This window comes from Acidisphaera sp. S103, assembly GCF_009765975.1.
GTDB lineage: Bacteria > Pseudomonadota > Alphaproteobacteria > Acetobacterales > Acetobacteraceae > Rhodopila.
Genome location: NZ_LMUJ01000020.1, coordinates 1 through 41,218 on the forward strand (window position 1 = coordinate 1; position 41,218 = coordinate 41,218).

Annotated in this window: 40 protein-coding genes; 17 read left to right on the forward strand and 23 right to left on the reverse strand. The window is 63.4% G+C overall.

The window, feature by feature from the left end; genetic code table 11:
* Together GSQ89_RS01820 and GSQ89_RS01825 are read left to right on the forward strand one after the other, a co-directional pair.
* On the forward strand, positions 1 to 423 hold a 423-nt coding region (locus GSQ89_RS01820), incomplete at its 5' end, for a Smr/MutS family protein (RefSeq protein ID WP_158921427.1).
* Positions 420 to 848, forward strand: coding sequence for a helix-turn-helix domain-containing protein (locus GSQ89_RS01825; protein ID WP_158921429.1), 429 nt, complete (start codon positions 420 to 422; stop codon positions 846 to 848). The genes GSQ89_RS01820 and GSQ89_RS01825, both read left to right, overlap by 4 nt.
* 120 nt (positions 849 to 968) lie before the next feature.
* Here the strand turns inward: GSQ89_RS01825 and GSQ89_RS01830 are convergent, their stop codons facing one another.
* The gene (locus tag GSQ89_RS01830; RefSeq protein WP_158921431.1) at positions 969 to 1,793 is read right to left on the reverse strand and encodes an FkbM family methyltransferase; all 825 of its coding nucleotides are present in this window, start codon (positions 1,791 to 1,793) and stop codon (positions 969 to 971) included.
* A gap of 351 nt (positions 1,794 to 2,144) precedes the next feature.
* On the opposite strand from GSQ89_RS01830, the gene GSQ89_RS01835 reads away from it, so the two are divergent.
* Positions 2,145 to 4,376, forward strand: coding sequence for a winged helix-turn-helix domain-containing protein (locus GSQ89_RS01835; protein ID WP_158921433.1), 2,232 nt, complete (start codon positions 2,145 to 2,147; stop codon positions 4,374 to 4,376).
* A gap of 140 nt (positions 4,377 to 4,516) precedes the next feature.
* Here GSQ89_RS01835 and GSQ89_RS01840 read toward each other — a convergent pair whose 3' ends face one another.
* Positions 4,517 to 4,813 (reverse strand): HigA family addiction module antitoxin, encoded by a 297-nt coding sequence (locus GSQ89_RS01840; RefSeq protein WP_254073032.1) that lies wholly within the window; start codon positions 4,811 to 4,813, stop codon positions 4,517 to 4,519.
* A gap of 57 nt (positions 4,814 to 4,870) precedes the next feature.
* Here GSQ89_RS01840 and GSQ89_RS01845 point away from each other — a divergent pair, with 57 nt between their 5' ends.
* The gene (locus GSQ89_RS01845) at positions 4,871 to 5,332 is read left to right on the forward strand and encodes a hypothetical protein (protein ID WP_158921435.1); all 462 of its coding nucleotides are present in this window, start codon (positions 4,871 to 4,873) and stop codon (positions 5,330 to 5,332) included.
* A gap of 76 nt (positions 5,333 to 5,408) precedes the next feature.
* Here the strand turns inward: GSQ89_RS01845 and GSQ89_RS01850 are convergent, their stop codons facing one another.
* From GSQ89_RS01850 to GSQ89_RS01865, 4 genes are all read right to left on the reverse strand, one after another.
* Positions 5,409 to 5,903 (reverse strand): MaoC family dehydratase, encoded by a 495-nt coding sequence (locus GSQ89_RS01850; protein ID WP_158921437.1) that lies wholly within the window; start codon positions 5,901 to 5,903, stop codon positions 5,409 to 5,411.
* On the reverse strand, positions 5,900 to 7,075 hold the full coding sequence (locus tag GSQ89_RS01855) for a CaiB/BaiF CoA-transferase family protein (protein ID WP_158921439.1): 1,176 nt from the start codon (positions 7,073 to 7,075) through the stop codon (positions 5,900 to 5,902). Before GSQ89_RS01855 ends, GSQ89_RS01850 begins: the two co-directional genes overlap by 4 nt.
* 173 nt (positions 7,076 to 7,248) lie before the next feature.
* A complete protein-coding gene (gene mobB, locus GSQ89_RS01860; protein ID WP_158921441.1) occupies positions 7,249 to 7,746 on the reverse strand; it encodes a molybdopterin-guanine dinucleotide biosynthesis protein B in 498 nt (165 codons plus the stop codon).
* Between the two features lie 26 nt (positions 7,747 to 7,772).
* Positions 7,773 to 8,189: a RidA family protein gene (locus GSQ89_RS01865; RefSeq protein WP_216855967.1), complete on the reverse strand. Its 417-nt coding sequence runs from the start codon at positions 8,187 to 8,189 to the stop codon at positions 7,773 to 7,775.
* Between the two features lie 933 nt (positions 8,190 to 9,122).
* On the opposite strand from GSQ89_RS01865, the gene GSQ89_RS01870 reads away from it, so the two are divergent.
* The 4 genes from GSQ89_RS01870 to GSQ89_RS01885 all read left to right on the forward strand — a co-directional run bounded on the left by GSQ89_RS01870 (position 9,123) and on the right by GSQ89_RS01885 (position 13,375).
* On the forward strand, positions 9,123 to 10,325 hold the full coding sequence (locus GSQ89_RS01870; protein WP_158921443.1) for a glycosyltransferase family 4 protein: 1,203 nt from the start codon (positions 9,123 to 9,125) through the stop codon (positions 10,323 to 10,325).
* Positions 10,322 to 11,506, forward strand: coding sequence for a GDP-mannose 4,6-dehydratase (gene gmd / locus GSQ89_RS01875; protein ID WP_158921445.1), 1,185 nt, complete (start codon positions 10,322 to 10,324; stop codon positions 11,504 to 11,506). Before GSQ89_RS01870 ends, gmd begins: the two co-directional genes overlap by 4 nt.
* Positions 11,507 to 11,886: 380 nt before the next feature.
* Complete coding sequence (locus GSQ89_RS01880) at positions 11,887 to 12,717, forward strand: hypothetical protein (protein WP_158921447.1); 831 nt, start codon at positions 11,887 to 11,889, stop codon at positions 12,715 to 12,717.
* 22 nt (positions 12,718 to 12,739) lie between these two features.
* On the forward strand, positions 12,740 to 13,375 hold the full coding sequence (locus GSQ89_RS01885; protein ID WP_158921449.1) for a hypothetical protein: 636 nt from the start codon (positions 12,740 to 12,742) through the stop codon (positions 13,373 to 13,375).
* 312 nt (positions 13,376 to 13,687) lie between these two features.
* Here GSQ89_RS01885 and GSQ89_RS01890 read toward each other — a convergent pair whose 3' ends face one another.
* The 3 genes from GSQ89_RS01890 to GSQ89_RS01900 all read right to left on the reverse strand — a co-directional run bounded on the left by GSQ89_RS01890 (position 13,688) and on the right by GSQ89_RS01900 (position 15,760).
* Positions 13,688 to 14,494: an ABC transporter permease subunit gene (locus GSQ89_RS01890; RefSeq protein WP_158921451.1), complete on the reverse strand. Its 807-nt coding sequence runs from the start codon at positions 14,492 to 14,494 to the stop codon at positions 13,688 to 13,690.
* Entirely contained in the window at positions 14,494 to 15,336 is an 843-nt protein-coding gene (locus tag GSQ89_RS01895; protein WP_158921453.1) for an undecaprenyl-diphosphate phosphatase, read from the reverse strand. The genes GSQ89_RS01890 and GSQ89_RS01895 overlap by 1 nt, the downstream gene beginning before the upstream one ends.
* A gap of 91 nt (positions 15,337 to 15,427) precedes the next feature.
* Positions 15,428 to 15,760, reverse strand: coding sequence for a hypothetical protein (locus GSQ89_RS01900; RefSeq protein WP_158921455.1), 333 nt, complete (start codon positions 15,758 to 15,760; stop codon positions 15,428 to 15,430).
* Between the two features lie 401 nt (positions 15,761 to 16,161).
* On the opposite strand from GSQ89_RS01900, the gene GSQ89_RS01905 reads away from it, so the two are divergent.
* Positions 16,162 to 18,300 (forward strand): hypothetical protein, encoded by a 2,139-nt coding sequence (locus tag GSQ89_RS01905; RefSeq protein WP_158921457.1) that lies wholly within the window; start codon positions 16,162 to 16,164, stop codon positions 18,298 to 18,300.
* 2 nt (positions 18,301 to 18,302) lie between these two features.
* On the opposite strand, the gene GSQ89_RS01910 is transcribed toward GSQ89_RS01905, so the two are convergent.
* Both GSQ89_RS01910 and GSQ89_RS01915 read right to left on the reverse strand, forming a co-directional pair.
* Positions 18,303 to 19,394: a D-alanine--D-alanine ligase gene (locus tag GSQ89_RS01910; RefSeq protein ID WP_158921459.1), complete on the reverse strand. Its 1,092-nt coding sequence runs from the start codon at positions 19,392 to 19,394 to the stop codon at positions 18,303 to 18,305.
* Complete coding sequence (locus GSQ89_RS01915) at positions 19,391 to 19,972, reverse strand: DedA family protein (protein ID WP_158921461.1); 582 nt, start codon at positions 19,970 to 19,972, stop codon at positions 19,391 to 19,393. Before GSQ89_RS01915 ends, GSQ89_RS01910 begins: the two co-directional genes overlap by 4 nt.
* A gap of 263 nt (positions 19,973 to 20,235) precedes the next feature.
* Here GSQ89_RS01915 and GSQ89_RS01920 point away from each other — a divergent pair, with 263 nt between their 5' ends.
* The 3 genes from GSQ89_RS01920 (at position 20,236) to GSQ89_RS01930 (ending at position 23,211) form a co-directional block, all read left to right on the forward strand.
* On the forward strand, positions 20,236 to 21,102 hold the full coding sequence (locus GSQ89_RS01920) for a cation diffusion facilitator family transporter (RefSeq protein ID WP_254073033.1): 867 nt from the start codon (positions 20,236 to 20,238) through the stop codon (positions 21,100 to 21,102).
* A 72-nt stretch (positions 21,103 to 21,174) separates the two neighbouring features.
* Entirely contained in the window at positions 21,175 to 21,954 is a 780-nt protein-coding gene (locus GSQ89_RS01925; RefSeq protein ID WP_158921465.1) for an alpha/beta fold hydrolase, read from the forward strand.
* Positions 21,955 to 21,969: 15 nt separating this feature from the next.
* Complete coding sequence (locus GSQ89_RS01930; RefSeq protein WP_158921467.1) at positions 21,970 to 23,211, forward strand: LLM class flavin-dependent oxidoreductase; 1,242 nt, start codon at positions 21,970 to 21,972, stop codon at positions 23,209 to 23,211.
* 53 nt (positions 23,212 to 23,264) lie between these two features.
* On the opposite strand, the gene GSQ89_RS01935 is transcribed toward GSQ89_RS01930, so the two are convergent.
* The 3 genes from GSQ89_RS01935 to GSQ89_RS01945 all read right to left on the reverse strand — a co-directional run bounded on the left by GSQ89_RS01935 (position 23,265) and on the right by GSQ89_RS01945 (position 24,350).
* On the reverse strand, positions 23,265 to 23,441 hold the full coding sequence (locus GSQ89_RS01935) for a hypothetical protein (RefSeq protein ID WP_158921469.1): 177 nt from the start codon (positions 23,439 to 23,441) through the stop codon (positions 23,265 to 23,267).
* Positions 23,425 to 23,730 carry a hypothetical protein gene (locus GSQ89_RS01940; RefSeq protein ID WP_158921471.1) on the reverse strand — a complete coding sequence of 102 codons (306 nt, stop codon included), beginning with the start codon at positions 23,728 to 23,730 and terminating at the stop codon, positions 23,425 to 23,427. Before GSQ89_RS01940 ends, GSQ89_RS01935 begins: the two co-directional genes overlap by 17 nt.
* A gap of 335 nt (positions 23,731 to 24,065) precedes the next feature.
* Positions 24,066 to 24,350 (reverse strand): hypothetical protein, encoded by a 285-nt coding sequence (locus tag GSQ89_RS01945; RefSeq protein WP_158921473.1) that lies wholly within the window; start codon positions 24,348 to 24,350, stop codon positions 24,066 to 24,068.
* Between the two features lie 178 nt (positions 24,351 to 24,528).
* Between GSQ89_RS01945 and GSQ89_RS01950 the strand changes: the two genes are divergently transcribed.
* The 4 genes from GSQ89_RS01950 to GSQ89_RS01965 all read left to right on the forward strand — a co-directional run bounded on the left by GSQ89_RS01950 (position 24,529) and on the right by GSQ89_RS01965 (position 29,907).
* Positions 24,529 to 24,942, forward strand: a complete 414-nt coding sequence (locus GSQ89_RS01950; RefSeq protein WP_158921475.1) for a hypothetical protein — start codon at positions 24,529 to 24,531, stop codon at positions 24,940 to 24,942.
* A 239-nt stretch (positions 24,943 to 25,181) separates the two neighbouring features.
* Positions 25,182 to 25,913, forward strand: coding sequence for an MBL fold metallo-hydrolase (locus tag GSQ89_RS01955; RefSeq protein ID WP_158921477.1), 732 nt, complete (start codon positions 25,182 to 25,184; stop codon positions 25,911 to 25,913).
* A 524-nt stretch (positions 25,914 to 26,437) separates the two neighbouring features.
* Entirely contained in the window at positions 26,438 to 28,501 is a 2,064-nt protein-coding gene (locus tag GSQ89_RS01960) for a tetratricopeptide repeat-containing sulfotransferase family protein (RefSeq protein ID WP_158921479.1), read from the forward strand.
* 26 nt (positions 28,502 to 28,527) lie between these two features.
* Entirely contained in the window at positions 28,528 to 29,907 is a 1,380-nt protein-coding gene (locus GSQ89_RS01965; RefSeq protein WP_158921481.1) for a tetratricopeptide repeat protein, read from the forward strand.
* 13 nt (positions 29,908 to 29,920) lie between these two features.
* On the opposite strand, the gene GSQ89_RS01970 is transcribed toward GSQ89_RS01965, so the two are convergent.
* The 8 genes from GSQ89_RS01970 to GSQ89_RS02005 form a co-directional block, all read right to left on the reverse strand.
* A complete protein-coding gene (locus GSQ89_RS01970) occupies positions 29,921 to 30,547 on the reverse strand; it encodes a LysE family translocator (protein ID WP_158921483.1) in 627 nt (208 codons plus the stop codon).
* A gap of 437 nt (positions 30,548 to 30,984) precedes the next feature.
* Positions 30,985 to 31,812 (reverse strand): PEP-CTERM sorting domain-containing protein, encoded by an 828-nt coding sequence (locus GSQ89_RS01975; RefSeq protein ID WP_158921485.1) that lies wholly within the window; start codon positions 31,810 to 31,812, stop codon positions 30,985 to 30,987.
* Positions 31,813 to 31,971: 159 nt separating this feature from the next.
* The gene (locus tag GSQ89_RS01980) at positions 31,972 to 32,835 is read right to left on the reverse strand and encodes a sterol desaturase family protein (protein WP_216855968.1); all 864 of its coding nucleotides are present in this window, start codon (positions 32,833 to 32,835) and stop codon (positions 31,972 to 31,974) included.
* Positions 32,836 to 33,027: 192 nt separating this feature from the next.
* Positions 33,028 to 33,756, reverse strand: a complete 729-nt coding sequence (locus tag GSQ89_RS01985) for a PEP-CTERM sorting domain-containing protein (protein WP_158921487.1) — start codon at positions 33,754 to 33,756, stop codon at positions 33,028 to 33,030.
* Positions 33,757 to 34,231: 475 nt separating this feature from the next.
* Positions 34,232 to 35,434: an LLM class flavin-dependent oxidoreductase gene (locus tag GSQ89_RS01990; protein WP_158921489.1), complete on the reverse strand. Its 1,203-nt coding sequence runs from the start codon at positions 35,432 to 35,434 to the stop codon at positions 34,232 to 34,234.
* A gap of 152 nt (positions 35,435 to 35,586) precedes the next feature.
* Positions 35,587 to 36,162, reverse strand: coding sequence for a hypothetical protein (locus tag GSQ89_RS01995; protein ID WP_158921491.1), 576 nt, complete (start codon positions 36,160 to 36,162; stop codon positions 35,587 to 35,589).
* Positions 36,163 to 36,191: 29 nt separating this feature from the next.
* The gene (locus tag GSQ89_RS02000) at positions 36,192 to 36,704 is read right to left on the reverse strand and encodes an acyltransferase (protein WP_158921493.1); all 513 of its coding nucleotides are present in this window, start codon (positions 36,702 to 36,704) and stop codon (positions 36,192 to 36,194) included.
* An 802-nt stretch (positions 36,705 to 37,506) separates the two neighbouring features.
* A complete protein-coding gene (locus GSQ89_RS02005; RefSeq protein ID WP_158921495.1) occupies positions 37,507 to 38,415 on the reverse strand; it encodes an LLM class flavin-dependent oxidoreductase in 909 nt (302 codons plus the stop codon).
* 190 nt (positions 38,416 to 38,605) lie between these two features.
* Between GSQ89_RS02005 and GSQ89_RS02010 the strand changes: the two genes are divergently transcribed.
* Positions 38,606 to 39,892, forward strand: coding sequence for an MFS transporter (locus GSQ89_RS02010; protein WP_216855969.1), 1,287 nt, complete (start codon positions 38,606 to 38,608; stop codon positions 39,890 to 39,892).
* A 4-nt stretch (positions 39,893 to 39,896) separates the two neighbouring features.
* Here GSQ89_RS02010 and GSQ89_RS02015 read toward each other — a convergent pair whose 3' ends face one another.
* Complete coding sequence (locus GSQ89_RS02015) at positions 39,897 to 41,057, reverse strand: pyridoxal phosphate-dependent aminotransferase (RefSeq protein ID WP_158921499.1); 1,161 nt, start codon at positions 41,055 to 41,057, stop codon at positions 39,897 to 39,899.
* Positions 41,058 to 41,218 lie beyond the last annotated feature (161 nt).

The window sequence follows — 41,218 nt, forward strand, 5'->3', positions numbered from 1 at the left end:
CCACCAACCCACCCCCCGCCCCAACCCCGCCCGACAGCCACCACCACCACCAAGCCCGCGAAACCCCGCCCCTTCGCCAGCCCCCTGGCCGTCGGCACCCAACCTGGCGGCATCGACAAAGCCACCTGGCACCGGTTCCGCTCCGGCAAACTGGCGACCGCCCGCTCCCTCGACCTGCACGGCATGACCGCCCAGCGAGCCTTCCAGGCCCTGCTATCGTTCCTCCGCACCGCCCACGCCGACCAGGTCCGCTGCGTCGAGGTCGTCACCGGCCGAGGCAGCGGCGAAACCGGCGGCGTCATCCGCCGCGAGTTCCCCCACTGGCTCAACCTTCCGGAAATCCGCCCGCTGATCCTCGGCGCCACGCATCCGCACGCGCTCAACACCGGCTCCGTCCGGCTGATCCTGCGGCGGATCCGATGACCCCGTTCGGTGCCCGCCTCCGAGCCCTGCGCGCCGACCGCGGCGTCACGCTGAAGCAACTGGCCGAGGCGCTACAGGTCTCAACCGCCTACCTATCCGCCCTCGAACACGGCAAACGCGGCTCGCCCAGCGCCGGCCTGGTGCATCAGGTGAACGAGTATTTCGGTCTGATCTGGGATGAGGCCGACGATCTGTCCCGCCTGGCCCGCCTGTCGAACCCGCGCGTCACGGTGAACACCGCCGGCCTGACACCGGAACAAACCGCCCTGGCGAACCGTTTGGCACAGGTCATCCACCGCCTGTCCCCGGAAACCGTCGCCGCGCTGCACGCGGTGCTGGATACGACCGCCCACCAACCCAAACCGCGCCTGCGCCGGGCCGCGCCCTCACGCACATCAGGCCATCCGGATCGAGCGGCCCGCTAGAGCATGATCGCGCTGGGCGGAACGTCCAGAGCGCGTGAATCATGCGATCAATCAAAGCGCCCTAGCCTATGGTTTGGACATATCGCGTGGTGACCAACACCAGGGTGCGCCATCACACCTTCATTGCGTCCGGAATACCGCATTCCGGCCAAACGCCTCACTTGTCTTATCTGTTGGGTGAATAGCCAAGATATTCAGGCCCAGCGCTGCCATGTGGTATCCATGATGCTTCAAAAACCTTTCGATCTCCTCTGATCCCGTCTTGAAATGTTCAATGATTATAACAGGCAGCGAGCGCCTGATAATTCGTTTAGCACCTTCCAGCACTTCGCACTCCATTCCCTCGACATCTATTTTGAGAAGATCGAGACGATTGAGCGCCAGAGAGTCGATCGTAATAGCGGCCACCGAAACGAGTTTTGCATCGGAATAATCAATCATCTGCCCAATTTGCTCGGTTTTTTTGGCAGGCTTCAATTCGAGACTGCCAAAACTCGCAGGCGCAAAGTAGTCAGGATTGGGAATTTTCATCGTGCCGTTCTTGTCGCCGGCCGCCGCATGAATAACCCGGGCATTAAAACAATTATTGATCGCAACGTTTCCGGCCAGGGCATAATAAATCTTTTCCTGGGCCTCAATTCCAATGACCGATCCCCAGCCCGTCATCTGTCTTGCCCAACTGATGGTGTGCGTCCCTATATTGGCACCGCAATCCACGACGACCACGCCATCGCCAAAAAGCCGCCTCCTCGAATCGAGGATGAATGCCGCAACGGAGATTTCACCAAACTCGTGAGATGACTCGTTCAATATCTTGAAGCCCACACCGAAGCCCTGGCCATCGCCGACGCTGTGATAGTCGAACCTGTTGACGATCATTGTTCCGTGGTCGGTGGATGCCAGGACAAGGGCAATCTTGCGAAGCGGTGGAGGAGAATCAGACATGCGGAATGACCATTTGCACCATCGAATTACCGGTTGAACTGGACTGTTGACGCTGGCGTCGTGGCCGGCCCATCCCTGGACGACCTTACAGACCGGGCGCTGCAAATCGGGCTAATTGGTCCAAATAGTTCCAAATTTGCAGGACTGGCGCCCCAATCGCGGGCCGGGCGACCATCCGGACTCATCCCAATGTTTGCCTTGGCCTGAAGGCCCTGAAAATCCGTCCGGCCCCGGACGCCCAATCCAGGCGCATTGACCGGATTTACAACTTACGGTACAGCGCCAACTCATTTTTTGGACTGCCTTCGCGCAGTTTTTTAAGATCGCATAAGAGCAGCCGGGATCTACCAGATGGACGTTCTCGCTGACGCCGAAAGCGCCACATTCGGGCAATTTGGCATCGATTTTGGAAAGCAAAGGCTATACCAGCTCGACGAATCCGGCACCCCGATCCCCATCGCACTCGGCAGCCGCGCCTTCGGCATCCTGGCATTCCTCGTCTCCCACGCCGGCGAGTTGGTCAGCAAGAACGAAATCATGGCTGCGGTTTGGCCCGGCCTTGCCGTCGAAGAAGCCAATCTGACCGTGCAGATCTCCGCACTCCGTCGCGCCCTCGGACAGCAGGGACCCGGCTACATCCAGACGATCCCGGGCCGCGGCTATCGCTTCGTTGCCGAGGTGACACGCAACGTCGGGATCCCGCACGACAACGCACGCGCGACGCCCCTTCCCGAACCTGCACCGCTCCCTCCTGTCGATCGTCCGCATGCATGGCGTGCGTCACGACACCGCCGGCGCATCATCCTCGCTGCTCTTGCCGTCCTGCTCGTTGGCGTGGGTGCCGCCGGCGTGGGGGCTGCCGGTGTGTTGACACATGTCTTTCGCCACCAGCCGCCGCGCCTATCGGTCGCCGTGCTGCCGTTTGCGACCGAATCAGAAACGCAAACGCTCACCCATTTGTCCGGCAGGCTGTCCGAAAACCTGACCCTGGACCTAAGCCAGCTCTGGACGATGTCCGTCACGGCACCTCAGGCAACCCTTCGCTTCAGGAATCAGGCTTTTGACGCCAGCAGCGTCGGCAGGACGCTTGGCGTCCGCTACCTGGTCGAAGGTAACCTGTATGCAGAGAATGAACGGATTGTCCTGCACGTGGATCTGGTTTCCGGCGAGACGGGTAAGGAGCTGTGGACGGATCAGACGGATTGGCCGTCATCCGATGCCGTCACGGCGCAGGCCCGCATGGGCTCATGGCTGCAATTTGCTATCGGCAACGCGGTGCTTGGCCTCGAAGCCGCACGCAGCGCGCGCGAGCATCCCAACAATCCCGATGCGACCGATCTGTACCTGGAGGGCAGGGCTCTCTTGTCGTTGCCATCCACGCGCCTTCGCTTGCGCACAGCTCAAGCGCTCCTGGAGCGAGCTGTGCAAATGGACCCCAATTCATACCTGGCGATAACGGCGTTGCTTAATGCCATCATTACGAATGAAGTCGACTTGAACGACGGCGTAACCGAACACGACCTGAAGCACGCCGAACAATTGATGGCGAAAGCCGAGGTCATTGCTCCGACGGCCTATTCGGTACTGCATGAGCAAGGCTACCTGTTACGCGTGGAACAACGCCTGCCGGAGGCCGAGGCGACATTCGAGCATGTGCTCAGCCTGTATCCGCATGCCTACTATGCCGCCTTCCAGTTGGGAATCTGCCGCCTGGACAATGGTCAAGCCGCCGAAGCGGTTCCCTTATTCGAAGACGCGGTCGCGGCCAGCGCTGGCAAAGGCGACCTCTTTTCGCGCTACATACGTCTGGGCGAGGCACTTCTGTTTGCCGGTCGCTACGATGAGGCCGTTCCCTGGCTCCGGAAGGCCGAGATCGCCGATCCTGAGCGCCCGCCACACGCCCGCGCCCAGCCTTATCTGCTGGCGGCAAGTGCCCTTGCTCTGGGGGCCCACGTCGATGCCGCTCGAGCCGAAATGGCGGAAGCCATCGCAATCTTTCCCTATGCGAGTTCCTTCTCATTTTGGGGCACGAGCACCGGCACCGGTGCCTACGCCGTCCAGCTCGACCGCGTGCGCCAGGGCCTGACACAAGCTGGTCTCCAGGCCCATGTGGCTGAGGATGCGCCCGCCGCACCGACCCAGCCCACTGACTTGCCGCCGCAAATTGCCGGTTTGACTCCTAAGGAGATCCTTGGCGGACACGTAATCGCCACCGAAGCGCTGACCAGGCTTCTGCGCGGTTCCAATGTTGTCGTTCTCGACGGCGAATTCGGGCAGCTTTCCATTCCCGGCGCGGTATCCTTGCCATGGATGAGCCGCGGCGGCGCCGTGACCGATGACACGCAGCCTGAGTTCGCTCGTTTGCTGGCCAAATTGACCGGAGGAGACAAGACACGGCCGATCGTCACCCTGGCCCTGAATGCGTATCAGTGGCCCGGCTACAATCTCGCGCGACGGGCCGCCGCGCTGGGGTATCGCAACGTTTTATGGTATCGAGGCGGTCGCGACGCTTGGGCCGCGGCCGGTCTGCCGATGGACAAACCACGACCCGATCCGTTGATGGCCTTTGAAGAGTTGGGTTAGGTTCGCCTGGGCCACGCGCAATTGAATCAGGCGGCGGAACAGCGGCCAGTAACGCGCATCATAGAGGTGCAATACATCTTCGGACAAACCGTGTGGTAACGCCTGGCCTTGCCCGGAAGGCGTTTACCGCCGCCGCCGGTTCAGGCCGCCAGCGGCTGAACCCGAGCCTCGATCTCCGCGCCGAACTGGGCTTGCGCCATCGACAGGTCGTACGCCGTCTGCAGCCCCAGCCAGAATTGCGGGCTGGTGCGGAAGCAGCGTGCCAGTCGCAGCGCCAGGTCCGAGGTCATCGGTCCCTGATCCTCGATCACCGGGGCGATCTGGCTGTGCGGCACACCCAACGCCTGGGCAAGACCCGTCGCATCGAGCTGCATCGGCTCCATGTATTCCTCGCGCAACACCCGTCCGGGGTGCATCCTGCGACCCATGCGTGCCATTGGAAACCTGTTTGGTTCTCTATGGCACCGACCATGACGGGGAGTCATGGCAGCAAAATGGCAAACCTTGCCTTATTGTCAGTTGACGGAAATTTTTCGTCGCACCGCACCATCCGACCGAAACCGCTTTTTTCAGAGGGAAGCGAGCAAGCGTTTCCAAAACGATGGTGCGCGCGGCGTCAAGGGCACCACGTTGCCCAGCTCAACGGTCACAACGGGACGCTCAGCGTCATCCTGTTGCACAATCCGATAGTGAACCCGCCGCCACACCATCGCCGAGGCGTTGACATTGCCCCTGATCTCCGCGACTTCGGCGGAACAATCGTGGCGCGCACTGAGGTACCAGCCGGACACGGTCTCGACATCGTTCACGAAAATTCCACCAAGGTGGAATTCGCCACGCAATATCGAGGACACCTGATCCAGGGCCTGACCATTTCCACAACCGGGAGGAGCGAGCCGACGAACGAAAAGCGTTCCAACCCCGAGCAAGACCAAAACCACGAAGCCGATGGGTAGAGCGTTCCGCCTCAGCAATTCGTTCCTCGCCCCGCCGACATGCAGCCTCTGCTCCCGGCACCGGATCGGCCGCCGGCTACGTCCGCGGCGCCTCGGCAACCCGCCGCCGCAGCAGATACCGCTGCCGCCCCTCCAGCACCAGTTCTTTCCGCTGGTTATGGATCGTGCTCTTGAACCCGACCACGCCGGTCGTCCGCCCGGCTGTCAGCTCATCGATCTCCAACGCCGGATACACCGTATCCCCGGCGAACACCGGCTTCAGGAAGCGGCTCGACTGCTCGATGAACCCGACCAGCGAGTCCTCCGTCATATATGGGAACAACCCCGCCCCCGGAGCCGTCTGCGCCAGCGATTGCAACCCATGCGCCAGCAACCCCGGCATCCCCCGCGCGCGGCAGAACTCCACATCGTAATGGATCGGATGCGCATCCCCGCTCGCCGCCTGGAACGCCAGAAAAACCGCCTCCGTCATCGTCCGGCTTGGGAGCACGAAGCGTTCGCCGATGCGGAAGTCCTCAAACCAGCGCTGTTCCGGAACCATCCGGTGCCGCGCGGGATCGAAATCGCTCATACCGCGCCCGCCGCCCGCATCGCCGCGATCTTTTCGCGCGAGAACCCGATCTCCGCCAACACCTCATCGGTATGCTGACCAACGGACGGCACGTCGCCCATCACAGCTTCCACATCGGTAAAGGTGAACGGCGGCAGCAACGCCCGCACCGGCCCGGCCTCGGTCTGGATCTCCCGCCACTTGTCCCGAGCGGTGAACTGCGCATGGTTCCAGACGTCGATCGGCTCATTCAGCCTTCCGTTGGCGATGCCGATTTCGTCCAGCATCGCCGCCACCTCCATCGAGGTCATCGTGGTAAACAGGTCCTCGATCAGCGCCGTCAGCGCCGGCCGGTTCTGCCGGCGCATCGCCTGGGAGGCAAAGCGCGGGTCGGTCTGCAACGCCGGCTGCTTCAGCACCTTGGCGCAGAACACCGCCCACTCCCGTTCATTCTGCAGCCCGATGATGATCTGGCCGTCCTTGGTCCGGTGCGCGCCATACGGGGCGATCCCGGGATGGGTCGTCGGCACCCGAGGCGGCGCCGATCCCGCATAGGCATGGCGCAGGATTGGATAGGTCATCCACTCGCCCAACGCATCGAGCATGGCGATCTTGACGTTAGCCCCCTGCCCCGTCCGGCCCCGCCGCAGCAGTGCCCCCAAAATCCCGGTCAGCGCGTACATCCCCGTCGAGATGTCGGCGATGGAAATCCCCACCCGGGACGGCTCGTCTTCCGATCCGGTGACACTGATCAGCCCGGATTCAGCCTGGATCAGCAGGTCGTAGGCCTTCTTCTGCACGAACGGCCCGCTCTCGCCGTAGCCCGAGATGTCGCAAACCACCAGCTTCGGATTGGCCGGACTCAGCGCCTCATGCGTCAGACCGAGCCTGGCCGCTGCCCCCGGTGCGAGGTTCTGCACCAGCACGTCGGCCCCGGCGATCAGCGTGTCCAGCGCCGTCCGGGCGTCCGGGTTCTTCACGTCGAGCGTGACACTGCGCTTGCCCCGGTTCAGCCAGATGAAATGGCTGCACAGCCCGTTGACGTAGTCGTCGTAAGCACGAGCAAAATCACCGTCGCCCGGCCGCTCGATCTTGATGACGTCGGCACCCATGTCGGCCAGATGCCGGGTGCAGAGCGGGGCAGCGACAGCGTGTTCCAGCGCGATCACGCGCATGCCTTCCATGGGGCGCATGGGTTCGTTTCCTCAGGTCTTGTGTATGGGCAGAAAAGCGCCGGGACGCCGCGGTTGTCAAAGCGGCCGGGCAACAAGGTTGGTTCGGGTCCGAACGCCGACACACGGCTTTCCGCGCCGGTAGCGTCGATGCAAGCGTCTCGCCACGGATTCAGCCGATGGCGGATCGGATGTCATTTCGGTCCCCAAGCATGCGCGATCGCAAAATCGGCCAACGCCGCAATGTCTGACAACGCGAAATAAGGCACATGGGCCGCGATCGGCACCTCGGCCGTAATCGCCAGGATCATCGGGTCCTTGGGCGCCAACACGGCAGAATCCCGCCCGGCCGGCACCACTTCCATCTTCGGATAGCTGCTCCGCCTGAAACCATCCAGCAAGACCAGATCGACGGGCGTCATCTGCGCCAGCAACGCGCCCACATCGGGTTCGATCGTGCCCGCCGGCATTTCATGCAGCAAGGCAAAGCGGCTGGCACTCGCGATCATCACCTCCGCGGCGCCGGCCACGCGATGCTTCCAGGTGCCACTTCCCGACCTCTCCAGGTCGACAGCGTCCGACACCCGCTTGATCGTCGAAACCCGCAAACCCCGCCCGGCGCATTCAACGACCAGGCGCCGGACGAGTTCGGATTTTTCGGCACATTCGCCAACCAGACTGAACGCTTTCATGGCTTACCCACCTGGAGAATGCCGCCTCATTCATTGACGACGGCGATAGCCTCGATCTCGATCATGAAATCCGGACCCGCGAGCCGTGTGACCCCCACCGTCGTGCTGGTCGGCGTCGCCACGCCAAAATGGCGCATCCGCACATCGCCGCATTTCTGGAATTCATCAAAGTCGGTGACGTACGTGTTGGTCTTGACGACATCGGCCCAGGTCGCACCGGCCGCGGCCAGGCAGCGTCCGAGGTTCTGAAACGTCTGCTCCATCTGCGCGCGCATGTCGCCCTTGCCCACGCAATTGCCGTCGATGTCACGGGCCAACTGACCGGCGATGAAGACCAGCTTGCCGGGACCGCTGACCGTAACGACGTGCGAGTAGGATGGCTGACCGGCAGACATCCGGACATTCATGCCCTCCGGCTGAAATCGTTCGACCTTGATCGCCATGTTCCATTCCTCCCGTGATTGACCAACGCGCGTAACACCTTCGCCCGCGCGGCCGGCGCCGGCAGAATACGACTTTTCGCGACCGAAGACCATTCGCGCCACGACGAAGCGGCCGGCCGGGTCGACCCGTTAAAAGGCGGTTGTCCAGAGAACCGGGTTCGGTCATCGATCAGGTCTCGAGGACTGGTCCCGCCAGCGCCGGACTGCTCGCTCGGGAAACGGATTCGCACTGGCCTCAGTAGAAGTGGCGCAGGTGCCATGATCTCTTGGCGGCCACCAGAAACGCGCATCACAGCACTGGTCGCCGCCATGTGGATCCGAGATAAGAAGTACATCGCTCTCGGAAGCGAAACCAAGTCAACTGCGGCGACGCGCGCTTGACTCATTTCCCTCCATAGATTTCGATGCGATATGACGCTATATTACAAAGGACATTATCGGATATACAGACGGACGCCCCCGCCGGCCGCCCGCGAGCTGCCTCACAATGAATCATTTTCAGAACCCATGGACCGCCTTCCTGGGCAGCCTCGTGCTGCGCCAAATATAGGCATCGGAAAACCCATCCGATCAAGCGCCTGAATTTGCTTCAGATATCTTGATTTCCGTAAACCAGCCACGCAACGACGTAAGCGATCAAAAAACTTCCGCCAGCGGCAACCGGAAGTCCCAGGGTCGCGATCCCGGGTTCAATCCAGAAACCCGCACGCCCCCCTTTTTGTATAGGCATCTCATATGGACGCGGAACTCAAATCTGAAAGCAGGGGGGTGGGCGCAGGGCACATACGCCTCCTTTGTATGATACCGTCCCTCAGTCGTTCGGCTGCTATATTTCAAGTCCCCCCTCATTTGGTCGCTTCAGAAGTCCTATCATCTCGTTGGAATGTATGGCAGATATTAACAGAGCACATCAAATACTCTTCGGAGCCCCTGATGAAAATTGCATTCGTTCATGAATGGCTGACAACTTATGCTGGTTCGGAAAAAGTCCTCGAAATAATGCTGTCTGAATTTCCCGAGGCCGACGTTTTCTGCCTTATCGACTACCTGCCCGCGGAGCATCGTGTCGGGTCCTTCAATCGGCCTTTCAAAACAAGCTATATGCAAAAAATTCCTTTTGTATCCAAGATATACCGCTATTTGTTGCCTTTGATGCCATTTGCGATTGAGCAATTTGATTTGTCTTCATATGACATCATAATTAGCAATTGTCATGCGGTGGCCAAAGGCGTCATTACCGGACCGGACCAGGTACATATATGCTATTGCTACTCGCCGATGCGGTATGCATGGGACCTGCAAGCGCAATATCTCACCGAGTCAGGCATTCAGTATGGCGTGCGCAGCCTGATCGCGCGATGGCTGCTTCATCGCATTCGTGGCTGGGATCACCGTGCGGCGCAAAACGTCGACCATTTCATCGCCTGTTCGGCCTACATCGGAAGGCGCATCAAAAAGGCCTATCACCGCCAGTCGACGGTTATATATCCCAATGTCGCGGTGGATGATTTCGTCGTCGATGGACCGCGCGCCAATTTCTATATGACCTCCTCCCGAATGGTGCCGTACAAGAAGATGCACCTGATCGTGGAAGCGTTCTCGAAGATGCCGGACCGGCAACTGGTCGTCATCGGCACAGGCCCACAATTTTCGCGCTGCAAGGCGCTGGCCGGCCCCAACGTTAAATTACTCGGCTATCAACCGTACGCGACCCTGCTTTGGCACATGCAAAGGGCGAGAGCCTTCATTTTCGCCGCCGAGGAGGACTTTGGCATCACGCCCGTGGAGGCACAGGCGTGCGGCACACCCGTATTGGCCTTCGGCAAAGGTGGCGCCGCCGAGACCGTCGTAGATCGCGTAACGGGCCTGCTGTTCCACGAACAAAGCGCCGCGGCGATCCAACGTGTCGTACAGGATTTCGAAGCCATCGAAGACAGCTTCGATCCCCAAATCATTCGCGAAAATGCCCTGCGGTTTTCAACGGAGAGATTCAGGAGCGAGTTCAAGCAATATGTCTATGCCAGGTGGCGGGAGCACAAACGGAACATCGCCGTCCCCGAACCCTTTATCGCGTCGGCATCGAACGAACCTGCCCGCAGCCAGATCCATCATGAACCTGAAAGTGTGACGATATGAAGCGAGCAGTCATCACAGGCGTTTTGGGACAGGACGGTGCCTATCTCACGCGATTGCTTCTGAATAAGGGGTACCGCGTCTATGGTACCCACAGAAGGACCAGTTCCTTCAACGCATGGCGTCTCGATGAGTTGGGTATCCGTAACCATCCGAACCTTACGCTGTCTGTCAGTGACATTACCGACCCCGGATCATGCCTCCGGATACTCGAATTGGCTCAACCGCAGGAGGTCTACAATCTCGCCGCACAAAGCTTCGTCGGGACATCCTTCGACCAGCCGACCGTTACGGCACAGATCGACGGTATAGGCGCCCTCAATCTCCTCGAAGCGATCAGGACCATCGACCGATCGATCCGGTTCTATCAGGCATCATCCGCTGAAATGTTCGGCCTGGTTCAAACAATACCCCAATCGGAAACTACGCAGTTCTACCCCCGCAGTCCGTACGCCGTCGCTAAACTGTACGCTCATTGGATGGCCATAAACTATCGCGAATCCCACAACATTTTCGCCAGTTGCGGGATTATGTTCAATCATGAATCGCCGATGCGCGGGATCGAGTTCGTTACGCGAAAAATAACAGATGCCGTTGCTCGTCTGGCATGCGGTGAAAGCATTGTCCTCGAACTTGGCAACCTCGATGCCATAAGAGACTGGGGTTACGCCGAGGAATACGTCGAGGGAATGTGGCGCACGCTTCAGACAAATGCATCGGACACATATGTTTTTGCCACCGGATGTTCCGAATCCGTTCGCGAGTTCGCAACCATGGCGTTCGCGAGTGCTGGTATCGAGATAGACTGGCATGGCAAAGGTGAGGAAGAGTGTGCGGTCGCTGTTGCCAGTAACCAGATAGTCGCACGCGTCTCTCCGGAATTCTATCGTCCCGCCGAAGTGGAATCCCTGATCGGTGACTTTTCCAAAGCCGAACGGGAGCTTGGGTGGCGACCGCAGATGAGCCTCCGCGAGCTCTGCAAGCTGATGGTCGACACGGATATCAGACGCCAGCAGCTTTCACGGTCAACCAACGGTTCGGTCAACAACGGCTGGCTGGATCGCGATGTGCCTCACCTTCCCGCCAGGCCGACGACCAATAGACACAGGCTGAATGGTCTGCCTTCCAATGGCGCCGGAGCGGTCTTTCATCGCGAATTTCGCGGCGAGGAAACACCGTTATAGGAACGAAAGGTCTAGTGTCCTGCCCCAGAAGTTCGTCGCATTCTGCGACGGATTTCTGGGATCGACAGGCCACTGAAAACAGAGAGCCAGAGCGTTTTGTTTGATCGCATGATTCACGCGCTCTGAACGTCCCGCCCAGCGCGATCATGCTCTGGCCTCCACACGGCTGGACCCGCTCGTGATGACCGTCCGTACCGATCGAGCGCGCCGCTTGCGGTGACGAAGCAGAAGACGGCGCGCGTTCAGGCCGTGAACCGTCGCATGTCCGGCGGAACTGACCCATGCGTACGGCTGTCTCGCCCCAGGCACCCGAAAATTCCCCCCATCCCCCTTGAACCAGCCCCCCTCTTCCCCATTTCCAGACCCATTTAGAACATAACATGAACGATATGCCAGATCAAATCCCAGACCAGACCCCCGACCTGACCATGGAAACCACCGCCCCTTACGACCGCGACGCCATTTTCCACGCCGACGGCCCCATCAACCCCCTCTTCATCACCGAGGCCATCCGCACCCTCATGCGGAACCTCCCCATAGACCCCAAGGAACCCCCCGCCTGGGCAAACCGCCGCATGTTCTGCGCCCTGGTCAACCTCGCCGCCTACCACCCAAGGGACGAAACCGAAGTGACGCTCGCCGTCCAGGCCCTGTCCGCTTATCACGCCGCCGCGGCCTGTTTTCGCATCGGCATGAACCTGCGCGACCCCAACGGCGACAGCACCCGCCACATCACTGCCGCCTGCTCCGCCGCCAGGACCTTCGACTCCCTGCTGCGCGCCCTGGAACGCCGCCAGGCCAAGCCGCTATCCGTCCCCGTCGGCCGTCCGCCGTCGCGGCCGTGGTCGGATCCGAAGCCGGACGAATACATGGACGAAATGGAAACCCGCTGCCGCCACGGCGACCTCGAACCCGAGAGCCAACCCGACCCGCAAATCGCCTGGACACCGGAGCAACGCGCCGCCTTCGAAGCCCTCCGGGAACAACGGCGCATCGACAAGGAAAACGAAGGCCTCGACATCGCCAACACCGAGGGCATCCTGCCCGGCGGCGGCATGATCCTGATGGAGAATCCCACCCCCCAGCAGGCCGCCTACATGGGCCGCCGCCTAGGCCTGATGTACAAGCGCGAAATCGAGGAAAACCGCCGCAAGGGCATCACCAAGATGCCGAAAATCCGCGGTATCCGCCCCGGCGACCTCATTCCATAGCCCCCCGCCAGGACCACCCGACATGACCCGACCGCAGGCCGAAATCGGCCCCCTGATGACGTTTATCGTCGCCCTTCTGACCCCGCTGCTGCTGACCGGCGGCATCACCGACATCGACCTCGCCCGTCAGGCCGCCCGCCAGGCCATCGACGCCTACGACACCGCCGGCAACGACCAGCTTGTCACCGTCGCCCAGATCGTCGGCTTCGCGCTGGCCTCGCTCGACAGCCTCCGCCTGTCCGCCGCCCCCGATCGGTCGGTATCCATGACCCTGAAACTCAGGGGCAACGCCAACGCCCTGAATCGCGCCGCCCAACACAGCTCGGCCGCCCTGGACAGCCAGCGCCGGGACACTCGGGACTCCGCCGACCACCAGGCCATCCTTGCCACGCTCGAACAAACCCCAACCAGGCTGCAGCCCACCGAACCGAAGCCGGCGGCGAAATCCGGCGACACCCGGGTCCAGTCATGGGCCGGCGCGATGACCGACGTCGCCGCCGAGTGCTCCCGCAACCTCGCCAGGCTGCCGCCCAGCCAACGCCGAGCCGAGATCATCCGCATCGGCGCGCTCAACGAAGCCGCCGGCCACCTCACCAGCGGCGGCACCACCCAAGGCAAGGCCGCACTGCTGGCCAGCACGTCGCTCAGCACCGGATAAGGGTGTCCTCCCGTCGTCATGGTGGGCGCAGGCCCACCATCCACGCCTTCCCATGCTGATCTCGGAAAAGGCGTGGATGGCGGGCCTCCGCCCGCCACGACGGTATCGGCAACCCTGCTTCCCCTGGAACGTTATTCCGCATCGGCGCGCTCAACGAAGCCGTCGGCCACCTCACCAGCGGCGGCACCACCCAAGGCAAGGCCGCACTGCTGGCCAGCACGTCGCTCAGCACCAGCTAAGGGTGCCGGCCTCCCGTCGTCATGACGGTATCGGCAGCCCTGCTTCCCCAGCAGCGTTATTTCGCGTCGAACACTAAATCCGCCGCCGCCGCCACAACAGCGAGACCCCAAGCAGCACCATCGCCACCGCCGCGACGATCGCCGTCGCCAGCGCATAGATCTCCGGCGTGACCCCCAGCCGCGTCGCCGAAAACACCACCATCGGCAACGTCGAGGCGCCGGGCCCGGAGGTGAAACTCGCCACCACCACGTCATCCATCGACAAGGTGAACGCCAGCAGCCAGCCGGACACCAGTGCCGGCGCCATCAACGGCAAGGTGATCGCCACGAATGCCTTCCACGGCGGCGCGTACAGATCCATCGCCGCCTGCTCCAGCGCCACGCCCGCGTCGGCCAGCCGGCCGCGCACCACCACCGCGACATACGCCACCGAAACCGAGGCATGCGCCAACGTCACCGTCCCCGCCCCGCGCCCGTGCGGCCACCCCGTCAGTTGCTCCAACGTCACGAAAAACAACAGCAGGGACAGCCCGGTGATCACTTCCGGCATCACCAACGGCGCCGCCAGCGCCGCCTCGAACAGCCCGCGCCCGCGGAACCGCCCAAAACGAGCCAGCGAGAACCCCGCCGTCGCCCCGACCACGCAGGCGATCGAGGCCGACACAGCGGCGATCCGCAGCGACAGGAACGTGGCGTCGATCACTTGCTGGTCATGCCAAAGCGCCGAGTACCAGCGTGTCGAGAACCCCGACCAGTCAGTCACCAGCCGGGAGTCATTGAAACTGAAGACGATCAGGAACGCGATCGGTGCGTATAGAAACGCATAGCAGACGATCAGCCACGCGATCAGGCCCCCACTGCCCCGCGCGCGTCCGGCCATTACAGCAGGAACAGCACACCCAGGCTGCCCACGCCCGCCAACACGCAATAGTAAGCGAACGGGTTCAACGCCCAGGAATCATGCTGCCGGAAATACCGCATCAGGAACGCCGTGCTCAGCAGTGCCGTGATCCCCGCCACCACCGCGGCCATCGCCGACATGGCCAGCACCCCGTGCGCGACGTGCTCGTGCATCAGCTTCGGCACCTCCAGCACCGTCGCCCCCAGGATGATCGGGGTCGCGATCAGGAAGGAGAAATGCGCCGCCCCCTCATGATTGATGCCACGCAGCAGCCCGCCCACGATGGTCGCGCCCGATCGCGAGATTCCCGGAATCAACGCCGTGCACTGCCACAAGCCGATCACCAGCGCATCCGTACGCGACAAGGTGGACAGATACCGCTGCGCGTCGCCGCGCCCGCGCAACTTCTCACCGAACAGGAGCAAAAATCCGTTCACGATCAGGAACGCGGCCGCCACCACCGGGGTCCCGAACAGGCCGCGGAAGAATTTCTCCAGGACGAACCCCAGGATCACGGCGGGGATCGTGGCGATGACGACCAGGACGAACACCCGCCGGCTCTCGCCGACCTGGTGCGCTCCGCCGATCCCCAGCAGGCCGGTCAGGATTGCCCACCAATCCTGCCAGAAATACCCCAGCAGCGCGGTCGCGGTGCCCAGGTGCAGCATCACCAGGAACGGCAGGAACTCCGGCGAATGCTGGTCGATATTCTTCCAATGCAGCAGCGCCGGCAGCACCACCGCGTGCCCCAGACTGCTGACAGGAAACAGCTCCGTCGCCCCCTGCAGGATGGCGATGACAAGCGCTTGTATGGTGTCCATGCGTGGCTCCGGCCGATTCGGAAGGATAGACTAAAGAATTCTCGGCCACGTCCACACTGCCGGACCGGACCCGTCAAACTCGGGCGCTCCGTTACACGAGGCCGCGCGCGATGGCCAGCAACTCGAGGAGGTATTCCGAACCATCGCCGGGATGCACCGAGATGCCGATCCGAACCCGGTAATCGGCCGCCAGGTCGGCATAGTCGGAAATGGCGTCGGACTCCCCCAGCCAGTTGCCGATCGACCGCAGCTCCGTCCACAGCGAGGCATAATCCTTCCGCCGCAAATCGCCGGCCAGGGCTTCCAGCGCCACCGCCGCGGCTGCACTGGCGGTGTCGCCGGGATCGGCATCAACCAGCCGCAGACGCCATGCGGCGGCTCGCTCCAGTTCCTCGACCTCGGGATGCTCGTCGTTGCTGTCCATGCTGGCTCCTCGATCGTCCTGGCCGAACCTTGAAGACCGTAAACGATGGCCGCGGAAATGGAATCCCGCTGGCGTGGCACAGTGGAATCAGGCGTGCCGGTCCCGCAAACCCGTTGACGGCCGTCGCAGCTTCGGGTGTAACGCGGGTGCGCGGACTTCACGAAAAGGTGATATGACCGCTTTGAGGCATCGGCTGATCCTTCCCGTATCGAACCAGGTGCGTTCCGAACCGCTTCTTGGCGTCCGACGCGAAATAATCGCTGCAGCGGAAGCACGGCTACTTGATACCGTCATGATGGGCGAAGGCCCACCATGACGACGAGAGGCCGACGCCCTGTGCTGGACGATCCGGTTATTCCGCGTCGGCCCCTTAACGCCAGTGCCGCCAGGACCGGCGGCCGATGACCCGGGTTTTATCATGGTGCCTGCTCGCTGTTTGCGCCGTGATCGCCGCGGGTGGTTACTACCAGGTACTGGAATCGCCGATTTTCTGGTGCGGACGAACCGAGGCTTTTCCCGCGACGACGATACTCGCCCTGATTTCTGGCGGACAAACGGCATTGTATCTGGCCTCCGCCGCGTCGCCGAATTGGGCAAGGCCATATCGTATCTCGCAACTCATGGTGTTGCCGTTCGTGGCGATCGGCTTGTTCCAGATCTTTTACCCATACCCCGGAACCGTCCTGTTTTTCACGGTCCTGACCGCCATCCCGCTGACGCTGGTGCCGAGGCGACAGTGGATGCAACCGCATCTGCCGGCGATCTGCGGCCTGTTCGTGGTCTCGACGCTCGGGTTCCTGGCGGCGTTCGGCGAGATTCCGTTCACCCTCCATGGCGTCGTCGCACCGCGATGGCTGCTCGACCTGGCGGCGATCGCGGCGGCTGGCGTGTCGGTTCCGGTGATCGGCTCGATGCGGCGCGAACTTCCGGCGGCGGGGCGCATTCCCGACATCGCGCGCTTCATACCGCTGGCTTTGCTGCTGTTCGCGGTGCTGCGCGGCAAGCTGCCGGACATCGCCTATGACAGCCTGACCTACAAGACGACGCTGCCCTATCAACTCGCCGAATGGCGCACCGGCGACACCGCCATCCCCGACGTCTTCATGCTCGGGACCAATTTGCAGGAGATGCTGAACGGCCTGCTGGTCGCGATCACCCGCGACTATCTGCCGCCCTTCATATCCACCATCAGTTTTGTGCTGCTGCTGCTGATCACCCCGTTGGCGTTCCCGGTCGAGCGGCGCGGAACCGCCGCCGGACGCGCCGTCGTCGCGTTCGCGGCAGTCTCGGCCTTCGTGCTGTCCGAGGCCGGCACCGCCCAAGGCACGTCGTATCAGGAGCCGTTGCTGCTGCTGTTCCTGGTCGCCTCGCTGATCCGCTGTCCGATGTGGCCGGCGTTTCTGGCCGTGGCGATCGGGGTGAAGATCAGCGCGGCGTTCATCGCGCCGGTGGTGGTGGCGTATCACGTGTTTGGCTACCGACGGTTTTTCATCTCGCCCGGGCGACTGGCGATCGCCGCCTTGGCCGGCGCGCTCGTCTTGGTGCCGCAATTTGGCCGCAACGTTATCTTCTCCGGACGCATATTCGGAATGGATGAGGCCCTGGCGACCCACACCGATCCACCCGGTCCCAACCAGATCCTGGCGGCGGGCGAAAACCGCTACGACACCGCGGTCCGCGGCGGCATCGTCAACAACGCTCGGGACTCCGCCTGCAACATATGGCTGCTGGCCGCGCTGTGCTCGACGGGATACAAAGGCGTTGATACAGACGGGTTCCATGTGTTTCCGGCGTCACGCGCGCCGTTGCTGGCGCTGTGCTTCGCCGCGTTCGTACTGGTTGGCGGCGTGCCACGGCCAGCGGGGGTGATCTCCGTCCTGCTGTTCGTTGCCGGCTATGCCGGATTCCTGGCCTTCCTGTCGCAAGGCCGTTACTTCCTGCCATTGTCGTTCTGTTTTCCCGTTCTGCTGTTGCTGAACCCGGAGCGGGCCGAAGCGGTGGTGCGGTCGCTGGGCCCATCCTGGCCGGGTCGGCTTGTGGCGGTTGGGCTTGGATGCTGGTTCCTCGGGTCCGACCTGCTGCCGGGAACGTTCACCAATGTCAGTTGGATCTGCCGGCGGCCGCCTTTGGCCGCGGCCACTCTGGCCGACCTGCGCCATCCGGAGACGCCGCTTCAGCACTTCCTGGTATCGTATGTGGATCGTTACAAGGCGACCTGCCCGCCACCCGGCTTGCCGCCGGTGATCCTGGCCGAACACGATGTCCTCAACTCCCCCTATCTGGGGACGCAGCGCATCTTCCATGTGTTTTCGCAAGTGATGATTCAACGTTTCTTCGCCGCCGACCGGACACGGCAGGATCGGGCGGGCCAGGCCATCATCGCGGTGGTGTCGCGGTCGCCCGGCTACGCCTCCAGCACACTGGGGACGGCGGAGAAGGATTACACCCCTTGCTTTCACGACGACACATTGCAGGTGATGTGTTCAAACCTGCTCGCACCGGTGACCCAACGCTGCGCAACAAGCCTTTATCCGCCGTGACGTCAGTCGTTCAACGGGTACAGCGCCATCAGCCGCCGCTGGTTCATCCAGTCGCGATACATCCCGCGTACGCCGGAGGGGGAAAATCCGCGCCGCCGGTTGGCCGCGCCGATGCGGAACGCCGCGCCGTAATGGAAGAACTGCGTCCGCCACGCGTCCAGCAGCTTGGTGGACGGGTCCCAGATATGCGTCGCCTCCGACCCCGCGCCGTTGATCTCAATCACCCGGAAACCGACGCCGCGCTGCAGGGCGACGGTCGAGGCGAACCGCACATCGATGCGGCCAAAGAAGAAATCCGGCATCGAGCAGGCCAGGCGATCGATCGCCTCAGTCAGTGCCGGGGTCACCAGCGCTGTTCCGTCCTGGAAGATCGACCCCTTGCAATGATTGCCGACGAATACCAGTTGGATGTTCTCGCCTTGTTCCGGAATGGAGTCCAATCTGTCCGTCAAACGATCCAGATACAAATGCGGCACCAATCGCGCCCGTTCGTCGGCCAGGATCAGGGCGCGCAGCGTGGACCGGCCGTCGCCGACCACCACCGGCGGCTGCTTGATGGTAACGGAGGTGATCCGCCCGCGGGGTTCGTCCGGATGGCGGACGTAGAAGATCCCTGCCTCATTGGGCTCGTCCGCATATTGCTGCAAAATCATGGTCTCGCCGGCCGGAAATGCCCGCAGATAGCGTTCCATGGCCGCCTTGTCGCGGATCAGGCGGACACCCGTGCCGTTGCAGCCGATATCGGGCTTCGCCACCACCGGATAGTCCAGGCCCAACCCCTGCATCGCGGCCTCGGCCACGGCGATACCGTTGGGTTGCGCCGTTACGCCGCAGGCGGGGGCGACCAGGGCCTGCGCCTCCGGACCGATCTGCGACAAGATCGACAGTTTGGACTCGCCGCACAGGCCGCCGGTGGTGATGTGGGGGTTGGCGGCGGTGGGCAGGCTGAAATCGCCGTAGCGTACCCCCAGGATCAGCCAGTGGATCACCACCGGGGTGTAGAACATCCAGCCCGGCCAGAACTCGAAAAAGGACAGCGGGTTGCCGGATTTTTCGGCGACTTGCCGTGTGGCGACGGCGGTTTCCAGCCTCATCGCCGAGCGGCCTGCAGGCCGGCGGCGGCGGCACGCCCGGCGACGATGACGAAGACGACGAAACCGGCCGCGCCGGCCCAGCGCCACACCCCCATATGATCCATCAGCACCTGCCCGACGCGCATCGATACCGTGAACAGCAGGCTGGTCCAGCAGGCCGTGGCGAGGATGGCCGCGACGGTGAACTGGCTGAGATCGGCGGCGACGAAACCGCAGGTGGTGTAAGTGGGCAGCCGCATGCCGGGCAGGAAGCGACTGACCAGCACCACCTTGAAGATCCTTCCGGAAATCCACGCCTTGATCGCCTCCTGCCGGTGCGGCGGCAGTTGCCGAGCGATCCAGCCCACATGGGCGGACAGGCGCCCGAGGCCGTACAGGCCCAGGTCACCCAGCACGATCCCGGCGTACAGCGAGATCAGGGCGACCCGGATGGACAGGCCGGCATCCTCCACCTGCATGGCGGCGATGACGGTTGCGGCATCCTCCAGGATGAAGGTCCCGAGGATGATCGCGCCCCCCTGGAACAGCACGGACGAGCCGGCCAGGGCCAGCAGGGAGGTAATCGAACTCGCCAGCATGGCTCGGGGCGAAAGCCTTTCCGTGGAATGAACACGAGAGATAGGCGCCGGGCGGGGGCAAACCTCATCACCAGTACGCCATTGCGGTATGAAATTTTACCATTTGGTCGCACGGTACCCGCTTTCATGGCAAGATCGGTGGCATGACGGCACAGCATCACAGCCACTCGCATCCACACGATGATGCCCGCGCGCATTCGCACGACCATGGGCATGACCACGATCATCACGGCCATGGGCACCACCACCATGCGCCGGCTCGCATGGACACCGCCTTCGCGGTCGGTGCCGCGGTCAACATGGCCTTCGTGGTGGCCGAGGCGGTGTTCGGACTGACCGCCAACTCGGTCGCACTGGTGGCCGACGCGGCGCATAACCTGGGCGACGTGCTGGCGCTGCTGCTGGCCTGGGCGGCGGCGTGGCTGACCCGCCGGCCGCCGACTGCCCGCCGGACCTATGGCTGGGGCCGCAGTTCGATCCTGGCCGCGCTGGTCAACGCCGCGGTGCTGCTGATCGGGGTCGGCGCCATCGGGGTGGAGGCGATTCGCCGCCTGCTGGAGCCTGAGCCGGTCGCCTCCGGCATCGTCATGGCGGTCGCCGCCGCCGGCATCGTGGTCAATGGTGGCACCGCACTGCTGTTCATGCGCGACCGGGACGGCGATCTGAACGTCCGAGCACAGTTCCAGCACCTGGCGGGCGATGCGCTGGTCTCGCTGGCGGTGGTGCTCGCCGCGCTGGCGATCCATTTCACCGGGCTGACCTGGCTGGACCCTGTGACCAGTCTGGGCGTCGTCGTGGTCATCGTCGCCGGCACCTGGACAACGTTGCGGGAGTCGCTCGATCTGTCGCTGGATGCGGTGCCTGCCCGTATCCCAAAGCAGGCGGTGAACGACTGGCTGGCCGCCCTGCCCGGCGTGTCCGAGGTGCATGATCTGCACATCTGGGGCCTCAGCACGACCGAGACGGCGCTGACCGCGCACCTGGTGTGCGACGACGAAACGGCGCAGCGCGATCTGCATGAACTGGCCGCTGCCCTGCACGAACAGTTTCATATTGGCCACACAACGATCCAGATCGAGACGGAGACGGATGCCGCCGTCTGCCGCCTGCGTCCGGCCGGCGTGGTCTGATCCGGATTCGACAGCGCGCGCTACTGGTGAGTATCCTCTTGCGGCCGCCAACCGCCAAAGAGGAAACCAAGAATGAGCGTCGTCTGGACCGACACGGTCAAAGAGATCGCCGGCATCAAGCTGCACGTATCCCGAGCGGGGAGCGGGCCGACGGTTTTGGTGCTGCATCACGATATCGGGACTGTCGACCGCCTGCCGTTTTATGACGCGCTGGCGGAGAAATTCGATGTGGTGATCCCGCATCATCCCGGCTGGGGCAAGTCGCAGCGCGCCGAATGGATGCGCCATCCGCGGGATATCGCGGCGGTGCATGCGTGGCTGCTGGCGGACCTGGGCGTCTCCAACGTATCGTTGGTCGGGCTGGGTTTCGGCGGCTGGATCGCCGCCGAGATGGCAAGCCACGCGCCCGAGACCTACCGGAAACTGGTGCTGGTGGGTGCGATGGGGATCAAGCCGCCGGAGGGCGATATCGCCGACCAAGCGATCGTGTCCTACATCGTGTATCCACATGCGGGATTTCACGACCAGGCCGCGTTCACCGCGGTCTATGGCGATGTGACCACCGACCAATTGGAGGCGTGGGATATCGCGCGCGAAATGAGTTTCCGGACCGCCTGGAAACCCTACATGTATTCGCAAACCCTGCCGCATTTGCTGGGCGGCGTGCGGTCCCCATCGCTGATCCTGTGGGGTGACGACGACCAGATCGTTCCGCTCAGCGCCGGTCATGCCTATGCCAGGGCGCTGCACGACGCGACCCTGACGACCATTCCGGCCTGTGGCCATTTCGCCGAAATGGAAAAGCCCGACGCCGTCGCCAAGCTGACGATCGATTTCCTGTCTCGCAACTGAAGGGAGAGTGCTGTCATGCATATGATGTATTTCACCGAACAGCCCATGGGTGCGTATGACGCCAAGGCTGGACTGGATTTTGGGGCTACCGCGCTGAACTTCTCCAACAGCCACTTCGATCCGAACGAAGGCAGCCGGCTGTATAACGAGTATCTCGAAGAATATATCATGGTCGATGAGCTTGGTGCCGACGGCATCATGCTGAACGAGCATCATAATGCGCCGTTCTGCATGCAGGCGCGCACCAACATGTTCGGCGCGATCCTGGCGGCGGTGACGAAGCGGACGAAGATCGTGTTCCTCGGCAATCCGCTGCCGCTCACGGAAAACCCGGTGCAGCTCGCGGAAGAGCTGGCGATGATCGACATGATCTCGAAAGGACGGGTGGTGTCGGGCTTCGTGCGCGGCGGCGGGCAGGAACAGTTGGCCAACGGCGTCAATCCGGCGTTCAACCGCGAGCGGTTTGTCGAGGCGCATGACCTGATCCAGAAGACCTGGACCACACCGGGACCGTTCCGGTGGGAGGGCACGCACTACCAGCAGCGCGTGGTCAATCCGTGGGCGGTGCCGATGCAGAAGCCGTATCCGCGGGTGTGGATTCCGGGCGTGCTGTCGAAGGAAACGGTGATCTGGACCGCGCAGCAGCGCTATCCGTATATCGCACTGAACACCTCGATCGAGGCGACCAAAACCATCCACGAAACCTACGACAAGGCCGCGGCCGAGGTGGGTTATACCGCCGGGCCGGAGAACTTCGGCTACCTGATCCGGGTCCACGTGCAGGATACCGAAGAAAAGGCGATGCAGAACGCGCGTCAGTTCATGTGGATGCAGGGCGAGTTCACCGGCCTGGCCAACCCGGTGTGGGCCAATCCGGCGGGGTATTTCTCGCCGTCCGGCCGTCGTGGCTTCGTGGAATTCGCGACTGGTCGCGCGAAGAACCCGCGTGGCAACCCGACCTTCGAGCAGCAGGTCAACGACACGATGATCATCGCCGGCACGCCGGCCCAGGTGATCGAGCGGCTGAAGTATCTGGTGAAAGAAACCCGGCCGGGCATCATGGGCATCTGGGCCAATGACGGTACGGTCAGCAAGGAAGACCGCCGCCGCTGCATCCAGTTGCTCGTTGGCGAGGTGATGCCGGCGATCAAGGAGTACGGCGCGACGTTGGGCCTGAAGGACCCGTGGGAGGCGAACGCGCCGGTGCACCTGCGGTATTCGACGGATATCGCCGGGCAGAAGGTCGCGGCAGAGTAATGATGGCGGGCCGGCTTCCGTTCGGGGGCCGGCCGTTTCGAGGTTCATCGTGATCAGTCCCTGAGCCGGACCTGGTCCGGCCCCGGGAAGCGCCGCGCGGCGGCATGCAGAATTTTGTGGAATACCGCGTAATAAACAGCCGAAGCCGCTCGGCACAACGCAGCGTCGGTCGAGGTGCCGGCGATCGAAAGAACGCGAGCGACTTCCAGCAGATCAGTAGAGTCTGGCACTGCCCCGCTTTTCCCAATCGGTCCGATCGAGGATCCGAATCAAGGGACGATGCTCGTCGCCGCGGGCGGTCAGGTCGTCCAGGAGTTTCAGGCCCAGGTCGATTCTGACCAGGCCGGCATGCTGTTTGACGCGTTCCGGGTTCAGCAGGAAGGTGAAGTGATAGGCGGGCCGGTCATCCAGGTCGGTGACGGTTTCGACTTCGACCTGCTCCAACGCCTCCGGCCCGGCTATTTCGCGGGCGGCGTCGCGGGCGAGCTTCTCCAAATCGGCGGTCGAGGTCTGGATCATTTCGGCAACTTGGTCATCCGGGGTTTTCGCGTCAAGGAAAAGCCTGGATTTATTCGGGGGGCGTTGATGCCGACTCCTCGGTTGGTCCGCCCGTCGTGCCGATCCGCACAGGTTGTAGTCGGCGCGCAGGCTGTTTGGGGTGCCCAACCGAAGGCGTGGATGGCGGGCCTGCGCCCGCCATGACGGTTGTACGGTGGCGCCAGTGGGTCAATGAGAACGCCGGCTGATATTGCCTGGCGGCCGGTATCATTTGGCGCCCGGTATCATTTGGCGCCCGGTGTCATTCGGCTGTTCGTAACGTTGGCTGCCTGTGGTCGCGCATCGGGCAAGCGGGTTCAGTTTTCTGCCTTCTCCACCACGTAGCCGTCGTGCTCCATGCATGCGCGGATCGCGGCGCGAACCTCGGGCGGGCCGGTGAAGGGGGACTTCATCCAGGTCCATGGCGTGTCGGCGTTGCCGCGGCGGACTGCCTCGGTTGAGGTCGTGCGGCATTTGTCGATGTCGGTTTTGTATTTCGCGGACGCGTGGTCGGTCGCGATGGGGGGATCGTATGGCGATCCGCACCCGCTGAGGCCGAGGAGCAGGACTGGCACGATCAGGCAGGTTCGAAGCGATTGCATGCCGCGATGGTAGAAAGCCGAAGGCGGATACGCCAGCCCCCGTGTGTGGGATCAAATCGACGGCATGGCCGGCCCTGGCGGGTTGACCGCGGCGGGCGGCTTGGTTGCAACCTGGGGCCTCGCGGTGGGAGGAGTCTCCCACTCCAATCTGTTACCGGAATGAAGGATGTTCGGCCGCATGATCAGGATTCGCCCGATTTACCTCGCGCCGCTGCTGCTGACCGCCTGCGCGGCGAAGGATTCCCACATCGCGCATGAGGCGCAGACCCGCCTGCTGGGGATGTCGGAGGTGAACCTGGAATCGTGCCTGGGCGTGCCGGATCAGCACAGCCAGTTCGGGACGACGGATATCCTGACGTATTATGCGACCTCCACCAGTTCCGACAGTTACTCGTTGCCGGTGGTGGGCGGGATTTCGTTTGCCAATGGCGCGTACTGCCATGCGACATTCCAGCTACAGAACGGTCGGGTCACGCAGATCCTCTACTCCGGCGAGAAGAACGCGACGGGTGCGCCGGATGCCTATTGCGCGCCGATCATGCGCACCTGCCTGGCGCATCTGGGGGACAAGGTGGCAGCCGGGACGCGCTAAGTGTCCGACACGAAATAACCGCTTCAGGGGAAAGCCGGCTGCTCGATGCCGCCATGGCGCAGCCAGGCGTGGATGGTGAGCCTGCGCCCACCATGACGACGAAGGGCCGCCGCGCTGTGCTGGACGATTCGGTTATTTCGCGTCGGACCCTGAGCGGTCTTCCCCGCCGGACGCAGCAGGCAGGGTTGCAGGGGCGCATGGAGATGCTAATTCTTGTGCCGCAACGGAAGGGCAGGACAATGGACACCAGGATCGACGAAGTCGCGGCGGGGATCTACCGGATTTCCACGTTCGTGCCGGAGGTGGCGGCGCCGGCCGGTTTCACCTTCAACCAGTTCCTGGTGCTGGGCCAGGAACCGTTGCTGTTCCACTGCGGGCACAGGCGGATGTTCCCGCTGGTTTCGGCGGCACTGGCCCGGGTGTTGCCGCCGGAACGGCTGCGGTGGATCTCGTTCGGGCATATCGAGGCGGACGAATGCGGGGCGATGAACGAATGGCTGCGGATCGCCCCGCATGCCACGATCGCGCATGGGGCGATCGCGTCACGGGTATCGCTGGATGACATGGCGGACCGGGCGCCTCGGACGCTGGCGGATGGCGAGGTCCTGGATATTGGGGGAAAGCGGCTGCGGTATCTCGATACGCCGCATGTGCCGCATGGGTGGGAGGCCGGGGTGCTGTTCGAGGAAACCTCGGAGACGCTGCTGTGTGGCGATTTGTTCACGCATCCAGGGAATGGGCCGTCGGTGACCCAGGCGGACGTGGTGGGGCCGGCGATGGTGGCAGAGGACACCTTCGGCTACAGCAGCCTGACGCCGACGACCGGGCCGACGATCCGCCGGCTGGCGGGACTGGCGCCGCGGACGCTGGCGGTGATGCATGGGTCGTCCTACGCGGGGGATTGCGGGCAGGCGCTGCGCGATCTGGCGGACCGGTACGATCAGCGGATACGCGCGGCGCTGGGGTCGTAGAACGGGGCAATCGTGCTTGAAATCGGCAACGATGCCGGCCGCCGGCGGATTGAGTTGATCCAAGTAAGGTTTGGAACCGCAGATGAACGCGGATAAGTGAAATAAAGGTTGGGCGATGATCGAGCTTGGGTGGCTCGATATCGCTGGTGGATATTGTTGACTGATATTTGCGTTCATTTGCGGTTCCGAGTTCTTATACCAGCAGCCGTTAACGTTGATACATCGGACTCGTTTTGGGGCAGCGACGTCCGGGTCAGTTGGTCCAGCACCTTATTGGGGCGGATGGCCCGGACTTCGCCGGGCCATGACGAATTAACTGAGGCCGGGCCATGGCGAATCGCGGGTCATGACGAATCAAGAGACGCCGGGCCATGACGAATGGACTGACGCCGGGACGAATCAAAAGGCTGCTTCAACGGCGGTTATTACTGGTCTTTCCCCCTGTCAAAGACATCGCGAATCCGGTCGTGAATATTGAACATGCACGATTGCGATTTCGCTGCGGGCGGGATAATCGCGGTGCCATGTTCCAGCAAGCACTCGCATTGCATCGTCAGGGCCGGCTCGAGGACGCGGCCGGTCTGTATATGGCCCTGTTGGTGGCCGAACCGGCGCATGTCGATGGGCTGGTTCATTTCGGTGTGCTGCGGCTGGGCCAGGGTCGGCCGGCCGAGGCCGAGGTGCTGTTGCGCCGAGCGGCGGCGGTGGCGGAGACGGCCGAGGTGCATGGGAATTTGGCGGCGGCGCTGCAGGCCATGGGGCGGCATGAGGAGGCGGTCGGTCACTATCGGCGGGCCGTCGCGCTGCGGCCGGACATGGTGGACGGGCATTTCGGGCTGGCGGCGTGTTTGCAGGCGCTGGGGCAGCGTGAGGCGGCGATTGGCTGCTACGAAGTGATTTTGGCGGCCGAACCGGGGCATGCGGAGGCTCAGTTTGGTCTGGCGACGCTGTTCGCCGAGCTGGGCCGGCCGGACGAGGCGATTGCCTGTTATCGTGCGGCACTGGCGGCGGATGCGGATTTCGCCGAAGCGAGCCATGGGCTGGGCGTGATGCTGGCGGGGAAAGGCGGGTCCGAGGAGGCGATCGGCTGTTTCCAGCAGGCGTTGGATGTCGATCCCGATTACGTCGATTCCCGGTTGCAGCTTGGCCGGGCACTGCAGCAGTTGGAGCGGGACGACGAAGCGATGGCGGCGTATCGTGTGGTGCTGCAGGCCGAACCCGACCGCACGGTGGCACATTACGGGTTGGCGACGATCCTGTGCCGCCAGCACCGGGAGGAAGAGGCAATCGGGCATTTCCAGGCCGCTCTGGTTCGGGAGCCTGATGATGTGCTCGCCATGGTGGGCATGGCCGGCGCCCTGGTGGGGATGAGCCGGCATGCCGAGGCGATCGCGCTGTGCCGCCAGGCGATCGTGGTCCAGCCGGATTTCGCCCCGGCGATGAGTGTGCTGGGCCTCGCGTTGGCGGAAATGGGCGACATGGGGGCGGCGGTGGTGGAGTGCCGCCGGGCGGTGGCGCTGGCGCCGCACCATCCGGAGCCTTGCTTCAACCTGGCTCAACTGACGAAGGTGCGACGTGGGGACGCGGTGATCGACGCGCTGGAAGCGATGTTGCCACGCGCGGCCGCGCTGTCGGTCCGCGAGCAGTGCCTGCTGCATTTTGCCCTGGGCAAGGCGTACGACGATATCGGTGAGGCGGATCGAGGCTTTGCTCATCTGCTGGAGGGCAATGCAGTCAAGCGCCGTCATATCAAGTATAACGAGTCCTACGCGCTGAGCGGGATGGACCGTATCCGAACCGTTTTCACCGCCGAACTGATGGAGGCGCGGCGGGGCCTCGGCGATATGTCCACCCAACCGGTGTTCATTGTCGGGATGCCGCGTTCCGGCAGCACGCTGGTCGAGCAGGTGCTGGCGAGCCACGCGTCGGTGTTTGGTGCGGGTGAGCGGCTGGAATTGCCGCGGGCGGTGGACCAGTTGGCGCGGCATGGCGCGCTGCCGTTCCCGGAAACGGTCTGGACCATTGCCGAAACGGAGCTGCGGCGGATGGGGGCCGGCTATGTCGCCTCGCTGCGGGCGTTGGGTCCGGATGCGATGCGTATCACCGACAAGATGCTGGCGAATTTTCATTTCGTTGGCCTTATCCACCTTATACTGCCGCAGGCCAGGATTATTCATGTCATCCGCGATCCGGTGGATAATTGCCTTTCGTGCTTCTCCAAGTTGTTTTCTTTTGAACAGAGATTTACTTACGATCTTGGCGAATTGGGGCGGTTCCATTGCGCGTATCAGCGGCTGATGGCGCATTGGCGGGCGGTCGTGCCGGCACATGTGCTGCTGGAGGTGCATTACGAGCGGCTGGTGGCCGATCTGGGGACCGAGGCACGCCGTATCGTGGCCCATTGCGGGTTGCCGTGGGATGATGCCTGCCTGGCGTTCCACGAGACGGCCCGGCCGGTGCATACGGCGAGCGTGGCGCAGGTGCGGCAGCCGATCTACCGGGGCTCGGTCGGTCGCTGGCGGCCTGACGCGGCGTTGCTGCGGCCTTTGCTGGAGGGGTTGGGCGTGGACGGCGTCCAGGCGGCGTAGGCGTGGCTCGCAAACCGAGCGGGCCGATGACGCAAACCGTGCCGGCGGCCGTTCAACCGGTGTTTGCCGCCGCCCTGCACTATCACCAGGCCGGGCGGCTGGACATTGCCGAACGGATGTTCCGGCAAGTGCTGGCGAGCCAGCCCCGCCATGCCGACAGCCTGCATCTGCTGGGGGTGATCGCCTACCAGACCGGACGCCGCGATCTGGCCATGGAGCTGATCGGCAAGGCGATCGCGATCAACCCGCGGGAAGCCTCATCCCGTTCCAACCTGGGCAACCTGTTGCTGGAACAGGGACGGCTGGAGGAGGCAGTTGCCAGCTATCGTAAAGCCATCGCGCTCCGGCCGGGGTTTTCGGAGGCGGCGAACAATTTGGGCAACGCGCTGAAGGCACTCGGGCGGCTGGATGAGGCGGTTGGCAGCTATCGCCTGGCGCTGGAACCGCGGCCGGACGATGCGGAGGTGCATTACAACCTGGCGATGGCGCTGCTGGCGCGCGGCGACATGGCGGCGGGGTGGGCGGAGCATGAATGGCGCTGGAAGACGCGGCAGTTGAGCCGGGGCTATCGGGGGTTTGCGCAGCCGCAGTGGTTCGGTGAGGCGGCGGACGGACGGACGCTGCTGATCCATGCGGAACAGGGGTTCGGCGACACGATCCAATTCTGCCGCTATGCGCCGCTGGCGGCGGCTATGGGGTGGCGGGTGGTCCTGGAGGTGCCTCGGCCGTTGGTTCGGCTGCTGGGGGGTCTGCCGGGGGTTGAACGGGTGGTGGCGTTCGGTGAGGCCCTGCCGGACTTCGACCTGCAGTGCCCGATGCTGAGCCTGCCGCTGGCGTTGGGCACCACGCTGGCGACCATTCCCGGCGATGGGCCTTACCTGCAGGCCGACGCGGGACAGTGCTCGGCCTGGCGGGTGCGCCTCGATGCGCTGGACCGCCCGGGTCCGCGGGTCGGATTGGTGTGGGCGGGCAATCCGCGGGCGCATTTGCCGGGCACGGCGGCGATCGGCCGGCAGCGGTCCATCGCGCCGGAGCGGTTGGCACCTCTGCTGGCATTGCCGAACCTGCATTTCGTCAGTTTGCAGAAGGATGGCGTGGCGCCGCCCGCGGATGCCTCGCTGACCGATTTCATGGGTGAAGTGGGAGACTTCGCGGACACGGCGGCGCTGATCGGCTGCCTCGATCTGGTTGTCTCGATCGATACGTCGGTTGCCCATCTGGCGGGGGCACTGGGCAAGCCCGTCTGGCTGCTGACCTGTTTCGATCCGTGCTGGCGGTGGCTCACCGAACGGCGTGACAGCCCCTGGTATCCGGGGATGCGGCTGTATCGTCAGCCGAGGCCGGGCGATTGGGAGGCCGTGGTGGCGGCGGTTGGACGGGATCTGCTCGGTCTTGGGGTGGTGTGATGGGCGGCGGTTTCTATCCTGCCGCACGCCTCCATCCGAACGCGAATATTCCTGCCCCGATCAGCAGAGAGCCACCTGTCCTGTTCACAACGCGCTGCACGCGCGGTTGCCTCAGCCGCTGCCGGGCCGCTGACGCTAAGAGCGCAAAGCCGAGTGAGTTCAGCGTCGCCATGGTGACGAAGGTGCTCACCAAAACCGCCACCTGTGGCAAGAAAGCGCGCGAGGCATCCAGGAACTGCGGAACGAACGCGACGAAGAAGATGATGCCCTTGGGATTTAGAGCCGTCACAGCGTAAGCATGGGCAAACATCCGGAGCGGACCTGCGCTAGGTGCAGCTTCGAACCCAGCCGAACCTACTGGCGCGCGCCACAGCTTGATGCCCAGATAGATGAGGTAGGCGCCGCCAAGCCAGCGCAGCCCCGTGAACACCAAAGCCGAGGTCGCGAGCACGGCTCCCAGGCCCAGCATGGAAGCAGTCATTGCAGTGAGGTCGCCGAGCGCCACCCCGGCTACGATCGCGGCAGCTGGCTTTCTACCGTGGCCGAGCGCGTAGGAAATGACGAGCAGCACTGTGGGGCCAGGAATGGCCAGCAGCACAGCAGAGGCAGCAACGAAGGCGAGCCAATGGTCGAGGGGCATGGTCGGTTCCTGTGATCTGGCGCGACCCATCCACAGCTTTTCTGACGGCGCAAGCGGGGCAGCGGAACGCGCAAGAGAGACCAGGCTTGACGTTGTGACTATCCCGTCAGGCATCGTCCCCGTCGGGTCGAATCCGGCGGTCGTGCGTCGTTGACCATCTATTGCGCGTCCGTCTCATCGAATTTGCGCTGTGTCTCAACGATTGTGCGTCAGACAGGCAATTCGTGTACGGCGTCGCTAGAGCGTTTTGTTTGATCGTATGATTCACGCGCTCTGGACGTTCCGCCCAGCGCGATCATGCTCTAAAAGTAATGGGGGCGTCGGCAACGCCATCGCGGGTCGGGCAGGCACCCAGGCCAACCACTCATTTTCAACGACGCGGGCTACTCATGCGCTTTCAGGCCCGGACGTGCCGGGCCCGTTAAGCGACAAGGTTATCAGGCCTTGGTGTCGCGCTTCCCGCGCCGGCGCCGCACGACTCCGCCGAGGCCCACCAGTCCGACGCCGAACAGCGACAGGCTGACAGGCTCCGGCAGCGCCGGCGAGTTCACGCCGGCGAGGAACACGGTCGGCGGCTCGTTCTCGGTGCTGCCGCCGTCACCCCAGGCCAGGAAGCTCAGGACGTCGGTCGCGGCGTCGGCGGTCAGCGACAGCGTGACCAATTGCCAGGGGCTGGTGCCTTGCGAGGGGGTGTTCATCAGCGTCGACGCCACAACAGTCGCGTTCGGGTCGGTGTTGGCATACGTGCCTGTGCCTGTGCCCCCCGAACCTTTAACAGTGACGGTCAGTGGTGAGGTGCCCAACGAGACGATCCACTGTTCGGTGGTGGCGCCGCTAAATGATTGTTGCTGGCCGGCCGCTTGCCAGAAGCTCAACGTATAGGTCTCTCCAGGGACCAGTCCCGTAATGTTCTGGTCGAACGTGCTTTCGAATGATGGATTGCCGTCCGCCTGGACGAAGTTCCCGCCGGGCGGGGGATTCGCGAACGGACCATACACCGGATAGGAATTTTGGCCACCACCTTGGACGGTCGCCGTGCCGGGCGCATCGATAAAGACGAGGTCGTCACTGATGACCGGTCCGCGATACCAGCCGGACGGATCGACCGTCGAAAAGTAATTCTTGGGTGCGGGGCCGCTGTAGTCGGTAAAGGTCAGATTGGTTACCGAAAGGAACGTATCCGCCTGAGCCGAACCAACCACGCCCAGTGTCAAACCGATAGCCGTGGAACCGAGCGCGATAGCCTTGAGCGACAACGGACGCATAGAACACCTCATCTTCCTGATACCCTTGGCGCAGTTTTAGCAATCTGCGTGCCAACTATTTTATGGAACAATGTCAAAGGTATATATCGCTCAAAATTAGATACCATGCTGTAACTGTAAGATTTTCCGACAGGGGTGTGCGCCGGCGCGGCTTTCGTTCTATTGCCGGTTCGCAGCGGCCGGCGCGGGCACATCGGCGTCCGCGGGCTGCTGCAGCGGGTGCAACAATTGTCCGGCCAGGGATCGGGGCAGCTTGTCCTCGATACCGTAGGCTGACGGCCATTGGTTGCGGGGCACATAGTAGGTCCCGAAAATCCGGTCCATCCAAGGCAGCATGGACGCATAGTTGCGATCGCGATGATCGGCCAGGGTGTGATGCCAGTGGTGGAAAGCGGGCGTGGAGATGATCCATCCCAGCGGCCCCAACCGCCAACGCAGATTCGAATGGATGAAGAAACCCCACATCGTGGCGACCAGCACGATAAACACGGGGACCAGGCTGCCGGTTGGGGTCAGCGGGCTGGCCACACCCAGGATGTAGGCCGGGATCAGGCCGCACAGCTTGATGAACACGTTGTCGATCGGGTGGGCGCGGGAACTGATCAGGAAGTACACGTGCTCCGGCGCATGATGGATCGAATGAAAGCGCCACAGAAACGGAATCTCGTGTGCCCAGCGATGGCCCCAGTAGAAACCGATCTCACCCACGACCAGTCCGACGAGGATTCGTTGCCATAACGGCCAAGCGGCGACGGCGGCCTGAAAACGGTATGGCACGAAGTGGTGGACGCCGACCGCGACCAGGGCAAGAGGTGTGGCGAGCAGCAGGCCCGGCACCAGGCTGTTCAAGAAATAATAGCCGATGTCCTGGCCCAGGCCCTTGCGAAAGAATTTTCGCGGATGCAGCGCGAACAGCCACTCAAGCGGCAGGAAAATCACGGCGAGAAGCAAGAGCCAGGCGGACGCGTGTGCCAGGTTCAGCAGGAACGACCGAAGATGGTGCGAGTCCAAAAACGCAGGCAAAGATGTTGTCCCGGCCAGTGGGTATAATCCGACGGAAGGGACCGCCGGATTATCTCTATCAGCATCGATTTGGTGGGCCAAGTCACCCAACGCCTGAGAACCAGGTGTTGGGTGACTTGGCCCACTAGCAGGCGAAACGGTGTCTCCGGTCTTCGGGGCCGAATGTGCCGGGCACGAAGACCGGACGCATGATCACACCGCGGTCTTGCGCTTGGCGCGCCGGCGCTGAACGACCCGGCCGAGGCCGAGGAGGCCGACACCGACAAGCGACAGAGAAGCCGGTTCCGGCACCGCCGGGGTGTTGACGCCGGCGAGGAACACGGTCGGCGGCTCATTGGCGGTGCTGCCGCCGTTGCCCCAGGCGAGGAACGTCAAGATATCGGTGGCGGCGGTTGCCGTCAGTGTCATTGTCACCAAATTCCAGGCGCTGCTGCCCTCCGACGGGGTGTTCATCAGCGTCGAATCAACTTCCGCATCCGTGGAGGAGGCCGTGCAGTTGCCGCCGCCGCAATCGACATTGACCTTGCCACTGGTGCCGAAAAAGACCTTCCATTGCTCGGTCGTTGCGCCGGAGAACCCTTGCTGCTGGCCGGCGGCCTGCCAGAAGCTCAGCGTATACTGCTCGCCGGGGGTGAGGCCGGTAATCGTTTGCTCAAACGTGCTTTCGTACTTTGGATTGCCGTCCGCCTGCACGAAGTTCCCGCCGGGCGGGGGATTCGCGAAGGGACCGTAGACCCCATAGACGGTATCATCAGTGGCGGTACCGGGCGCGTCGATAAAGACGAGGTCCCCACTTCCCGCGGGCTGCCCGCGGAACCAGTCGGCCGGGTTGACGGAGGAGAATAAAGCCTTGGGTGGCGTGCTGGGCGTGTTCACATCCGTGAAGGTGAGATTCGACACCGGAAGGAACGGATCCGCCATCGCCGGCCCCGCCAGGCCAAATGCCAAACCGATAGCGGTGGAGCCGAGCGCCCCGGCCTTGAACGATAACACACGCATAGTACACCCCGATCTTGCTGGTATCCTTGCGTTGCCGGTAGCAATCCGCGTGCCAAAAACAATAAATTAGTTATTTCAGGGGTGTAGATGGGTCGGCCTTGGATGACACGCCGAGGTTGTAAGATTTTCCGACAGGTGCATGCGGCGCCGCGGTCTTCGTTGCGTTCCGGGGTTTGGTTTTGGTGGGGGGTCGGTGCCGATCCGGACCGGTTCGTCACCGTTGCGGATGGCCCGGACTGACGCCGGGCCGTGACGGAAAGTGATGGCCGGGCCATGACGGGAGGTGATGGCCGGGTCATGACGGGAGGTGATGGCCCGGCCGTGACGGGAGGTGGTGGCCAGGCCGTGATGGCCCGGCTGTGATGGGACAGGAGGCGCCGGTTTGTTGCGGCTGCAGTTACGAAACCTCGGTCTTGCCGGTGTACAGCCGCGCCCGGATGTGGTCCGGCACGTCCTGGCCCGCATCGACGAAAGCCTTGCGGAACGCGCCCATCGAGGGGCCGAAGATGCCGGCGCGGTTTTCGCTGCACCACTCGCGGGAGCCGATGGTGGTGTCCAGGCTGCCCTGGAAGCGGGGCATGACCCAGCGGGCGAACAGTTCGTAGCTGCGCAGGGTTTGCTCGCGGTTGGCCCATTCGTGGGAGCGGAACAAGACGGCCCCTGCCCCGCCGCCGGTGAAACCGAGCAGACGCTGAATTCCGGCGATGATCGTTTCGGGGGAGCCTACGAGGGTGGAGCCGGCGGCGAGGCCCTCGGCCAGGGGATTTTCGCTGCGCATCGGGGGGCGGCCCAGGGTTTCGCTGAAGTAGCTGAGGGTCTCGACGCGTTCGCCGCGGCGGACTTCCTCCATGGCCAGTTCGTCGGTCTCGGCGCAGTGCATGTTGATGACCAGGCGCCAGTTATCGCGGTCCAGGGTCTTGCCGTATTTGGCGGCCTCGGTTTCGCCCATCTGCCAGTATTTGGCGAGGTTGGCGGACCCGCCGGGCAGGCCGGCGCCCAGGGACAGCAGGCCGACGCCGTGCTTGCCGGCGGCCAGCACGCCCGATGGGGTGGTGGCGCTGGCGACGGCGATGGGGAAGCCGCCCTTGGTATAGGGCTTCAGGTGCAGGCGGGCGTCTCGCAGTTGGAACCAGTCGGTCTTCATGGTGACCGGTTCCTTGCAGGCGAGCAGCGCCATGATCGCGGTGAGGGATTCGTCCATCATGGTGCGCTGCTTCTCGGCCTCGATGCCCATCATGTAGGCGTCGGACACCAGTGCGCCGGGGCCACAGCCCAGCATCGCCCGGCCTTTGGTCATGTGGTCGAGCTGGACGAAGCGTTGGGCGACCAGGAGGGGATGGTGGTACGGCAGGCTGGTGACGCCGGAGCCGAGCATGATGTGGCGGGTTTTCTCGGCGGCGACACCGATGAAGATCTCGGGGGAGGCGATGATTTCCCAGCCGGCGGAGTGGTGCTCGCCGATCCAGGCTTCATCGTAGCCGAGGTGGTCGAGCCACTGGATCAGTTCCATGTCGCGGCCGAGCGCGAGGGTGGGGTTGTCGCCGACGCGGTGGAACGGGGCGAGGAAGATGCCGAAACGCAGGCCCTCATGCGTTGCCATGCGGGTGTCCTTTCAAGTGTGGTGCTGACGGTGGCCTGGGGTGGGGGGTGTGGTCAAGGCGGGCGTTGGGACGGATGGGGGTTCGTTCAATTCCCAGGCGGCATCAGAGCGTCGAAGATCCGCATATACCGGGCCATGTTTTCAACCGCCCGTCAGCATTTCCTGTCCTGCGGCCTGACCCAACCGGTCGTATTGGTCCAGGCTTCCTCCGTTCGGTCGACATAGTTCGTTCTAAACCGTAGAAATGGCCGTTCCACAAAGCGATAAGACAGCCAAGCCACCGGTAATACGGCGACGAATGCCGCAACCGCGACCGCCTCGGCGACTTCCCACGTCGCCATGGCGGGAAGGTAGGAATTGGCAATCTCGGCCAACGTGAAGACGACAAAAGTATGCAGCAGGTAGATCGAGAACGAGGCCGCGCCGATAGCCTCGACAAAGCGCCAGTACCACCGGCGGCTGAATACGAAACCGTCATAGTAGGCGATAAGGAACGAGAAAAATCCGGCCTCGATCAAGGGAATGAATATCCAGACCGCGCGGGCTCCCTGGGTCGCGTAAAATCCCCCCATGCGGACGAACCATTGGTAAAAGCTGAAGAACGCCACGGTCGCAATGCCCATCCAGAGGTGCCGTCCGCGCAAAAACCCGCGGAACTCCCAGGCGGCGATACCCAGCACGAACTGATCGATGCGGCCAACGATGGTCCAATAGGCGAAATATGCCACATCTCCCCCAGCTTCATAGATCAGGCACCTCACCGCGAAACCGGCGGCCAGGAAGCCGAACAGCGATGGTGGCCAGCGCGCTTGAGTGGAATGATAATCCAGAGCAGGAGATAGAAATGGACCTCCACCGCGATGGACCATGCGCCGTTCGGCCAGAGTATCGGTTCGACGAATCCAACTGCCAAGGCCCGCGCATAGTGTCCAAGGGCGCCGGGGTCATCGTGGGCAACAAGCGCTCCGGTAAGCAAAAATACGGTGATGAGCAGTGGGGCCAGGCGGACGAAACGATTCCAGTAGAACCCACGCCAGATGATCCGTTTGCCGTCGAGGATCTTGGCGAAAAGGTAGCCGCTTAAACACATGAACAGCGCTACGCCGCAATGCCCTTCGTTGAAGGGAGCCAGAAAAGGCGTGAAACTCTGTCCAAAGGGTGCCGGGTGGCCATGGAACCCATGCGAAAAATGCCATCCGAAGACGAGAAATGCAGCCAGGGCGCGTAGGTGGTCGAGGCCGGGGTAGTACTGGCCCGAGGAAGAGCGCACGACTGGGCTTCAAGGCGTCGGGGTCAATGGCGTCGCCGCGAAAAGCGCAACAGCGGCGGATGCGCAAACGGCGGAGACAAAAACGCGGCAGGCGTGTACTACCCTAGACATGATGGTTCTCCACCGCGGTCAAATTCGGGCTCACCATGGTTACGAGCCGGTTATGATAGCGCCCGTCGCCCGGATTGGGACGCCATCATAACTCTTATAGGAGCATCACCTTGATTTAGCCAGCCGGCCGGAGACAGATCGCGGGGCAATAAGAGGCAAGACCGAGGGATCGAGTCGATATTGGCATGAGCCAATTCGGGGGCCGTTCGGATTGTGTTAGGCTTCGTGCATAAACAAATGCTTCGATGTTGGCACTGTCGCCCAGTCCCGTCATCGCAGGCGTAGGCCTGCCATCCACGCCTTTTCCGAGACCTACACAGCAAGGCGTGGATGGCGGGCCTTCGCCCGCCATGACGATGAGAGGCCGGCGGCGTTCGCCGGACAATTCGCTTATTTCCCGGCGAGCCCTTATAGTCCGTCGGCGGGCGATTTCCAGGCCATTCAAAATGACTTACATGCTTTCACTATTGTATAAACAATTCCGGGACGTAAACAAACAGCGGCTCGGTCAGATCCGATTTGAAAGAATCGATGGGCAAAACTCACCCTCAAGCACGAGAGGAGCCGTGAAATAAGCTCCGGCATGGTTCGGCACGGCGATCACCTGCCTGGTGTTCTCCGCCTTGGAGATCGCCACGTCACTGTGCCTCTCGCGATGACCATTTCGTCCAGGGCTGATCGGCGGCCGGCTTCAATCGAACGCGGCGAAGATCTCCTCCAGCGCCTTCAGTTGATTGCCGGCGGCCGACGACGGGACGACGACCAGGTCGCGGACGCCGGCGTCGCGCCAGGCTTCCACGCCCTCGCGGACTTTCGATGCAGGACCGAACAGGGTGTTGTCGGCGAGCCATTTGTCGGAGAAGTAGGTGGGAACGTCGGTGTTGCGACCCTCGGCGATGGCGGTTTCGATGGCCTGCATTTCTTCCTGGTAGCCGGCTTCCTTCCAGTAGTTCCGGTAGTTGGGCAGGAAGGCGTAGCTGGTCAGGGTGCGGCGGTTGACCGCCTTGGCGGCTTCCACATCGTCGCTGATGCAGGTGGGGATCATGTTGCCGATGAAGAAGTTGGGATCGTTTCGCTTGCCGGTCGGCAGGGCGGCCAGGGACGTTGCCATGTGGGAACGGGAGGCGTTGGCGAACACGACGCCCTCGGCGATTTCGCCGGCCAGCGCGACCATCTTCTTGCGCAGGGCGGCGATGACGATCGGTGGCAGGGGACCGAGACCGTCCTGGGCACGGAATTTCTCCACGAAGGTGCGGATGTCGCCCAGCGGCTTGCCGGGGGTGACGCCCATGCGGACGTGCGACGGGCCGTGCGCCACGCCGATGCCCAGGCGGAAGCGGCCGCCGGAGATTTCGTGCATCACAGCGGCACTTTGGGCGAAATCGCCGATGGTGCGCTGGTAGATCGGTGCGATGGCGGTGCCGAACGGCAGCGTCGTGGTGTTCCAGGCGAGCGCCTCGCACAGCGACATGTTGCCGAACATGCTGGGGCTGTAGATGCCGGCGAAACCACGGCGCTCAATCTCCTGCGCGATTTCGATGGTGCGGCGGCGGCGGCCGGGGACGGCGACGAGGCTGAGGGATGGCAGGATTTGGGGCATGGGGGTTCCTCGGGGTCGATCTTGGCCGGGGGGCCTTTGGTGTTGCCGTCGTTACGGTCGATTGCTTGAGCGTATACCACTGATCCGGTGTCTGGCCATTCCCGGCCATCCCTGCGGCGTGGGCCGTCCGGGTGGACAACCTTCGTGTTTTCGACACAGCGTGGCGAAACACGAATCGGGAGGGATGAGGATGCCGACAGGCAGCGTGACGCCTATCATGGACGAACAGGACGTTTCGCCGGCGCGCGCTTTCTGGGCGGCGTGGAGCGGCTGGATGCTCGATGGTTTCGATGGCGGTCTGTACATCTTCGTGCTGGTGCCGGCTTTGATCGAACTGTTGCACAGCGGCGGCCTGGAGCCAACGAAGGGCAATATCGCGCAGTACGGCGGGTATTTGTTCTCGATCTTCATGCTGGGCTGGGCGTGCTCGATGTTCTGGGGCTGGTTGGCGGACCGGATCGGCCGGGTGCGGGTGATGTGCCTGACGATCCTGGTCTACTCGGTTGCGACGGCGCTGTGCGGCTTGGCGTGGAGCCTGATGTCGTTTGCCGTGTTCCGGTTCCTGGCCGGGTTCGGGGTTGGCGGCGAATGGGCGGCCGGCACGCCGATGCTGCAGGAATCGGTGCCGGAACGGATGCGCATCCGGCTGGCGAGCTGGCTGCACACGGCGACGCCGATCGGCGGCCTGCTGGCGGTCGGTGCGTCCTTCCTGGTGCCGGTCATCGGCTGGCGCGGGGTGTTCCTGCTGGGTGTGCTGCCGGCACTGCTGACGGTGTGGCTGCGGCGGAACGTTCCGGAGTCGCGGGCGTGGCGGATGAAGGGCGTGCGGTCGGCGGCAGGCAGCGTGGCCCCTATGTTCCGCGGCCCTCAGGCTCGGACCACATGGGCGGCGGCCGGCATGATGGCGTGCATCATCTTCGGGCTGTGGTCGTGCACGTTCTGGGCGCCGACCCTGATCATCAGCCGGCTGACCGCGGCGGGAACGCCGATGGCGGCGGCACAACGGATGGCGTCCTACAGCGGGCTGATGATGAATGGCGGCACGCTGTTGGCATGTGGGCTGATGCCGTGGATCGCGGTGGCATTGGGGCCGCGCCGGCGGGCGGCGGCGGTGTTCTTCATCGGCTCACTGGTGTCGGTCGTGGCCGCGTATCTCGTCGCGGCGATGTGGATGAACAGCGTGACGCTGTTCATCTGGCTGCTGCCGCCGCTGGGGTTTTTCACCAACGGGGTGTTCGCGCTGTTCACGCTGTGGCTGCCGGAGTTGTTCCCGACGGCGCAACGCTCGTTTGGGGCGGGATTCGCGTTCAGTCTTGGTCGGGTGCTTGGGGCGGTGGGCCCGACGCTGGTTGGGGCGCTGGTGGTGCTGACCGGGTCCTATCCGACGGCGATTACGGCTGTGTCGCTGATTTACCTGCTGGGCCTGCCGATGATCGCGATGGCGCCGGAAACCGTGGGGAAGCCGCTGCCGGCGTGACCGGTCAGCGCCACGCCTTCAGGCGTTCGGCAGCTTCGCGCATGTCGTCCTCCGGCCCGCAATAGCTGAAGCGGACGAAGCGGTTGCCGCGGGTGCGGTCGAAGTCGACACCGGGACTGACGGCGACGCCGGCTTCGCGCAGCATGCCGGCGCAGAAGGCGGCGCTGTCGTTGGAGCGGTCGCTGATGTCGGCGAACAGGTAGAACGCGCCCTCGGCGGGGGACAGGCGGGTGAAGCCGGCGGCCGGGAGTGCGGTCAGCAGGTGGTCGCGGGACCGGCGGTAGCGGGCGATGTTGGCCTGGAGTTCGTCGTGGCAGTCAAAGGCGGCCTCGGCAACGACCTGGGCGATATAGGGGGCGCTGATGAACAGGTTCTGCGCCAGGCATTCCACCGGGCGGGCGAGGTCGGGCGGCAGGACCAGCCAGCCGATGCGCCAGCCGGTCATGCAGAAGTATTTGGAAAAACTGTTCACCACGATGGCGCTGTCGCTGAACTGAGCGGCGGAGGCGACCGGACTGTCGTAGTTCAGGCCGTGGTAGATCTCGTCGCTGATCAGGCGGACGCCGTTGCGGTCGCACCAGGTGGCGATGGCGGCCAGTTCGTCGGCGTGCAGCATGGTGCCGGCGGGGTTGCAGGGGCTGGCGACAATCAGGCCGTCCGGGCGCGGGTCCAGTTGCTCCAGCATTGCCACGGTGGGCTGGAAGCGGGTTTCCATGGTGGCTTCCATGATGACCGGGATCATGCCCAGGGCGGTCAGGATATTGACGTAGGGCGGATAGAACGGCGCGGCCATGGCGATGCGGTCGCCAGGATCGAAGGCGGCGAGGAAGGCCAGCGGGAATGCGCCGGAGGCGCCGACGGTCACGGCGATGCGCTCGATCGGCAGGGTTAGGTCATACCAATTCGCGGCGTGGGCGGCGATGCGGTGGCGGAGGGAGTGGAGGCCGAACGCCTCGGTATAGCCAAGCGGATTTCCGGAACGGAGCGCGGCCTGGGCGGCGGCGACAGCACCGGCGGGGGCTCCGGTACCGGGTTGGCCGACCTCCATGCGGATGATGTGGGGGGCGTTCGGGGGAAGCGCCGCCTGGCGGGCGTTGGCGGCGGCGATCACGTCCATCACGAGGAACGGTGGGGCGGCGGCGCCTTTGCCGATTTTCAGGGTCATTCGGTTATTCCTGCGCTTGCTGAAGCGGCACCGAGCGGTTGCGGATGGCCCGGACTTCGCCGGGCCATGACGGAAGTGGGCGGGCGTGGCGGTTGTTGGGTGGGCGTGATGGGGTTGGCTGGCCGTGATGGGGTTGGGCGGGCGGCCATTAATCCCGCCAG

Excerpts from the sequence above, each read along its gene's own strand:
- GSQ89_RS01890 (WP_158921451.1), bottom strand. The coding sequence starts at position 14,494 with ATGGCCGGACGCGCGCGGGGCAGTGGGGGCCTGATCGCGTGGCTGATC.
- GSQ89_RS01905 (WP_158921457.1), top strand. The coding sequence starts at position 16,162 with ATGACCCGGGTTTTATCATGGTGCCTGCTCGCTGTTTGCGCCGTGATC.
- GSQ89_RS01915 (WP_158921461.1), bottom strand. The coding sequence starts at position 19,972 with ATGCTGGCGAGTTCGATTACCTCCCTGCTGGCCCTGGCCGGCTCGTCC.
- GSQ89_RS01895 (WP_158921453.1), bottom strand. The coding sequence starts at position 15,336 with ATGGACACCATACAAGCGCTTGTCATCGCCATCCTGCAGGGGGCGACG.
- GSQ89_RS01950 (WP_158921475.1), top strand. The coding sequence starts at position 24,529 with ATGATCAGGATTCGCCCGATTTACCTCGCGCCGCTGCTGCTGACCGCC.
- GSQ89_RS01925 (WP_158921465.1), top strand. The coding sequence starts at position 21,175 with ATGAGCGTCGTCTGGACCGACACGGTCAAAGAGATCGCCGGCATCAAG.
- GSQ89_RS01960 (WP_158921479.1), top strand. The coding sequence starts at position 26,438 with ATGTTCCAGCAAGCACTCGCATTGCATCGTCAGGGCCGGCTCGAGGAC.
- GSQ89_RS01825 (WP_158921429.1), top strand. The coding sequence starts at position 420 with ATGACCCCGTTCGGTGCCCGCCTCCGAGCCCTGCGCGCCGACCGCGGC.
- GSQ89_RS01920 (WP_254073033.1), top strand. The coding sequence starts at position 20,236 with ATGGACACCGCCTTCGCGGTCGGTGCCGCGGTCAACATGGCCTTCGTG.
- GSQ89_RS01985 (WP_158921487.1), bottom strand. The coding sequence starts at position 33,756 with ATGGCGGATCCGTTCCTTCCGGTGTCGAATCTCACCTTCACGGATGTG.
- GSQ89_RS02015 (WP_158921499.1), bottom strand. The coding sequence starts at position 41,057 with ATGACCCTGAAAATCGGCAAAGGCGCCGCCGCCCCACCGTTCCTCGTG.
- GSQ89_RS01900 (WP_158921455.1), bottom strand. The coding sequence starts at position 15,760 with ATGGACAGCAACGACGAGCATCCCGAGGTCGAGGAACTGGAGCGAGCC.
- GSQ89_RS01835 (WP_158921433.1), top strand. The coding sequence starts at position 2,145 with ATGGACGTTCTCGCTGACGCCGAAAGCGCCACATTCGGGCAATTTGGC.
- GSQ89_RS01880 (WP_158921447.1), top strand. The coding sequence starts at position 11,887 with ATGAACGATATGCCAGATCAAATCCCAGACCAGACCCCCGACCTGACC.
- GSQ89_RS01840 (WP_254073032.1), bottom strand. The coding sequence starts at position 4,813 with ATGGCACGCATGGGTCGCAGGATGCACCCCGGACGGGTGTTGCGCGAG.
- GSQ89_RS01945 (WP_158921473.1), bottom strand. The coding sequence starts at position 24,350 with ATGCAATCGCTTCGAACCTGCCTGATCGTGCCAGTCCTGCTCCTCGGC.
- GSQ89_RS02005 (WP_158921495.1), bottom strand. The coding sequence starts at position 38,415 with ATGCCCCAAATCCTGCCATCCCTCAGCCTCGTCGCCGTCCCCGGCCGC.
- GSQ89_RS01975 (WP_158921485.1), bottom strand. The coding sequence starts at position 31,812 with ATGCGTCCGTTGTCGCTCAAGGCTATCGCGCTCGGTTCCACGGCTATC.
- GSQ89_RS02010 (WP_216855969.1), top strand. The coding sequence starts at position 38,606 with ATGCCGACAGGCAGCGTGACGCCTATCATGGACGAACAGGACGTTTCG.
- GSQ89_RS01865 (WP_216855967.1), bottom strand. The coding sequence starts at position 8,189 with ATGGCGATCAAGGTCGAACGATTTCAGCCGGAGGGCATGAATGTCCGG.
- GSQ89_RS01870 (WP_158921443.1), top strand. The coding sequence starts at position 9,123 with ATGAAAATTGCATTCGTTCATGAATGGCTGACAACTTATGCTGGTTCG.
- mobB (WP_158921441.1), bottom strand. The coding sequence starts at position 7,746 with ATGAAAGCGTTCAGTCTGGTTGGCGAATGTGCCGAAAAATCCGAACTC.
- GSQ89_RS01910 (WP_158921459.1), bottom strand. The coding sequence starts at position 19,394 with ATGAGGCTGGAAACCGCCGTCGCCACACGGCAAGTCGCCGAAAAATCC.
- GSQ89_RS01885 (WP_158921449.1), top strand. The coding sequence starts at position 12,740 with ATGACCCGACCGCAGGCCGAAATCGGCCCCCTGATGACGTTTATCGTC.
- GSQ89_RS01850 (WP_158921437.1), bottom strand. The coding sequence starts at position 5,903 with ATGAGCGATTTCGATCCCGCGCGGCACCGGATGGTTCCGGAACAGCGC.
- GSQ89_RS01965 (WP_158921481.1), top strand. The coding sequence starts at position 28,528 with ATGACGCAAACCGTGCCGGCGGCCGTTCAACCGGTGTTTGCCGCCGCC.
- GSQ89_RS01940 (WP_158921471.1), bottom strand. The coding sequence starts at position 23,730 with ATGATCCAGACCTCGACCGCCGATTTGGAGAAGCTCGCCCGCGACGCC.
- GSQ89_RS01955 (WP_158921477.1), top strand. The coding sequence starts at position 25,182 with ATGGACACCAGGATCGACGAAGTCGCGGCGGGGATCTACCGGATTTCC.
- GSQ89_RS01845 (WP_158921435.1), top strand. The coding sequence starts at position 4,871 with ATGGCAAACCTTGCCTTATTGTCAGTTGACGGAAATTTTTCGTCGCAC.
- GSQ89_RS01990 (WP_158921489.1), bottom strand. The coding sequence starts at position 35,434 with ATGGCAACGCATGAGGGCCTGCGTTTCGGCATCTTCCTCGCCCCGTTC.
- GSQ89_RS01855 (WP_158921439.1), bottom strand. The coding sequence starts at position 7,075 with ATGCGCCCCATGGAAGGCATGCGCGTGATCGCGCTGGAACACGCTGTC.
- GSQ89_RS01830 (WP_158921431.1), bottom strand. The coding sequence starts at position 1,793 with ATGTCTGATTCTCCTCCACCGCTTCGCAAGATTGCCCTTGTCCTGGCA.
- GSQ89_RS01970 (WP_158921483.1), bottom strand. The coding sequence starts at position 30,547 with ATGCCCCTCGACCATTGGCTCGCCTTCGTTGCTGCCTCTGCTGTGCTG.
- gmd (WP_158921445.1), top strand. The coding sequence starts at position 10,322 with ATGAAGCGAGCAGTCATCACAGGCGTTTTGGGACAGGACGGTGCCTAT.
- GSQ89_RS01930 (WP_158921467.1), top strand. The coding sequence starts at position 21,970 with ATGCATATGATGTATTTCACCGAACAGCCCATGGGTGCGTATGACGCC.